At 72.0% G+C, this 54061-nt stretch carries 47 protein-coding genes, 1 tRNA gene and 1 pseudogene; 7 read left to right on the plus strand and 42 right to left on the minus strand.

Annotated elements, in window-relative coordinates; all coding sequences use genetic code 11:
- Positions 1 to 317: 317 nt before the first annotated feature.
- The 18 genes and pseudogenes from nusB to ACIP5W_RS26260 all read right to left on the minus strand — a co-directional run bounded on the left by nusB (position 318) and on the right by ACIP5W_RS26260 (position 19044).
- A complete protein-coding gene (gene nusB / locus ACIP5W_RS26175) occupies positions 318 to 749 on the minus strand; it encodes a transcription antitermination factor NusB (protein WP_401478253.1) in 432 nt (143 codons plus the stop codon).
- 2 nt (positions 750 to 751) lie between these two features.
- Positions 752 to 1318: an elongation factor P gene (gene efp / locus ACIP5W_RS26180; RefSeq protein ID WP_020117452.1), complete on the minus strand. Its 567-nt coding sequence runs from the start codon at positions 1316 to 1318 to the stop codon at positions 752 to 754.
- A gap of 58 nt (positions 1319 to 1376) precedes the next feature.
- Complete coding sequence (locus tag ACIP5W_RS26185; RefSeq protein ID WP_401478256.1) at positions 1377 to 2483, minus strand: aminopeptidase P family protein; 1107 nt, start codon at positions 2481 to 2483, stop codon at positions 1377 to 1379.
- Between the two features lie 145 nt (positions 2484 to 2628).
- On the minus strand, positions 2629 to 3531 hold the full coding sequence (locus ACIP5W_RS26190) for a Pro-rich N-terminal domain-containing protein (protein WP_401478259.1): 903 nt from the start codon (positions 3529 to 3531) through the stop codon (positions 2629 to 2631).
- A gap of 166 nt (positions 3532 to 3697) precedes the next feature.
- Positions 3698 to 4789: a 3-dehydroquinate synthase gene (aroB, locus tag ACIP5W_RS26195; protein WP_401478379.1), complete on the minus strand. Its 1092-nt coding sequence runs from the start codon at positions 4787 to 4789 to the stop codon at positions 3698 to 3700.
- A 66-nt stretch (positions 4790 to 4855) separates the two neighbouring features.
- Positions 4856 to 5341: pseudogene (locus tag ACIP5W_RS26200) on the minus strand (shikimate kinase); the annotation flags it as partial.
- On the minus strand, positions 5338 to 6522 hold the full coding sequence (gene aroC, locus ACIP5W_RS26205; RefSeq protein ID WP_401478262.1) for a chorismate synthase: 1185 nt from the start codon (positions 6520 to 6522) through the stop codon (positions 5338 to 5340). The gene aroC and the pseudogene ACIP5W_RS26200, both read right to left, overlap by 4 nt.
- A gap of 203 nt (positions 6523 to 6725) precedes the next feature.
- A complete protein-coding gene (locus ACIP5W_RS26210) occupies positions 6726 to 7580 on the minus strand; it encodes a shikimate dehydrogenase (RefSeq protein WP_401478265.1) in 855 nt (284 codons plus the stop codon).
- A gap of 4 nt (positions 7581 to 7584) precedes the next feature.
- Positions 7585 to 9306 (minus strand): endolytic transglycosylase MltG, encoded by a 1722-nt coding sequence (mltG, locus tag ACIP5W_RS26215; RefSeq protein WP_401478268.1) that lies wholly within the window; start codon positions 9304 to 9306, stop codon positions 7585 to 7587.
- A 122-nt stretch (positions 9307 to 9428) separates the two neighbouring features.
- On the minus strand, positions 9429 to 9893 hold the full coding sequence (ruvX, locus tag ACIP5W_RS26220; RefSeq protein WP_401478382.1) for a Holliday junction resolvase RuvX: 465 nt from the start codon (positions 9891 to 9893) through the stop codon (positions 9429 to 9431).
- A gap of 8 nt (positions 9894 to 9901) precedes the next feature.
- Positions 9902 to 12574 (minus strand): alanine--tRNA ligase, encoded by a 2673-nt coding sequence (gene alaS / locus ACIP5W_RS26225; protein WP_401478271.1) that lies wholly within the window; start codon positions 12572 to 12574, stop codon positions 9902 to 9904.
- Positions 12574 to 12921: a hypothetical protein gene (locus ACIP5W_RS26230; RefSeq protein WP_401478274.1), complete on the minus strand. Its 348-nt coding sequence runs from the start codon at positions 12919 to 12921 to the stop codon at positions 12574 to 12576. The genes alaS and ACIP5W_RS26230 overlap by 1 nt, the downstream gene beginning before the upstream one ends.
- Positions 12922 to 12931: 10 nt before the next feature.
- On the minus strand, positions 12932 to 13366 hold the full coding sequence (locus tag ACIP5W_RS26235) for a DUF948 domain-containing protein (RefSeq protein ID WP_366057828.1): 435 nt from the start codon (positions 13364 to 13366) through the stop codon (positions 12932 to 12934).
- A gap of 439 nt (positions 13367 to 13805) precedes the next feature.
- Positions 13806 to 14420, minus strand: coding sequence for a 30S ribosomal protein S4 (gene rpsD / locus ACIP5W_RS26240; protein WP_363091367.1), 615 nt, complete (start codon positions 14418 to 14420; stop codon positions 13806 to 13808).
- A gap of 301 nt (positions 14421 to 14721) precedes the next feature.
- Positions 14722 to 16077, minus strand: a complete 1356-nt coding sequence (locus tag ACIP5W_RS26245; protein ID WP_401478278.1) for a replication-associated recombination protein A — start codon at positions 16075 to 16077, stop codon at positions 14722 to 14724.
- A gap of 102 nt (positions 16078 to 16179) precedes the next feature.
- Positions 16180 to 16839, minus strand: coding sequence for a vitamin K epoxide reductase family protein (locus ACIP5W_RS26250; RefSeq protein ID WP_401478281.1), 660 nt, complete (start codon positions 16837 to 16839; stop codon positions 16180 to 16182).
- A 221-nt stretch (positions 16840 to 17060) separates the two neighbouring features.
- Positions 17061 to 18323 carry a histidine--tRNA ligase gene (hisS, locus tag ACIP5W_RS26255; RefSeq protein ID WP_401478284.1) on the minus strand — a complete coding sequence of 421 codons (1263 nt, stop codon included), beginning with the start codon at positions 18321 to 18323 and terminating at the stop codon, positions 17061 to 17063.
- A 13-nt stretch (positions 18324 to 18336) separates the two neighbouring features.
- The gene (locus ACIP5W_RS26260) at positions 18337 to 19044 is read right to left on the minus strand and encodes an MBL fold metallo-hydrolase (RefSeq protein WP_401478287.1); all 708 of its coding nucleotides are present in this window, start codon (positions 19042 to 19044) and stop codon (positions 18337 to 18339) included.
- Between the two features lie 179 nt (positions 19045 to 19223).
- Here ACIP5W_RS26260 and ACIP5W_RS26265 point away from each other — a divergent pair, with 179 nt between their 5' ends.
- Together ACIP5W_RS26265 and ACIP5W_RS26270 are read left to right on the plus strand one after the other, a co-directional pair.
- Positions 19224 to 20039 carry a peptidylprolyl isomerase gene (locus ACIP5W_RS26265; RefSeq protein WP_401478290.1) on the plus strand — a complete coding sequence of 272 codons (816 nt, stop codon included), beginning with the start codon at positions 19224 to 19226 and terminating at the stop codon, positions 20037 to 20039.
- A gap of 142 nt (positions 20040 to 20181) precedes the next feature.
- Entirely contained in the window at positions 20182 to 21411 is a 1230-nt protein-coding gene (locus ACIP5W_RS26270) for a DUF349 domain-containing protein (protein ID WP_401478293.1), read from the plus strand.
- A gap of 150 nt (positions 21412 to 21561) precedes the next feature.
- On the opposite strand, the gene ACIP5W_RS26275 is transcribed toward ACIP5W_RS26270, so the two are convergent.
- The 18 genes from ACIP5W_RS26275 to pgsA form a co-directional block, all read right to left on the minus strand.
- Positions 21562 to 22698, minus strand: a complete 1137-nt coding sequence (locus ACIP5W_RS26275) for a caspase family protein (RefSeq protein ID WP_401478296.1) — start codon at positions 22696 to 22698, stop codon at positions 21562 to 21564.
- Positions 22682 to 23104: a hypothetical protein gene (locus tag ACIP5W_RS26280; protein ID WP_401478299.1), complete on the minus strand. Its 423-nt coding sequence runs from the start codon at positions 23102 to 23104 to the stop codon at positions 22682 to 22684. Before ACIP5W_RS26280 ends, ACIP5W_RS26275 begins: the two co-directional genes overlap by 17 nt.
- Positions 23097 to 24437 (minus strand): protein kinase, encoded by a 1341-nt coding sequence (locus ACIP5W_RS26285; RefSeq protein ID WP_401478302.1) that lies wholly within the window; start codon positions 24435 to 24437, stop codon positions 23097 to 23099. The genes ACIP5W_RS26280 and ACIP5W_RS26285 overlap by 8 nt, the downstream gene beginning before the upstream one ends.
- Positions 24438 to 24549: 112 nt before the next feature.
- The gene (locus ACIP5W_RS26290; protein WP_401478305.1) at positions 24550 to 27114 is read right to left on the minus strand and encodes a RelA/SpoT family protein; all 2565 of its coding nucleotides are present in this window, start codon (positions 27112 to 27114) and stop codon (positions 24550 to 24552) included.
- A gap of 204 nt (positions 27115 to 27318) precedes the next feature.
- The gene (locus ACIP5W_RS26295) at positions 27319 to 27867 is read right to left on the minus strand and encodes an adenine phosphoribosyltransferase (RefSeq protein WP_401478308.1); all 549 of its coding nucleotides are present in this window, start codon (positions 27865 to 27867) and stop codon (positions 27319 to 27321) included.
- A complete protein-coding gene (gene secF, locus ACIP5W_RS26300) occupies positions 27864 to 28988 on the minus strand; it encodes a protein translocase subunit SecF (RefSeq protein WP_401478311.1) in 1125 nt (374 codons plus the stop codon). Before secF ends, ACIP5W_RS26295 begins: the two co-directional genes overlap by 4 nt.
- A 3-nt stretch (positions 28989 to 28991) precedes the next feature.
- A complete protein-coding gene (secD, locus tag ACIP5W_RS26305; protein WP_401478314.1) occupies positions 28992 to 30755 on the minus strand; it encodes a protein translocase subunit SecD in 1764 nt (587 codons plus the stop codon).
- Positions 30756 to 30891: 136 nt separating this feature from the next.
- On the minus strand, positions 30892 to 31398 hold the full coding sequence (gene yajC, locus ACIP5W_RS26310) for a preprotein translocase subunit YajC (protein WP_401478317.1): 507 nt from the start codon (positions 31396 to 31398) through the stop codon (positions 30892 to 30894).
- 187 nt (positions 31399 to 31585) lie between these two features.
- Positions 31586 to 32680: a Holliday junction branch migration DNA helicase RuvB gene (gene ruvB, locus ACIP5W_RS26315; protein WP_401478320.1), complete on the minus strand. Its 1095-nt coding sequence runs from the start codon at positions 32678 to 32680 to the stop codon at positions 31586 to 31588.
- Between the two features lie 26 nt (positions 32681 to 32706).
- Positions 32707 to 33312 carry a Holliday junction branch migration protein RuvA gene (ruvA, locus tag ACIP5W_RS26320; protein WP_401478323.1) on the minus strand — a complete coding sequence of 202 codons (606 nt, stop codon included), beginning with the start codon at positions 33310 to 33312 and terminating at the stop codon, positions 32707 to 32709.
- On the minus strand, positions 33309 to 33839 hold the full coding sequence (gene ruvC / locus ACIP5W_RS26325; protein ID WP_401478325.1) for a crossover junction endodeoxyribonuclease RuvC: 531 nt from the start codon (positions 33837 to 33839) through the stop codon (positions 33309 to 33311). The genes ruvA and ruvC overlap by 4 nt, the downstream gene beginning before the upstream one ends.
- A 206-nt stretch (positions 33840 to 34045) precedes the next feature.
- Entirely contained in the window at positions 34046 to 34798 is a 753-nt protein-coding gene (locus ACIP5W_RS26330; RefSeq protein ID WP_366057848.1) for a YebC/PmpR family DNA-binding transcriptional regulator, read from the minus strand.
- Between the two features lie 48 nt (positions 34799 to 34846).
- The gene (pdxT, locus tag ACIP5W_RS26335) at positions 34847 to 35464 is read right to left on the minus strand and encodes a pyridoxal 5'-phosphate synthase glutaminase subunit PdxT (protein ID WP_401478330.1); all 618 of its coding nucleotides are present in this window, start codon (positions 35462 to 35464) and stop codon (positions 34847 to 34849) included.
- Between the two features lie 5 nt (positions 35465 to 35469).
- The gene (gene pdxS / locus ACIP5W_RS26340) at positions 35470 to 36375 is read right to left on the minus strand and encodes a pyridoxal 5'-phosphate synthase lyase subunit PdxS (protein ID WP_356567268.1); all 906 of its coding nucleotides are present in this window, start codon (positions 36373 to 36375) and stop codon (positions 35470 to 35472) included.
- Between the two features lie 314 nt (positions 36376 to 36689).
- On the minus strand, positions 36690 to 37244 hold the full coding sequence (locus tag ACIP5W_RS26345) for a hypothetical protein (RefSeq protein WP_401478333.1): 555 nt from the start codon (positions 37242 to 37244) through the stop codon (positions 36690 to 36692).
- Positions 37245 to 37406: 162 nt separating this feature from the next.
- Complete coding sequence (locus ACIP5W_RS26350) at positions 37407 to 38573, minus strand: glycosyltransferase family 4 protein (protein WP_401478336.1); 1167 nt, start codon at positions 38571 to 38573, stop codon at positions 37407 to 37409.
- Complete coding sequence (locus ACIP5W_RS26355) at positions 38570 to 39478, minus strand: phosphatidylinositol mannoside acyltransferase (RefSeq protein ID WP_401478339.1); 909 nt, start codon at positions 39476 to 39478, stop codon at positions 38570 to 38572. The genes ACIP5W_RS26350 and ACIP5W_RS26355 overlap by 4 nt, the downstream gene beginning before the upstream one ends.
- The gene (pgsA, locus tag ACIP5W_RS26360; protein ID WP_401478342.1) at positions 39475 to 40182 is read right to left on the minus strand and encodes a phosphatidylinositol phosphate synthase; all 708 of its coding nucleotides are present in this window, start codon (positions 40180 to 40182) and stop codon (positions 39475 to 39477) included. Before pgsA ends, ACIP5W_RS26355 begins: the two co-directional genes overlap by 4 nt.
- 341 nt (positions 40183 to 40523) lie before the next feature.
- Between pgsA and ACIP5W_RS26365 the strand changes: the two genes are divergently transcribed.
- Both ACIP5W_RS26365 and ACIP5W_RS26370 read left to right on the plus strand, forming a co-directional pair.
- Positions 40524 to 42719 carry an elongation factor G-like protein EF-G2 gene (locus ACIP5W_RS26365; RefSeq protein WP_401478345.1) on the plus strand — a complete coding sequence of 732 codons (2196 nt, stop codon included), beginning with the start codon at positions 40524 to 40526 and terminating at the stop codon, positions 42717 to 42719.
- A 187-nt stretch (positions 42720 to 42906) separates the two neighbouring features.
- Positions 42907 to 44568: a hypothetical protein gene (locus tag ACIP5W_RS26370; protein ID WP_401478348.1), complete on the plus strand. Its 1662-nt coding sequence runs from the start codon at positions 42907 to 42909 to the stop codon at positions 44566 to 44568.
- Between the two features lie 128 nt (positions 44569 to 44696).
- On the opposite strand, the gene ACIP5W_RS26375 is transcribed toward ACIP5W_RS26370, so the two are convergent.
- Entirely contained in the window at positions 44697 to 45260 is a 564-nt protein-coding gene (locus ACIP5W_RS26375; protein WP_401478351.1) for an HIT family protein, read from the minus strand.
- 67 nt (positions 45261 to 45327) lie between these two features.
- On the opposite strand from ACIP5W_RS26375, the gene ACIP5W_RS26380 reads away from it, so the two are divergent.
- On the plus strand, positions 45328 to 46005 hold the full coding sequence (locus ACIP5W_RS26380; RefSeq protein WP_401478354.1) for a potassium channel family protein: 678 nt from the start codon (positions 45328 to 45330) through the stop codon (positions 46003 to 46005).
- Between the two features lie 115 nt (positions 46006 to 46120).
- Here the strand turns inward: ACIP5W_RS26380 and thrS are convergent, their stop codons facing one another.
- From thrS to ACIP5W_RS26395, 3 genes are all read right to left on the minus strand, one after another.
- Positions 46121 to 48097 (minus strand): threonine--tRNA ligase, encoded by a 1977-nt coding sequence (gene thrS, locus ACIP5W_RS26385; protein WP_382788536.1) that lies wholly within the window; start codon positions 48095 to 48097, stop codon positions 46121 to 46123.
- A 91-nt stretch (positions 48098 to 48188) separates the two neighbouring features.
- Entirely contained in the window at positions 48189 to 49415 is a 1227-nt protein-coding gene (locus tag ACIP5W_RS26390) for a hypothetical protein (protein WP_401478358.1), read from the minus strand.
- Positions 49412 to 49978: a DUF4365 domain-containing protein gene (locus ACIP5W_RS26395; RefSeq protein WP_401478361.1), complete on the minus strand. Its 567-nt coding sequence runs from the start codon at positions 49976 to 49978 to the stop codon at positions 49412 to 49414. Before ACIP5W_RS26395 ends, ACIP5W_RS26390 begins: the two co-directional genes overlap by 4 nt.
- Positions 49979 to 50171: 193 nt before the next feature.
- On the opposite strand from ACIP5W_RS26395, the gene ACIP5W_RS26400 reads away from it, so the two are divergent.
- Positions 50172 to 50897 (plus strand): 3'-5' exonuclease, encoded by a 726-nt coding sequence (locus tag ACIP5W_RS26400; RefSeq protein ID WP_401478364.1) that lies wholly within the window; start codon positions 50172 to 50174, stop codon positions 50895 to 50897.
- A 72-nt stretch (positions 50898 to 50969) separates the two neighbouring features.
- Here the strand turns inward: ACIP5W_RS26400 and ACIP5W_RS26405 are convergent.
- Positions 50970 to 51041: transfer RNA gene (locus ACIP5W_RS26405), tRNA-Val, on the minus strand.
- A gap of 39 nt (positions 51042 to 51080) precedes the next feature.
- Positions 51081 to 51527 carry an SRPBCC family protein gene (locus ACIP5W_RS26410; RefSeq protein WP_401478367.1) on the minus strand — a complete coding sequence of 149 codons (447 nt, stop codon included), beginning with the start codon at positions 51525 to 51527 and terminating at the stop codon, positions 51081 to 51083.
- A 103-nt stretch (positions 51528 to 51630) separates the two neighbouring features.
- On the opposite strand from ACIP5W_RS26410, the gene ACIP5W_RS26415 reads away from it, so the two are divergent.
- Entirely contained in the window at positions 51631 to 53970 is a 2340-nt protein-coding gene (locus ACIP5W_RS26415; RefSeq protein WP_401478370.1) for an SCO7613 C-terminal domain-containing membrane protein, read from the plus strand.
- Positions 53971 to 54061 lie beyond the last annotated feature (91 nt).

Consider the following 54061-nt stretch of genomic DNA (forward strand, 5'->3'; position numbering starts at 1 on the left):
GGGGGGGCGCCCGGCCCGGGCCCGCGCGCCCCGCCGCCCCCCCGGCGGGGGGGGCCGCCGCGGGGCCCCCCCCCCCCCCCCGCCGGCGGGGGGGCCCCCCCCCCGGGGCCCCCCCCCCCCCGGCGGCTTTGTCCCGGCCCGTGAAGGCCAGGAGCCCCGGAAGCCCCAGGAGCCCCGGAAGCCCGAGGGTACGGGGGACCGGGGGTCCCGGAAGCCTCCCGGGCCGAGGGGAACACCGACGGGCCGAGACGTGCCGGAACAGCCGGAGGGCCCGCGGACGCGCTGTCCACGGGCCCTCCGGCGTCGGCGGCAACCGCTCACGCCTCCCGGCGCAGCGACGGCTTGAGCTCCTTCAGCCGGCCGAGCAGGCCGTTCACGAACGAGGGCGACTCGTCCGTGGAGAACTCCTTCGCCAGCTGCACCATCTCGTCGAGGACGACGGCGTCCGGGGTCTCGTCGACCCAGATCAGCTCGTACGCGCCGAGCCGCAGGATGTTGCGGTCGACGACCGGCATCCGGTCGAGCGTCCAGCCGACCGAGTACTGGGAGATCAGCTCGTCGATGCGCCGCGCGTGCTCGGCGAAGCCCTCGACCAGCTGCATCGTGTACTCGCTCACCGGGGGCTGCCGGGTGTCGGTCCGGGAGAGCCGGATCCAGTCCGCGAGAACCGTCAGGACGTCGGCGCCGCGCTGGTCGCCCTCGAAGAGGATCTGGAAGGCGCGCTTGCGGGCCGTGTTGCGGGCAGCCACGGTTAGCTGTTCACCCGGCCGAGGTAGTCGCTCGTACGGGTGTCGACCTTGATCTTCTCACCGGTGGTGATGAAGAGCGGGACCTGGATCTGGTGACCGGTCTCCAGGGTGGCGGGCTTGGTGCCACCGGTGGAGCGGTCACCCTGCAGGCCCGGCTCGGTCTCCTGGACGACGAGCTCGACGGCGGCCGGCAGCTCGACGAAGAGCACCTCGCCCTCGTGCTGCGCGACGGTGGCCGTGAAGCCCTCGATCAGGAAGTTGGCGGCGTCGCCGACGGCCTTGCGGTCGACCATGAGCTGGTCGTAGGTCTCCATGTCCATGAAGACGAAGTACTCGCCGTCCATGTAGGAGAACTGCATGTCGCGCTTGTCGACAGTGGCCGTCTCGACCTTGACGCCGGCGTTGAAGGTCTTGTCGACCACCTTGCCGGACAGCACGTTCTTGAGCTTGGTGCGCACGAAGGCCGGGCCCTTGCCGGGCTTGACGTGCTGGAACTCGACGACGGACCAGAGCTGGCCGCCTTCGAGCTTGAGCACCAGGCCGTTCTTGAGGTCGTTCGTGGAAGCCACGGTTGCGGAATCTCCTGGACTGACGTGGACGACCCCGGGGGCACGCACCTGCCTGTAGCTATAGTGCGAGCAGCTCCTTGGTCGTGATGGTGAGTAGCTCGGGTCCGCCGTCCGCCTCGGGGCGTACGACGAGCGTGTCATCGATCCGGACACCGCCCCGGCCCGGGAGGTGGACCCCCGGTTCGACGGTGACCGGCACGCAAGCGTCCAGTTTACCCATGGCCGCGGGGGCCAACTGCGGGTCCTCCTCGATTTCGAGTCCCACACCGTGCCCGGTGAGTGCCGTGAGGCCCTCGGCGTACCCCGCGGAGTCCAGCACCTGCCGTGCGGCACGGTCCACGTCGCGGTACGCGGCACCGGGCACCAGGCTTTCGCGTCCGGCCCGCTGAGCGGCGAAGACAAGGTCGTACAGCTCGATCTGCCACTGCGCGGGAGAGGTGCCGATGACGAACGTGCGGCCGATCTCGCAGCGGTAGCCGCGGTACGTCGCCCCGAGGCAGACCGAAAGGAAATCGCCCTCCTCCACACGTCGGTCGGTGGGCCGGTGGCCCCGCCGTCCCGAGTTCGGGCCGGTGCCCACGGACGGGGTGAAGGCGGGGCCGTCGGCCCCGTGGTCGACGAGGCGGCGCTCCAGCTCCAGGGCGAGGTGGCGTTCGGTACGGCCGACGAGGATGGACTCCAGCAGTTCACCGAGGGCCTGGTCGGCGATCTCGGCGCCGATGCGCAGGCAGGAGATCTCCTCCTCGTCCTTGACGACCCTCAGCTGCTCCACGGCACCGCCGAGGTCGGCGAGGCGCAGCCGGGGCGCGACCGACCGCAGGGCGCGGTGCCGGGCCACCGTGAGGTGGTGTTCCTCGACCGCCAGGGAATCGGCGCCGCGGTCCGTGAGGATGCCCGCGGCGGCCACCGCGGGGTCGCCTCCGGAGCGGGACAGGACCTGGACCTCGAGGGCCTCGTCGGGCCTGCCCTCGTGGGGCCGGTCGTCGGGTGGGTCCGTGCACACGAGGAGTTCCTCGTGTGCACTCAGCAGCAGGACGGCGCCCTGGGGGGCCGCGCCCGCGAGGTATCTCACATTGGCGGGACGGGAGATCAGTGCGCTCGCGCTGCCGCCGGCACTGCACCGTTCCCTGAGCCGTTTGCGGCGAGCCGCGTACACCTCTGACATGTGTCGAGCGTAGGAGGCTTGTCCGGATTGTGCCGGTTGGGCTGCGCCGAGCGGGGTGGACGGGAAGACGGGGCCCTCGTGCCGCGGGCCGGGAAGGCGGGGCCCTCGTGCCGCGGCTACCGCATCGAGGTGGTCACCGGTGCGATCACCAGCTCGGCGGGCTGGCTATCGCCCGCGCCAGCACGTCGTCCAGGACCCGTGCCGTCGTCGGGACGTCCAGTTGGGAGTTGTCGATGATCGGGAGTCCGGAGCCGTACCAGCCGGCCATGCGCCCGTGGATGCGGGCGACCTCCTCGTCCGCGAGACGGCGGTTGCCGGAGCGCTCAGCGTTGCGTTCCAGGACGACTTCGAGGCCGGGGAGCAGGACGACCGGGAGCAGGCCGGGCCCCACGTGCCGCTTCCAGCCGCCGAGCCCGACGGCCGGGCGGTCGGGGAAGATCGCGTCGTCGAGGATGCACGAGATGCCGTTCGCCAGGAAGTTGCGCGCGGCGAAGCCGCAGGTGCGGCGAGCCAGGCGGTACTGCGCCTCGGAGTGGTCGTTCCAGCCCGACTGGGGGTCGGCGAAGCCGGAGCGGACCCATTCGCGGACGTCGTCGAGGCTGATGTGGGCGGTGGGCACCCGGCGGTGGTCGGCCCAGAACTTGGCGACGCTGGTCTTCCCGGCGCCGGCCGGTCCGATGAGCAGTACCGCGAGCGTCGTGGCCGCCGGGTCGGGGGCCGCCGGGGCCGGCGGCGCGCTCGGCATGCCGACGGGACCGCCGGGAGGCAGCGGCACGTGCCCGGTGACGTCGCCGCCCGGCGGCGCGTGCCGGGGGGGCGGAGCGTGCTGCGGAGCCGGGGGGTGCGCGGCGGGCGGGGCCGGGGGCGCGGGCTGGAGCGGGCCCGGCGGCGGGGCGGTGAAGCCCGGGGGCGGCGGGGGCACGGGCCGTCCGGGGGTGCCGGCGGGCTGGTGCGGCCCCGGGTGTTGCGCGGCCGGCGACCAGCCGACGGCCGGTCCGTGCCCCGGCTGATGGGGCGGCGGCAGCGGAGAACCCACTGCGTGCTGCATCCGGTGCCACTCCGTCTCGTACAGGCGATTGACGCTGGCAGCGAGGGTGCGGGCCCTCGCCTCCCACCGAACGGTACCGCCCCCTGCCGTCCTTTGGTGAACGGCCGGGGGCGGTGTGAAGTGCCCGGTGCGCCAAGCGAATCGGACGGATGGGGACCCTGCGGACTTACTCGCCCACCTCGCCGTACGCGGCGAGCAGTACGGCCGGGTCGGGGCTCTCGAGGACGGTGGGCTTGGCCAGGCCGTCGAGGACGATGAAGCGCAGGAGGTCGCCGCGGGACTTCTTGTCGACCTTCATGTTCTCCAGCAGCTTGGGCCACTGGTCGTGACGGTAGTGCAGCGGCAGCCCCACCGACTCCAGCACGGTGCGGTGGCGGTCTGCCGTGGCGTCGTCCAGCCGGCCGGCCAGGCGGCCCAGCTCGGCGGCGAAGTGCAGGCCGACCGAGACGGCGGCGCCGTGCCGCCACTTGTAGCGCTCGTTCTTCTCGATGGCGTGGGCGAGCGTGTGGCCGTAGTTGAGGATCTCCCGCAGGCCCGACTCCTTGAGGTCGGAGGAGACGACGTCCGCCTTGACCCGGATGGAGCGCTCGATCAGCTCGGCGGTGTGCGGGCCGGCCGGGGTGCGGGCGGCCTCGGGGTCGGCCTCGATGAGGTCGAGGATGACCGGGTCGGCGATGAAACCGGCCTTGATGACCTCGGCGAGCCCGGAGACGTAGTCGTGGACCGGGAGGGAGTCCAGCGCGGCCAGGTCGCAGAGCACGCCGGCCGGCGGGTGGAAGGCGCCGACGAGGTTCTTGCCCTCGGCGGTGTTGATGCCGGTCTTGCCGCCGACGGCCGCGTCCACCATGGCGAGCACGGTGGTCGGGATGGCGATCCAGCGCACCCCGCGCAGCCAGGTGGCGGCCACGAACCCGGCGAGGTCGGTGGTCGCGCCGCCGCCGACGCCCACCACGACGTCGGTGCGGGTGAACCCGGACTGGCCGAGCGCCTTCCAGCAGTACGCCGCGACCTCGGCGGTCTTGGCCTCCTCCGCGTTGGGCACCTGGATGGCGACCGCCTCGAAGCCCTGTCCGGCCAGGTCGGCGCGGAGCGCCTCCCCGGTCTCGGCGAGCGCCTCGGGGTGGATCACCGCGACCCGCTTCGCACGGTCGCCGATCAGTCCGCCCAGCTCGCCGAGGAGCCGGTGGCCGACCAGCACCTCGTACGGCTCGGAGCCGGCGCTGCCGCCGACCCGGATTCTTGTCACCTGGCTCGTCATGTCGTCCTCCGGCCGGGGGTCCGGGGGTCGTCCCCCGGGGGATGTGGTCAACTCCAACGCGTCCAGGGCTGCCTGCGTGACCTCTTCGGGCGTGCGGCCGTCCGTCGGCACGACCGCGGTGGCGACTGCCTCGTAGAGGTGGCGGCGGGCCTCCATCAGCTCGCGCCACTGCTTGCGCGGGTTGACGGCGAGCAGCGGGCGGGCCGCGTTCAGGCCGGTCCGCCTGACGGCCTCCTCGACGTCCATCGACAGGTAGAGCACCCGCTGCCCGGCCAGCCGGCCGCGCGTCTCCTCGTCGAGGATCGAGCCGCCGCCGAGCGCCAGGACGCCGTCGTGCTCGGCGAGCGCGCGCAGCACGGCCGCCTTCTCGACGGCGCGGAAGGCGGGCTCGCCCTCCTCGACGAAGATGTCGGCGATGGCGCGGCCCTGTCCGGCGACGATGTCGTCGTCGGTGTCCCGGTAGGCGACCTGGAGCCGCTCGGCCAGCTGCCGGCCGACGGTGGACTTGCCGACGCCCATCGGCCCGACCAGGACGACCAGCGGTCCGCTCATCGGACGGGGAGGTGGTCGAGGTACGACCGCACGTTGCGGCGGGTCTCGGCGACGCTGTCGCCGCCGAACTTCTCCGCGACGGCGTCCGCGAGGACGAGCGCGACCATGGCCTCGGCGACGATGCCGGCCGCCGGCACGGCGCAGACGTCGGAGCGCTGGTGGTGGGCCTGCGTCGCCTCGCCGGTGGCCACGTCCACGGTCCGCAGTGCGCGCGGCACGGTGGCGATCGGCTTCATGGCCGCGCGGACGCGCAGCAGTTCGCCGGTGGACAGACCGCCCTCGGTGCCGCCGGCGCGGCCGGAGGCCCGCCGGAGGCCCTCGGGGGTGCCGACGATCTCGTCGTGCGCCTGTGAGCCGGGCACGCGCGCGAGGTCGAAGCCGTCGCCGACCTCGACGCCCTTGATCGCCTGGATGCCCATGAGGGCACCGGCCAGCCGGGCGTCCAGCTTGCGGTCCCAGTGCACGTGCGAACCCAGGCCCACCGGCACGTCGTAGGCCAGCACCTCGACGACCCCGCCGAGGGTGTCGCCGTCCTTGTGGGCCTGGTCGATCTCGGCGACCATCGCCTTCGACGCGTCCGCGTCCAGGCAGCGCACCGGGTCGGCGTCCAGCTTCTCGACGTCGGCGGGGGTCGGGTACACGCCGTAGGGCGCCCTGGCGGCGGCGATCTCCACGACGTGGGACACGATCTCGATGCCGGCCGTCTCCTTCAGGTACGACCGGGCGACGGCGCCCAGGGCGACGCGGGCGGCCGTCTCGCGCGCGGAGGCGCGCTCCAGGATCGGCCTGGCCTCGTCGAAGCCGTACTTCTGCATGCCGGCCAGGTCGGCGTGGCCGGGGCGGGGGCGGGTCAGCGGGGCGTTGCGGGCGAGCCCGGCGAGCACCTCGGGGTCGACCGGGTCGGCCGCCATGACCTGGTCCCACTTCGGCCACTCGGTGTTGCCCACCATGACCGCGACCGGGGAACCGAGGGTGAGGCCGTGGCGGACACCGCCGAGGAAGGTCACCTCGTCCCGCTCGAACTTCATCCGCGCACCGCGCCCATAGCCGAGCCGGCGCCTCGCCAGATGGTCCGCCACCATGTCCGTGGTGATCGGCACGCCGGCGGGAAGGCCCTCCAGCGTCGCCACGAGTGCGGGACCGTGGGACTCCCCCGCGGTCAGCCAGCGCAACCTGCTCAACGGTGCTCCTCAGTCTCGCGCCTGGTACTGCCCTGCGTACGCGCGTCCTCGCGTACGGCAACGGCGCGACCGGGTGCGCGACCCTGGTCCGCCACCCCCGATCCTCCCACGTCCGCCACCCGGAACCGGCCGCCGGTCCATCTGGCGGACGTCGGCTGCCGGCGGACGGGCTCCCGCGAGCCGGACCGGATGCGGAGATCCCGCTACGGGCGGGAGGCGAGCGCGTGCTCTCCGGCCTTCCGCATCGCGTCCACGGGGGCCGGGGAGCGTCCGGTCATCCGCTCCACCTGGAGCGCGGCCTGGTGCACCAGCAGATCGAGGCCGCTGACGACGGCGCCACCGGACATCGACCAGCGGGCGGCCAGTTCGGTCGGCCAGGGGTGGTAGAGCACGTCGAAGAGGGTGGCGGGCCGCTCCGGTACGGCGGTGGCGAGCGCGTCGGTGGCGCCCGCGGGCGTGGTGGCGATCACCAGGGGGGCGCGCAGCGCTTCGGCCGCGTCGGCCCAGTCGGCCGTGCGGACGTCGACGTCGAGGCGCTCGCCCCACCGCCGCATCTCGGCGGCACGGTCCGCGCTGCGTACGTAGACCACGACCTCGCCGGCGCAGACCCTGGACATCGCGGCCAGCGCGGAGGAGGCAGTGGCGCCGGCGCCGAGGATCGCGGCCGAGGCGACCTGCTCGACGCCGTGCTCGCGCAGGGCGGCGACCATGCCGGGGATGTCGGTGTTGTCGCCGACGCGGCGGCCGTCCTCGGTGAACACCAGGGTGTTGACCGCCTCGACGGCGGCCGCCGTCTCGCTGACCTCGTCCAGCAGGGGGACGACCGCGCGCTTGAGCGGCATGGTCAGCGACAGTCCCGCCCACTCGGCCCCGAGCCCCTCGACGAAGGAGGGCAGGGCCGCCTCGTCCACGTCGAAGAGGTCGTAGGTCCACTGCGGCAGGTCCATCGCCCGGTACGCGGCGCGGTGCAGCACCGGGGAGAGGGAGTGGGCGACGGGGCTGCCGAGTACGGCGGCGCGGTGCCGGTGGACGTGTTCGGGGCGGGTGGTGTCGGTCATGTCCTCAGTTACCGGCGCTCTCGTTGAACTTGTCCTTGAGCCGTTCGAATTCCGCGTAGGTCTTGGCGAATTCGGTCTTGTCCTGGCCGTCGGTCGCCACGAAGTAGATCCAGCCGTCGCTCGTCGGAGTCAGCGCCGCCGTCAGGGCCTCGGCCCCGGGGTTCCCGATCGGTCCCGGCGGAAGGCCCTTCCGGGTGTACGTGTTGTACGGGTCCTGGTTGCTGTTGATCTCGGACTCGCTGATGTGGATGTTGCTCTCGTTCTTCAGGTAGTTGAAGGTCGAGTCGAACTGGAGCAGCTGGTTGGTCTCGGTGTTCGTCGGCTTGAGACGGTTGTAGACCACCTCCGCCATCCTGCGGAAGTCGTCGTGCGTCTTGCCCTCCGCCTGGACCAGGCTGGCGACCGTGATGACCTGGAGCGGGTTCTCCAGTTTCAGCGCCTTGGCCTTGGCCTCGAGGTCGTACTTGCCGTAGGCCTCGTCGGCCCGGGCGACCATCTGCTTGAGGACCGTCGCGGGCTTCATGCCCTTGGCCGCGGGGTAGGTGCCGGGGTAGAGGAAGCCCTCCAGCGGGTCCTTGACGTCGCCGTCGGCGTTCGCCCAGTCGGGCAGGCCGAGGTTCTTGAAGTCCTTCTCCGCGACGTCCCTGGTGGTGCCGGCGGCGAGGCCGAGCTTGGTGTCGATCGCCTTGTAGACGGCGATGTTGCGCTGGCCGGGCGGGACCATCACGTTGGCCTGGCTCTTGGGGTCGAGCATCATCTCCACGGCGCTCTTGGCGGACATCTCCTTCCTGAGGATGTACGCGCCCGCCTGGATCTGGTCCCCGTCGTTGGTGGTGAAGGCGGACACGAAGGCGTCGACGCTCTTCACCACACCGGCCTCCTTCAGCTTGCGGCCGATGTCGACGCCGCGGGCGCCTTTGGGGACCTCGATGCTGACGGTCTGGCTGGTGCCGTCGCCCGCGAAGTCCGGCGCCGCGCTGTGACGATTCTGGTAGAACTTGTAGCCGAAGTAGGTGACGCCGCCGAGGCCGCCGCCGAACACCAGCAGGACGACCAGGCAGGCACAGCCGTTGCGGCTCTTCTTGCTCTTGGCGCCCTTGGCCCCTTTGCCGCCGCGGCCGCGCCGGTCGCCGCGCGTCTCCGGCTCGTCGTCGTCCTCGTCTTCCGCCCCGCCGCCCGCGAAGAAGGCGTGCTCGCCCTGGTCGGGACCGGGGTCCCAGTCGGGCCGCGGCTGCTCCGCCTCGGGTTCCGGTTCCGGCTCGGCGCGCCTGCGGGCCGGCGGCTCCGGGGGCGGATAGGCGTCCGGCGTCGCGTAGAGGTCGGGCTGTTCGGCGCCGTAGGCCACGGCCTGCTGGCCGTAGGGGTCACCGGGGTCGGCGGCGTACGGGACCTGTGCGTGGCTGCCGGTGCCGTCCCAGCCGCCCTCCTGGTAGGCCTGCTGGTCGCGGTGGGCGTACTGCTGGCCCGGAGCGGCGTACTGCTGCTGCTCGTAGGGCTGCTGGTACTGCTGCTGGTCGTACTGTTGCCGGCCGTACTGCTGTGGCTGGCCGTTGCTCCAGTCCGCGTACTCCTGCTGCGGCTGCTGCGGGTACTGGTGCTGCGGCCGGTCGCCGTAGGCAGGCTGATGGCCGGTGTGACCCTGCTGCCCTTCCCATCCGCCGTCCCCGTACAACGGGTCCTCCGGATGCCACGGTTCGGAGCCCGGGCCCCGGCCATACTCAGTCATCGATCCCCTAGAGCCGCGAGGCGGCGGTCGCGCGGCTTGTGGGCCCGGCTACCGTCCCGCCTCTTTCTGTGCGGTCGCTGTTCGAACACCACCGCATCGCGCGGAACGTTACCGTATCGCGATCAGATGACCACTTCGACGCCCTCGCCGGGTGCCGAGCCTGACACCCGTTCGGATTCCAGGGCCTGCTGGAGGATGATCACAGCGGCAGCCTGGTCGATGACGGAACGTCCCTTCCTGGACTTCACGCCCGAGGCGCGCAGTCCCTGACTGGCCGTCACCGTCGTCATCCGCTCGTCGACCAGCCGGACCTGGACCGGTGCGATGCCCTTGGCCAGCTCCTGGGCGAAGGCGCGCACCTTGACCGCGGCCGGGCCCTCGCCCCCCTTGAGGGAGCGAGGGAGGCCGACGACGACCTCGATCGGCTCGTACTCCTCGACGAGTTGCCGCAGCCGGCGGTGGGCCGCCGGGACGTCACGGCCGGGGACCGTCTCCACCGGGGTGGCGAGGATCCCGTCGAGGTCGCACGAGGCGACCCCGATCCGGGCGTCCCCGACGTCGACGGCGAGACGACGGCCCTTGCGCATGGGACGGCTCACTTGGCCGATTCCGCCACGAGCCGCTCGACGGCGTCGACGGCCTCGCCGACGGCGGCCGGGTTCTGGCCACCGCCCTGGGCTACGTCCGGCTTGCCGCCACCGCCGCCGCCGAGGGTCTTGGCCGCCGTACGGACCAGGTCGCCGGCCTTGAGGCCGCGCTCGCGGGCGGCCTCGTTGGTGGCGATGACCGTGAGCGGCTTGCCGTTGTTGACCGTGAACAGCGCGACGACGGCGGCCCGTCCGCCCTGGATGCGGCCGCGCACGTCGAGGACCAGCTTGCGCAGGTCGTCGGGGGTCGTACCGTCCGGCACCTGCCCGGTGACGACGGCGACGCCACGGACGTCCTTGGCGGACCCGGCGAGACCGGCGGCGGCCTGGAGGACCTTCTCCGCGCGGAACTTCTCGATCTCCTTCTCGGCGTCCTTCAGCTTGCCGAGCATGGCGGAGACCTTCTCCGGGAGCTCCTCCGGGCGGCCCTTGATCAGCTCCTGGAGCTGGGCGACGACGGTGTGCTCGCGGGCCAGGAAGTTGTAGGCGTCGACCCCGACGAGGGCCTCGATACGGCGCACGCCCGAGCCGATCGACGACTCGCCGAGCAGCTTCACCAGGCCGAGCTGGGCGGTGTTGTGCACATGGGTTCCGCCGCACAGTTCCTTGGAGAAGTCGCCGATGGTCACGACACGGACCCGCTCGCCGTACTTCTCGCCGAACTCGGCGATGGCGCCCTGCTTCTTGGCCTCGTCGAGGCTCAGGATCTCGGCGTGCACGTCCAGGTCACGGGCGAGCACCTCGTTGATCTTCTGCTCGACGTCGGTCATCACGGCCGTGGGGACGGCGGCGGGGGAGCCGAAGTCGAAGCGGAAGCGACCGGGCTGGTTCTCGGAACCGGCCTGGGCGGCCGTCGGGCCGAGGGCGTCGCGCAGGGCCTGGTGGGTGAGGTGCGTGGCCGAGTGGGCGCGGGCGATGGCCGTACGGCGGCGGCCGTCGATCGAGGCGTGGGCCTTGGCCCCGACGGTCACCTCGCCGAACTGGACGACGCCCTTGTGGACGTACACGCCCGGCACCGGCTTCTGGGTGTCGCGGATCTCGACGACGGCACCGGTGTCGATCTTGATGCGGCCGGTGTCGCCGATCTGGCCGCCGCCCTCGGCGTAGAACGGGGTGCGGTCCAGGACGATCTCGACCTCGTCGCCCTCGGTGGCGGCCGGGGAGGAGACGCCGTCGACGAGGATGCCGACGACCGTGGTCTCGCCCTCGGTGTCGGTGTAGCCGATGAAGTCGGTCTCGCCGGCCTTGTCGGCGATCTCGCGGTAGGCGCCGACACCGGCGTGGCCGGTCTTCTTGGCCTGGGCGTCGGCCTTGGCGCGCTCCCGCTGTTCCTTCATCAGGCGGCGGAAGCCGTCCTCGTCCACCGAGAGGCCCTGCTCGGCGGCCATCTCCAGGGTGAGGTCGATCGGGAAGCCCCAGGTGTCGTGGAGCAGGAAGGCCTTGTCGCCGGCGAGGACCCGGCCGCCGGCGGCCTTGGTCTCGGTGACGGCGGTGTCGAGGATGTTGGTGCCGGCCTTGAGTGTCTTGAGGAAGGCGTTCTCCTCGGCGAGGGCGACCTTCTCGATGCGCTCGCGGTCGGTGACCAGCTCGGGGTACTGCTGGCCCATCATGGCGATGACGGTGTCGATGAGGTCCTTGACGACCGGGCCGGTGGCGCCGAGCAGGCGCATGTTGCGGATGGCGCGGCGCATGATGCGGCGCAGGACGTAGCCGCGGCCCTCGTTGCCGGGGGTCACGCCGTCGCCGATGAGCATCACCGAGGTGCGCATGTGGTCGGTGACCACGCGCAGGGAGACGTCCGAGTCGTGGGCGTCGCCGTACTCGACGCCGGTCAGCTCGGTGGCCTTCTTGATGACGGCCATGGAGGTGTCGATCTCGTACATGTTCTGCACGCCCTGCAGAATCATGGCGAGGCGCTCCAGGCCGAGGCCCGTGTCGATGTTCTTGCTCGGCAGGTCGCCCAGGATCTCGAAGTTGTCCTTGCCGATGCCCTCGCCCCGCTCGTACTGCATGAAGACGAGGTTCCAGATCTCCACGTACCGCTCGTCGTTGACGGCGGGGCCGCCCTCGACGCCGAACTCGGGGCCGCGGTCGTAGTTGATCTCGGAGCAGGGGCCGCAGGGTCCGGGGACGCCCATGGACCAGTAGTTGTCCTTCATGCCGAGGCGCTGGATGCGCTCCTTCGGCACTCCGACGACCTCGTGCCAGATGCGCTCGGCCTCGTCGTCGTCCTTGTAGACGGTGATCCAGAGCTTCTCCGGCTCCAGGCCGTAACCACCCTTGTCCTGGGGCGTGGTGAGCAGCTCCCAGGCGTAGGAGATGGCGCCTTCCTTGAAGTAGTCGCCGAAGGAGAAGTTGCCGCACATCTGGAAGAACGTGCCGTGGCGGGTGGTCTTGCCGACCTCTTCGATGTCGGGCGTGCGCACGCACTTCTGCACGCTGGTGGCGCGCTGGAAGGGCGGCTTGACCTCACCCAGGAAGTAGGGCTTGAAGGGCACCATGCCGGCGGGGACCAGGAGCAGAGTCGGGTCGTCCGCGATGAGCGACGCCGAAGGGACGACGGTGTGCCCGCGCTCCTCGAAGAAGCTCAGCCAGCGGCGGCGGATCTCAGCCGACTCCATCAGTGGTCCTCATTCCGGTTGTACGGGTACGTCGTGTCATCGACGTGCTTCGGCTTGCTGGGGTGGTTCTCGATGGCGGTGTAGCGCCGGGGTGCGGGCAGTTCGGGGTCCGAGCGGAGCCCGAGCGCGTCCCCCAGTTCGGCCTCCCGCTGGGCCATGTTGTCGCGGACGTCGAGCACGAAACCCACCGCGCGGTCCTTGAGGCGCGCTCCCGTCTCGAGAGCCTTGTCGGCCGCGGTCGCGGCGAGGCTCTCGGGGGTCAGCTGCCTCAGCTTGCGGTTGACCTTGGTGGTGGCCCACACACCGGCGGCGACACCGGTGCTGAACCAGAACGTACGGCGGAACATCGCTTGGGTCTCAGTCCTTCTTCCGCTTGCCCCACCGCTGGGCCGGGACGGTCCGGCCCACGATCACGGTGCGTCGGGGCGCCTTGGCGGGCCCGTCTTCCTTCCGTCCGCCGAGGGCCCGGCGGACGCCGTAGCCGAAGGCGGCGACCTTCACCAGGGGACCGCCGAAGGTGGAGGCGACCGTGGTGGAGAGCGCGGAGGCGTTGGAGGTGACCTCCTGGACGTCCGAGGCGATCGCGTCGACCCGGTCGATCTGGGTCTGCGCCGAGCGGACCGCCGTGGAGGCGTCCGCCAGCAGCGGTACGGCCTGATCGGTCACGTCCGCGACCAGCTTGGTGGTGGCCCTGAGCGTCTGGGCCAGTCTCGCCAGCGCGACCGCGAGGAAGGAGACCAGGATCGCCCAGAACACGGCCACCAGGATGCCGGCCACCTCTCCACCGGACACTGCGCACCCGCTCCCTGAAACGTGCCTCTGTATCGGAAAAGTCGTGCACCGAGCCTATCGCGCCGCCGGGGCCGGTCCGAACCGGATTAGGGTCCGTCCGGCGGGTCAGGCCGGAGGAAACCGGCGGCGCCCTGGAGCAGGGGTGAGCGGGGGCCGGTGCGTCCGGCTGCAAGGCGGAGGAGGGCGTCGACGCGGTGGGGGCGCCTTCCGGCCGAAGGCAGGGGGACGTCGGCAGCCGACGACAACGCCGCTGGGGCCCCTCCGGGGGAGGCCGTGCCGGCCCCCGCGTCTCCGGCACGATCGGCCGGGCAGCCCCTGACCGACGGCGCGGGCCGCGTCACGGCCACGGTCCCGGACATGCGCGGACCCGCCGCCCCGCCCGCCCGGAAGGCGGGGGGACGGCGGGTCCGGACACGGAAGTCCTGCGGCCGCCGGAGGATCAGCGGGCGTAGTACTCGACGACCAGCTGCTCGTCGCAGATGACCGGGATCTCCTTGCGGTTCGGCTCGCGGTCCAGGCGGAACGCCAGGGCGCGGAGGTTCACCTGGAGGTAGCGCGGGGTCTCGCCGTCGGGGGCGAAGCCGCCCTCACGGGCGACCGCGAAGAGGGTCTTCTCGCGGCTGCGCTCGCGGACCATCACGACGTCGTCGGGACGGACGCGGAACGAGGGCTTGTCGACCTTCTGGCCGTTGACCTCGATGTGGCCGTGGACGACCATCTGGCGGGCCTGGTAGATCGTGCGGGCGATGCCCGAACGCAGGACCAGCGCGTCGAGACGACGCTCGAGCTCGATGATCAGGGCCTCACCGGTCTTGCCCTGGACCTTGGAGGCACGCTCGTAGGCGCGGACGAGCTGGCGCTCGGACACGTCGTACTGCGCGCGCAGACGCTGCTTCTCGAGCAGACGGACCTTGTAGTCCGAGTTCTGCTTGCGGCCGCGGCCGTGCTCACCCGGCGGGTAGGGGCGGGCCTCGAAGTACTTGACGGCCTTCGGGGTCAGCGCGATGCCGAGGGCACGCGACTTCTTGACCTTGGGGCGGGACTGGTTCGCCACTGTCACTCATTTCCTGGTTTCGGCTTGTCAGGGTTGAGGGAGGTCGCATCCGCAGCCGGGGAGACCCGCCGGGTCCACGGGGGACCTGCCGGGCAGCCGCTCCCCTGGTCTGGGCACATACGTGCAGCACGCGAGTGGCCCACCGCCCCTGACCGGAACCCCGGCTGGTGGTGGGCTGCCCGCGACACCGTTCGACGGTGCGCGACGCTCCTGGAGCCGGTCCGCGAAGGACCGGGACTCCGGCTGACTGTCCCGTTCTGACAGCGCGGGACGCAGCGCTCCAAGCGAGTTTACAGGGTGCTCAGTCCCGCTTGCGACCGAGGTGCTTCCTGGTCCACTCCACGGCGTCCGAGTACCGCGCCTCCGCACCGTGCCGGGTCGGCTCGTAGTACCGGCGGTCCTTGACGGCGTCCGGGGCGTACTGCTGGGGGGCGATCCCCTCGGGCAGGTCGTGCGGGTACACGTACCCCTGCGCGTGCCCCAGCTTGGCGGCTCCCTTGTAGTGCCCGTCCCGCAGATGCGCCGGCACGGGCCCGGCCAGCCCCTTGCGTACGTCGTCCAGGGCGGCGCCTATCGCGGTCGTCGCGGAGTTCGACTTGGGGGCGAGGGCCAGGGCGATGGTGGCGTGGCTGAGGGTGAGGGCGGCCTCGGGGAAGCCGATCATGGCGACGGCCTGGGCGGCGGCGACCGCGATCGGCAGGGCGCCGGGGTCGGCCAGGCCGATGTCCTCGCTGGCGGAGATCATCAGGCGGCGGGCGATGAAACGGGGGTCCTCACCCGCCTCGATCATGCGGGCCAGGTAGTGCAGGGCCGCGTCGACGTCGGAGCCGCGGATCGACTTGATCAGGGCGCTGGCGACGTCGTAGTGCTGGTCGCCGTCGCGGTCGTACTTCACGGCGGCCCGGTCGACCGTCTCCTCCAGGGTGGCGAGGGAGATCCGCGCCTCACCCTTGTCCAGGGCGGCCCCGGCGGCGGCCTCCAGGGCGGTGAGGGCGCGGCGGGCGTCGCCGCCGGCGATGCGCAGGAGGTGGTCCTCGGTGTCCTCGGGGAGGTCGACGGCGCCCTTCAGTCCGCGGTCGTCGGCCACCGCGCGCCGCAGCAGACCGCGCAGGTCGTCGTCGGTGAGCGGTTCGAGGGTGAGGAGGAGCGAGCGGGAGAGCAGGGGCGAGATGACCGAGAAGAACGGGTTCTCCGTGGTGGCCGCGATCAGGGTGACCCAGCGGTTCTCGACGGCGGGCAGGAGGGAGTCCTGCTGGGCCTTGCTGAAGCGGTGGATCTCGTCGAGGAAGAGGACCGTCTCCTTGCCGAAGCCTCCGGTGGCACGGCGGGCTCCGTCGATGACGGCACGGACCTCCTTGACGCCGGCGGTGATCGCGGAGAGTTCGACGAAGCGGGCGTCGGTGGCCTTGGAGACGACGTAGGCCAGGGTGGTCTTGCCGGTGCCCGGCGGGCCCCAGAGGATCACCGAGGACGGACCGGCCGGGCCCCTGGAGCTCTCACCTACCAGGCGGCGCAGGGGTGAGCCCGGCTTCAGCAGGTGCTGCTGGCCCACGACCTCGTCGAGGGTGCGCGGGCGCATCCGGACCGCGAGGGGGCTCCCGGCGGGGTCCTTCTCCTGGCGTTCTTCGGCTGCGGCGGTGAACAGATCGGGCTCCACGCTGAAACCCTAATTCACCGCACCGACAATGCCGTCGGCCGCCGGGAGGCCCTGGCCGGCCGGATCTGCCCGGTGCTGCCGGGGCCGGCCGGGTCAGCCGGGTCAGCTGGTCCAGAAGTCCCACCAGCGGGTCAGGATCAGCATGCCGATGATGCCGACGTGCAGCACGGGCAGGACCCAGGTGAACTCGCCGAAGAAGCTCTTGAGCCAGCCGGGGGCGGGCAGGAAGCCGTTGCGGACGTTGAACGAGGTCACGTACCAGAACATGAAGATCGTGGCGACCCAGGCCAGGGAGCACCACAGGCACAGGGCGTTGATCCGGTACAGGGACTGGAACATCAGCCAGGCGCAGAAGACGACCCCGAAGAGCGTGCCGGCGTTGAAGGTGAGCCAGTACCAGCGCGGGAAGCGGGCGCCCGCGAGCAGGCTGATGCCGACGCAGACGACGATGCCGTAGGCGACGAGACCGAGCATCGGGTTGGGGAAGCCGAAGACGGAGGCCTGGTCGCTCTCCATGACGCTGCCGCAGGAGACGACGGGGTTGAGGCTGCACCCGGGGGTGAAGGTCTTGCCCTCGACCTTGGCCTCGAGAAGCTTGAACTTGTCGACCGTGATGACCCACGCGGCGAGCAGTCCGGCCGCGCCGGTGATCACCAGCAGCAGGGCGAACGCCCGGCTGCCGCCCGCCGTCGCGGTCACGGCCGGTTCGGCGCGCCGCGGCCCGGGCTCGGTGGAGACGTCCTTGACTGTCGTCTTGCTCATCACGCCGATTCCGTCACTTGAGACTTGGACCTTCTTCGGGCACGGCCATTGTGCCGCACACGCGCGCGTGCGCACCGTTCACTCCCCATAAGGATGAAGGTGAGACCCGGCTCGGGTGTTCGGTTTCGGACACCCGGTACGGGCACCGCGCCCGGCCTGGCACCGGACACGACGAGGGCGCCGGACATCCGGGAAGATGTCCGGCGCCCCGCACGTGCCCGTCAGCCGAGCCGCGACTCCAGCTCCGCCACGATCTCGTTGACGCCGACCGCCGTCTGCTCGCCGGACTCCATGTCCTTGAGCTGGACGACTCCCTCGGCGAGGTCGCGTTCACCGGCGACGATCGTGTAGCGGGCGCCGCTGCGGTTGGCGCTCTTCATCGCACCCTTGAGGCCCTTGGCGCCGTAGGAGAAGTCGGCGGCGACGCCGAGCTTGCGCAGTTCGGTGACCTTGCCGAAGAGGACGCGGCGCGCCTCCTCCCCGAGCGGGACCGCGAACACGCTGGTGGACGCGGGGAGCCGGAGTTCCACGCCCTCCGCCTCCAGCGCCAGGACCGTGCGGTCGACGCCCAGTGCCCAGCCGACGGACGGCAGCGCGGGGCCGCCGATCATCTCGGACAGGCCGTCGTAGCGCCCGCCGCCACCCACCGCGGACTGCGAGCCCAGGCCGTCGTGGACGAACTCGAAGGTGGTGCGGGTGTAGTAGTCCAGGCCGCGGACCAGCTTCGGGTCGTCCTCGAAGACGACGCCGGCCGCCGTGACCAGCTCGCGGACCTCCTCGTGGTAGGCCTTGCAGGCGTCGCAGAGGTAGTCGCGCAGCAGCGGGGCCCCGGCCAGCTGCTGCTGGACGTCCCGGCGCTTGTCGTCGAGGACGCGCAGCGGGTTGATCTCGGCGCGGCGGAGCGTCTCCTCGTCGAGGTCCAGGCCGCGCAGGAAGGTCTGCAGCGCCTCCCGGTACACCGGACGGCACTCCTTGTCGCCCAGGCTGTTGAGCAGGATGCGGAAGTTCCTGAGCCCCAGGGAGCGGTACGCCTGGTCGGCCAGGATGATCAGCTCGGCGTCCAGCGCCGGGTCCTCGGCACCGATCGCCTCGGCGCCGACCTGGGAGAAGTGGCGGTAGCGGCCCTTCTGGGGGCGCTCGTAGCGGTAGTACGAGCCGGAGTACCAGAGCTTGACCGGGAGGTTGCCCGTCTTGTGGAGGTTGGCCTCGAGGGCGGCGCGCAGGACCGACGCCGTTCCCTCGGGGCGCAGCGCGAGCCGGTCGCCGCCCTTGGTCTCGAAGGCGTACATCTCCTTGGTCACGATGTCGGTGGACTCGCCGACGCCGCGCGCGAACAGCTCGACGTTCTCGAAGCCGGGCGTCTCGATGTAGCCGTAGCCGGAGTTGCGCAGCGGGGCGGCGATCGCCTCGCGGACGGCCAGGTACGTGGCGCTGTCCGGCGGGATGAGGTCGTACGTGCCCTTGGGGGCCTGGAAGGTACTCACGGGAGGTCTCTCGTCACATTCCTCGTCGGGGAGCCCCAAAGGGTCCCTGGCCGGCGGCCACCTGCCGCAGATACGGGTTGGTGGCGCGTTCCTGGCCGATGGTCGTGTGCTCATTGTGACCGGGCAGCACCACGGTGGAGTCGTCGAGCGGAAGGACCACGCGGGCCAACGACTCGAGCATGTCGTCCATGGAGCCACCGGGCAGGTCGGTGCGTCCGACGGAGCCGGCGAACAGCAGGTCGCCCGAGAAGAGGACGGACGGGACGTCCGCGCTCCCGGGCATCCGGAAGGTCACCGACCCCCTGGTATGGCCCGGCGCGTGCGCGACGGAGAACTCCAGACCCGCCAGCTCCAGCTTCGCCCCGTCCGTCAGCTCACGGACGTCGTCGGGCTCCCCCACGGTCAGCTCGCCCAGCAGCGGCAGGCCGACGGACCGGCCGAGCCCTTTCTCGGGGTCGCTCATCATGAACCGGTCCTCGGGGTGGATCCAGGCCGGGACGTCGTGCGCCCCGCAGACCGGGACGACCGAGGCCACGTGGTCGAGGTGGCCGTGGGTGAGGACGACGGCGACGGGCTTGAGCCGATGCTTCCTGATCGCTTCCTCGACTCCGGGGGCCGCCTGGTGGCCCGGGTCGATGATCACGCACTCCTCACCGGCGGCGGGGGCGACGAGGTAACAGTTCGTCGCCCAGGCCCCGGCGGGGAACCCGGCAATGAGCACGATCGTCCTTCGTTTGTGTCGATACGGGTGGCTTGAGAGCGGCTGTGCCTGCGGTCAGAGCCTACCGGCGCTGCCGATTCCTCAGCGAACCCATATACGGTACGGGGCACACGCAGGCGGTCGGCTCACTGGACGCACGCGTACCGGTGGACATACGAGACGCACGAGGAGAGAACCCGGTGGTCACCCAGGAACAGCGCAAGCGTCAGCTCGCCCGGGAGAAGTTCTTGCGGCAGCAGCAGCGCCGTACGGCCCTGCGTCGCAAGGCACGCGCTCGCAACGCGGTGATCGCGTCGGTCCTCGGCGTGGTTCTGGTGGGCAGTCTGGCGCTGTACACGACCGGCGTCCTCAAGGACGACGACAAGGCGAACGCGAGCTCCGAGGCGAGCCCGTCGGCCTCGCCCAGCGCCGTCGAGGACCCGTGCGAGAAGCCCGCCGCGGGCGCGGTCAAGACGCAGACGTGGAAGAAGGAGCCGGCGATCACGATCGACAAGTCGGCGAAGTACACGATGAAGCTGGCCACGACCTGCGGCGACATAGACGTCGCGCTGAAGACGTCGGCGGCCCCGCACACCGTGAACTCGTTCAACTTCCTCGCCGGCAAGGGCTACTTCGACCACACCAAGTGCCACCGGCTCACCACCAACGGCATCTTCGTGCTCCAGTGCGGCGACCCGACGGGCAGCGGCAGCGGCGGGCCCGGCTACACCATTCCGGACGAGAACCTGAAGGACACGAGCCTCAAGGCGAACGTCTACCCGGCCGGCACGGTGGCGATGGCCAACACCGGTCAGGCCAACAGCGGCGGCAGCCAGTTCTTCCTCGTCTACGAGGACAGCCAGCTCCCGCCCAGCTACACGCCGTTCGGCACGGTCTCCGAGGCCGGTATGGCCGTCCTCAAGAAGATCGCCGCCGCGGGCGAGAACACGGGCGCCGGTGACGGTGCCCCCAACGCGACCGTGGTGATCGACAAGGCGACGGTCACCAAGTCCTGATGACGGGGCGGTCGACCGCCCGATTTCGGTCGCGCTGGATGCGGACAGGCGGCCCGCCGGTCGCCTATGTTGGCGGTGACGAAACTGTGGACGATGCCCGGGGCGCCGAAGCCCCTCGGAGGCATCATGTGGAGGAGGCGCTGTGAGCAGCGACCCGTGGGGCCGCGTCGACGAGACGGGGACCGTGTACGTGCGTACGGCCGACGGCGAGCAGGTCGTCGGTTCCTGGCAGGCCGGCTCCCCCGAGGAGGCGCTGGCCTACTTCGAGCGCAAGTACGAGGGCCTGGTTGTCGAGATCGGCCTCCTCGAGAAGCGAGTGCGGACCACCGACCTGTCGGCGAAGGACGCCCAGGTCGCGATCGGCCACATTCGCGAGCAGGTGGACGCGCATCACGCGGTCGGCGACCTGGACGCGCTGCGCACCCGGCTGGACAAGCTGGTGGCGACGGTCGAGGCGCGCCGCGAGGAGCGCAAGCAGCAGCGGGCCAAGCAGTCCGACGAGGCCCGCAAGGCCAAGGAGGACCTCGTCGCGGAGGCCGAGCAGCTGGCGCAGTCCGAGCAGTGGCGGGCGGCAGGTGAGCGGCTGCGGGCGCTGGTGGACACCTGGAAGGGTCTGCCGCGGCTGGACCGCAAGTCGGACGACGAGCTGTGGCACCGGTTCTCGCACGCCCGGTCGGCGTTCTCCAAGCGTCGCAAGGCCCACTTCGCGCAGCTCGACGCCCAGCGCGAGGACGCCCGCCGGGTCAAGGAGCGGCTGGTCGCCGAGGCCGAGGCGCTGTCCGGCTCGACGGACTGGGGTCCGACGGCCGCGCGCTACCGCGACCTGATGACCGAGTGGAAGTCGGCCGGCCGCGCCCAGCGCGAGCACGAGGACGACCTGTGGAACCGCTTCCGCGGCGCCCAGGACGTCTTCTTCGCCGCCCGCAGCTCGGTCTTCGCGGAGCGCGACGCCGAGCAGACGGAGAACCTGAAGCTGAAGGAGGAGCTGGCCGAGGAGGCCGAGAAGATCCTCCCGGTGACGGATCTCAAGGCGGCGCGGGCCGCGTTCCGCTCGGTCAACGAGCGCTGGGAGGCCATCGGCCATGTGCCGCGCGACGCCCGGCCGAAGGTCGAGGGCCGGATGCACGCGGTGGAGCGGGCCATCCAGGAGGCCGAGGAGGCGGAGTGGCGCCGGACCAACCCGGAGGCACGCGCGCGCGCCGAGGGTCTGACCGGTCAGCTCCAGGCGGCCGTGGACAAGCTGCGTTCCCAGATCGAGCAGGCGCGCGCCCAGGGCAACAGCGCCCGGGCGGACAAGCTGGAGCGTGAGCTGGAGGGCCGTCAGGCGCTGCTGGACCAGGCGCTCAAGGGGCTCCAGGAGTTCGGCGGCTGACACCGCCTGCCGGAACCGGCCAGAGCGGCCCGGCTGTGGGAGACCACGGCCGGGCCGTTCGGCGTTCTCGGGTGTCGCACGGTGCCGGTGTGTCGCACGGTGTCCGGGGAGCTGGGCGGTGTCCGGAGAGCTGGGCGGACCCGGGGGGGCTCAGGCGGGTCCGCCGCGTTCGCTGATGTCCAGGGCGTGCTTGAGGACCTCGCAGGCCTGGAGGTGGTTGCCGGACTCCTGGAGCAGGTCGGCGAGGCGTCGGCAGACCAGGACGGCCTCCGGGCCGTAGACCTTGTGGACCTGCTGGAAGGCGAGTTCCAGGACCTCGATGGCGTCCTTGACCTGGCCGGTCTCGGCGAGGAGTTCGGAGAGTTCGAGCTGGACGGCGAGCAGGTCGCCCTGGGCGTCGGCGGTCCGCTGTTCCTGGAGGGCGAGCCGTAGCACGGGCAGGGCGTCGCGGGTGTTGCCCTCGGCGCGCAGCAGCCGGGCGACGGCGAGGCCGGTGGAGACCATGGCGGCGCGGACGTCGGCGGGCAGGACCGGGCCCGCCGGGGTGCGGCGGCCGGCCCGGGACTTGTTGCGGGCCAGCGGGAGCCGTCCCACGCCGTTCTCCTGGGAGTGCTGGGGCAGCGGGCGGTTCTTGGCACGCAGGCGTTCCAGCAGGACGCGGTACAGCGTGTCGAGGTCGATCAGTTCGGGGCCGTCCTCGACGCCGTGCCGCAGCACGGTGAGGAGTTCGCCGGTGAAGGCGGTGTAGCGCTCGCCGTCGGGGGCCAGGGCGATCCGGTCGCGGGGGGAGGCGGTCAGGACGTACGCCCCGTCCACGGCGGCCTCCGCGGCGAGGACGTCGCCGCCGGACAGGGCGCGGGCGGCACGGCCGCTGAAGCAGCAGTCCAGGACGACGACCTTGCGGCGGGCGCGGGCGGAGCGCAGCGCGGTGCGCAGGTGCTGGTAGGCGACGGCGGTGTAGCCGAGGTGTTCGCGGGAGTCGCCGAGGGCGAGGTAGAGGTCGGCGGACTCCGCGTCGCGCATGCCGTGTCCGGCGAAGTACACCAGCAGGGTGTCGGTGGCCTCCTCGCTCGCCCGGTAGACGGGGTCGAGGATGGTCTGGGGGCTCAGGGGGTCGGTGACGACCGTGCAGTGCTGCACGGGCAGCCCCCACACGGTGGCGTCGCACAGTTCGGCGGCGAGGTCGACGACACCGGCCTCGACGGCGGGGAGCTGGGGAAGGTGGCGGTAGGAGGCGGTGCCGATGAGCACGGCCCGCGAGCACGCCGGGTCAGGCAGTGCCGTCATCGCCTCCGCTTCCCTCGGTGCGGGGGGCGGGCGGGTCGGCGGGGGCGGGGTCGCCGTCGAGGAGGGCGACGAGGCGCCGTACGGTCCGCTCGTCGCGGGCCGCCCGGGCGGTGAGCCGGACCTCCACGTCGCCGCGGCGCAGGGTGACGGCCGGGGCCCGGCGCAGGGAGGCCTGCCACTGGAGGACGGAGACCACCAGGGAGGCCGCCGACAGTCCGCCCGACACGGCGAACTGGAGCACGTCGAAGCCGGTGCCCATGCCGCCGGGCGGGGGCGGGGCGGCGGCGAGGCGGGCCCGCACGCCGGCGGTGTCGTCCGCGCGCAGCCAGCGCAGCAGGGAACGCAGGTCGTCCTCGGTGCCGGTGGCGTCCAGGGAGGCGGAGATCCCCGGGCCGGAGTCAGTCATCGTGTCCGTCCGTTCGTCGGGCCACGCGCGCGTTGACGCGGGAGAACAGTTCCAGTGCGTCCCGTCCGGCGTCGAGCCGGGCCAGGCAGACCGCGTGCCAGTACTGGCTGGTGAGGGTGGTCGGATGGTCGGGCCCGAGTGTGGAGAGGCAGACCGGGACCACGACCGACAGCATTTGCGCCGCCTCCTGGAGCCGTCCGCGCTGCACCATGTTGACCGCCTCGCGCTGCCGGGACAGGGCGCTCTGCGGGGTCATGCTGCCGAGCACGATCCTGCGGGTGGTGTCGCTGAGGGTGGCGGGCCGGAAGGGATCCGCCGGCGCGTCCCGCTGCCCGGTCAGGACGGGCGCCTCGTCCCAGAGGTACTCGGGCACGTCCTCGTGCGCTCCGCCGGGCGCGCCGGCTTCGACGAGGCGCGGTACGGCCTGGGCGTCCCGTACGGCCTCCTCGCGGGCCCGGCCGGTCACCAGGCCGGCCAGGGTCTCCGTACCGCCGTAGGTCAGGGGCAGCAGGACGTCCCGGATCGCGTCGACGTCCTGGCGGCGGGCGGCGGGGTCCTGCCGGCAGAGGCCGTCGACCAGTCGGCACAGGCTCTCGGGGCAGTCGTGGCGGTTCCCGGTGAGCGGGGGGACGCCGTCGCCGAGGGCCCGCTCCATGATCGCGCCGAAGTCGACGGTGGGGCCGAACGGCAGCTCGCCGGTGATCATCAGGTACATGCAGACGCCGAGGCCGTACCAGTCGGCCGCGCGTTCCGGCAGGACGCCGCGCATGGCCTCGGGCGCCATGAACTGCGGGGTGCCGACGAGGGCGCCGGTACGGGTGATGGCGGCCTCGCCGGCCAGCCGGGCCAGGCCGAAGTCCTGGAGGACCACCCGCCCGCTGCGGGTGATGCCCACGTTGGTGGGCTTGACGTCGCGGTGCAGGACCCCGGCCGCGTGCGCGGCCTCCAGGGCCTCGGCCATGCCGAAGGCCACCGTGCACACGACGGCCGTCGGCAGCGGTCCGGTGTCCGCCACCAGATCGGCCAGGGTGGTGCCGTCGAGCACCTGCATCACGAGGTAGGGGGTGCCGTCGTGCACCCCGCTGTCGTAGAGGGTGACGACGCCCGGGTGCTCGATCCGGGCCAGGGCGCGGGCCTCCCGGCGGAAGCGGTCCCAGGCGTCGCTGTCCCCCGCCAGGCCCTCGACGGCGGTGAGCATCTTCACGGCGACGCGGCGGTCGAGCCGGGTGTCCTCCGCCTCGTGGACGACGCCCATGCCGCCGCGGCCGAGGAAGCGGACGGGGCGGTAGCGATCGGCCACCAGAAGGGGCGCGGCGGGCGGCGACGCCTCCACCGGCACGTCCACCGGCCCGTCGGCCGATGGCGCCCCGCCCGTTAATCCGCCCTGTCCGCTACCGCCCATCCCTCTCCCCCGTCCCCGTCGGCCCCTGCCGTCCGCCCGTAGGTTACGGCCTGCGTGCCGATGTCACCCGGTAGACGTCGTAGACGCCCTCGACCCCGCGGACGGCCTTCAGGACGTGTCCCAGGTGCTTGGGATCACCCATCTCGAAGGTGAAGCGGGAGGTGGCGACGCGGTCGCGGGAGGTCTGCACGGCCGCCGAGAGGATGTTGACGTGCTGGTCCGACAGGACCCGCGTGACGTCCGAGAGGAGCCGCGAGCGGTCCAGCGCCTCGACCTGGATGGCGACCAGGAAGACCGAGGACTGCGTCGGCGCCCACTCCACCTCGAGGATGCGCTCCGGCTCCCGCGAGAGCGAGTCCACGTTGACGCAGTCGCTGCGGTGAACCGACACACCGCTGCCGCGCGTGACGAAGCCGATGATCGGGTCGCCGGGGACGGGCGTGCAGCAGCGGGCCAGCTTGACCCACACGTCGTCGACGCCCTTGACGACCACACCCGGGTCGTTGCTGCTGCGCCGCTTGCGTCCGCGACCGCGGGACGGGACCGTCTCGTCGATCTCCTCGCTCGCGGCCTCCTCGCCGCCGAGGGCCTGCACCAGCTTCTGCACGACGTTCTGCGCGGCGACGTGGCCCTCGCCGATCGCGGCGTACAGCGAGGAGATGTCCGGATAGCGCATCTCGTGCGCGAGCGTGACCAGGGAGTCACCGGTGAGGATGCGCTGGATCGGCAGGTTCTGCTTGCGCATCGCGCGGGCGATGGCGTCCTTGCCCTGCTCGATCGCCTCGTCGCGGCGCTCCTTGGAGAACCAGGCCCGGATCTTGTTGCGGGCGCGCGGTGACTTGACGAAGCCCAGCCAGTCGCGGGACGGCCCGGCGCCGACCGCCTTGGAGGTGAAGACCTCCACCAGGTCGCCGTTGTCCAGCGTGGACTCCAGCGGTACGAGTCTGCCGTTGACCCGTGCTCCTATCGTCCGGTGGCCGACCTCCGTGTGCACCGCGTACGCGAAGTCGACCGGCGTCGCCCCGGCCGGGAGCGCTATGACGTCGCCCTTCGGCGTGAAGACGAAGACCTCGTTGCGGGAGAGGTCGAAGCGCAGCGAGTCCAGGAACTCGCTGGGGTCCTCGGTCTCCTTCTGCCAGTCCAGGAGCTGCCGCAGCCACGCCATGTCGTTGAGGTGGTCGTCCTTGCCCTTGCCGGACGACTTGGGCGCGTCGCTGCGGACCTTGGAGGCACCGGCGACGGCTTCCTGCTTGTACTTCCAGTGCGCGGCGATGCCGTACTCGGCGCGGCGGTGCATGTCGAACGTGCGGATCTGGAGTTCGACCGGCTTGCCGTTGGGGCCGATGACCGTCGTGTGCAGCGACTGGTACATGTTGAACTTGGGCATCGCGATGTAGTCCTTGAACCGCCCCGGAACCGGGTTCCAGCGGGCGTGGACGGTGCCCAGCGCCGCGTAGCAGTCGCGGACGGTGTCCACCAGGACGCGGATGCCGACCAGGTCGTAGATCTCCGCGAAGTCACGGCCGCGGACGATCATCTTCTGGTAGACGCTGTAGTAGTGCTTGGGACGACCGGTGACGGTGGCCTTGATGCGGGCGGCGCGCAGGTCGGCCTGGACCTCGTCGGTCACTATGGCCAGGTACTCGTCACGCTTCGGTGCTCTTTCGGCCACCAGCCGGACGATCTCGTCGTACATCTTGGGATAGAGGATCGCGAAGGCGAGGTCCTCCAGTTCCCACTTGATGGTGTTCATGCCCAGGCGATGGGCGAGCGGCGCGTAGATCTCGAGGGTCTCGCGCGCCTTCTTCTCCTGCTTCTCGCGCTTGAGGTAGCGCATGGTGCGCATGTTGTGCAGGCGGTCGGCCAGCTTGATGACCAGGACGCGCGGGTCCTTGGCCATGGCGACGACCATCTTGCGGACGGTCTCGGCCTGCGCGGCTTCGCCGAACTTGACCTTGTCGAGCTTGGTCACGCCGTCGACGAGGAGGGCGACCACGTCGCCGAAGTCACGGCGCAGGTCGTCCAGGCCGTACTCGGTGTCCTCGACCGTGTCGTGGAGCAGGCCCGCCATGAGGGTGGCCGGGTCCATGCCCAGCTCGGCGAGGATCGTCGTCACCGCGAGCGGGTGCGTGATGTACGGGTCGCCGCTCTTGCGCTTCTGCCCCCGGTGCCAGCGCTCGGCGACCTGGTAGGCCTTCTCGATCTGACGCAGGGTGGCGGTCTCGATCTTCGGGTCGTTGCTGCGCACTATCCGCAGCAGCGGTTCCAGGACCGGGTTGTACGGGTTCGCGCGCTGGACGCCGAGGCGGGCGAGGCGGGCGCGGACGCGGTTCGAGGAGCCGGAGCGGGCAGGCGGCTGCGCGGCGGGGCGGGCGGCCGGCGGGGCGGCGGGTCGCTCGGGCGAGGGGGACGCCGCCGCTCGGGCCGCGTCGGGCGCGGGGGACGGCTTGGGGCGGGGCTGCTCGGCCGGCTGCTGCTCGACGGGGGCGGAGCGGTCGTGCTCGACCGGCCCGCGGGCGTCGTCGGGCGCCTGCGACGCGGGCTCGGCCGCGGGTTCCGAGGGCGACTCGGGCTTGGCGGCGGTCAGGTGCTGGGCCTCGTCTGGCAAGAGGGCTCCTCGTGCGCGATCCGGGTGCCCCGGTCAGGCTCCGGAGCATCCATCGTAGCGATCCCGGGCTCCGGGATCGCCTCCGGACCGCTGTGGGAACGGTCCGCCCGTGGAACACGAGGGGCGGGCACCGGATTCCTCCGGGCCCGCCCACTTGGCGTACGGCGGTCGTCGCGCCGTGCCGGGTCGTGCGTCACAGTGCCGTCAGACCGTGAGGAGCGCCTCCAGCGGGGCTCCGGCCAGGGCCGCCTCCAGGCGGGGCCGGCCGTCGAGGAAGCCCAGCTCCATGAGGACGGCGACGCCCGAGACCTCGGCGCCGGCGCGGTGGATGAGCCGGATCGACGCCTCGGCGGTGCCGCCGGTGGCGAGGACGTCGTCGACGATCAGGATGCGGTCGTCGGCGGTCAGGTCCTCGGCGTGGATCTCGATCTCGGCCGAGCCGTACTCCAGGTCGTAGGCCTGGGCGAGGGTGGCTCCGGGGAGCTTGCCCGCCTTGCGGACGGGGACGAAGCCGAGGCCGGCCCGGACGGCGACGGGAGCGCCCAGGATGAAGCCACGGGCCTCCAGACCGACGACCTTCGTGGCACCGGTGCGCACGGCGATCTCCGCGAACGCCTCGGTGAGCGCGGCGAACGCCGCCGGGTCCGCGAGCAGCGGCGTGATGTCCTTGAACATCACGCCCGGCTCCGGGTGGTCGGCCACGTCACGGATGCGGCTGAGCAGCAGCGTCGTGAGGTCGGTGGTCTCGGTCATCGGCGCTTCCCCGAAGGACGGCCGCGGCCGCGGCCGCGGGACGAGGGCTGGGTGCGGGGGCCGACGACGGCCGTCTCGGCGTCCTCTGCGTCTTCGGGGTCCTCCTCACGCCCGTCGTAGCCGTACGACCGTGCGGGCTCCTCGTCGGCGTGCGACTGGGCGCGCTTGGCGAGGACGCGCTTCTTCAGGGCCCTCATCTGCGGCTCGCGTTCCTTGAGGTCGGCGACGAGCGGGGTGGCGATGAAGATCGAGGAGTAGGCACCGGCGGCGAGGCCGACGAACAGCGACAGCGAGATGTCGTTGAGCGTGCCCGCGCCGAGGAAACCGCCGCCGATGAACAGCAGGCCCGCGACCGGGAGCAGCGCGACCACCGTGGTGTTGACGGACCGCACCAGGGTGCCGTTGATCGAGCGGTTGGCGATCTCGCTGTAGGTGAAGCGGGTCTGCTTCGTGAGGTCCTTCGTCTGTTCCTTGAGGGAGTCGAAGACGACGACCGTGTCGTACAGGGAGTAGCCGAGGATGGTCAGCAGACCGATCACCGTGCCCGGCGTGACCTCGAAGCCGACGAGGGCGTAGATGCCGACGGTGATGGTGATGTCGTGGATCAGGGCGATGAGCGCCGCGATGGCCATGCGCCACTCGAAGGCGATCGCCAGGTAGATCACGACCAGGACCATGAAGATCGCCAGACCCTGCCAGGCCTTGTTGGCGATCTGGTCACCCCAGCTGGGGCCGACCAGGTCGGCGGCGATCGACTCGGGGTCGACCTTGAACTCCTTGGCCAGGTCCTCCTTGACCGTGTCGGACTGCTTGGTGTCCATGCCGGCGATCTGGATGCGCAGCGAGCCGTCGCCGAGCTTCTGCACGATCGCCTGGTGGCCCGCCGCCTCCTCCGCGGCGGTCTCCGCCTGCGAGACGGAGACGGAGGTGTTCTTGGCGGTGGTGAAGACGGCACCGCCCTGGAAGTCGATGCCCATGTTCAGGCCGCGGACCGCCAGGCCGACGATGGCCGTGATGGTGATCAGGATCGAGATGCCGTACCAGATCTTGCGGTGACCGATGAAGTCGTAGCTGATCTCACCACGGTGCAGTCGGGCGCCGAGGCTGCCGAGTTTCGACATCGCTCACGCCTCCTTCGTCTCGACGGGACCGGCGGCAGGACCGGAGGGACGGCGGGTGCGGCGCAGCGGCGGCTTGGCGCCCAGGCTCTTCGGGTCGAGGCCGGACCACTTGTGGCCGCCGGCGAAGAACTTGCGGCGTGCGATCAGCGTCATCAGCGGCTTGGTGAAGAAGAAGACCACGACCACGTCGAGGACGGTGGTCAGACCGAGCGTGAACGCGAAGCCCTGGACCTTGCCGACGGTGACCAGGAACAGCACCGCGGCGGCGAGGAACGACACGAAGTCGGAGACCAGGATGGTGCGCCGCGCCCGCGGCCAGGCCCGCTCGACCGCGGGGCGCAGGGAGCGGCCCTCGCGGATCTCGTCCCGGACCCGTTCGAAGTACACGATGAACGAGTCCGCGGTGATGCCGATGGCGACGATGGCACCGCAGACGGCCGGCAGGTTGAGGGCGAAGTGGATCGTCGGGCCGAGCAGCGACATGATCACGTACGTCAGCGCGGCGGAGACCAGCAGCGAGGCGATCGCGATGAGCGACAGGCCGCGGTAGTAGGCCACCAGGTAGACGATGACCAGGCCGAGGCCGATGGCGCCCGCGATCAGACCGGCACGGAGCTGGTCACCGCCGAGCGCGGCGGTCACGGTCTGGACGCTCGACTCCTGGAAACTGAGCGGCAGCGCACCGTACGACAGCATGTTGGCGAGGTTCTGGGCCTCCTCCTGCTGGAAGCTGCCGGAGATCTGGGCCTGGCCGCCGGCGATGGAGGAGCTGACGTACGGGCTGGAGACGACCTCGCCGTCGAGGACGATGCCGAACTGGTTCTGCGGCTGCTGGTTCTGGGCGAGCTGACCCGTGATGTCCGCGAACTTCTTCGCGCCCTTGGAGTCGAACTTCATGTTGACCTGCCAGCCGGCGGCACCCTGGGTGTCGTAGACCGCCTTGGCCTCGTCGACCTCGGTGCCGTCGACGGCGGCCGGGCCGAGCAGGTACTTGTACCAGACGCCGTCGATGTCGCCGCAGGCCACGGTCGTGTCGCCGGGCTTGACGCCTTCGCCGAGCCCGGAGCGCTGCGCCTGCTTGCTGCAGTCCAGGGCGGCGTACTTCGCCTGGAGGGCGGCCTCGCCGGTGGTGCCGCCGCTCGCGGACGCCGAGGGGCTGGCGGAGGCGGAGGCACTCGCGGAGGGCGACGGCGTGGAGTCGGCCTTCAGGGCGTCGGTGACGGCACGGCCCTGGGAGGTGGCGGAGGCCGACGGAGAGGTCGAGGAGGAGGCCTTCTCACCTGCCGAGGCGCTCGCGGAGGGGCTCGCGGAGGCGGCCGGGGAACCGCTGGCCGACGGGCTCGGCGAGCCGCTCGCGGCGGCGCCGCTGGGCTCGCTGGCCAGGACCGGGCGGAAGTACAGCTTGGCGGTGGTGCCGACCTGTGCCCGGGCTTCCTTGGAGTTGATGCCCTTGGGGATGTTCACGATGATGTTGCGGTCGCCCTGGGTCTGCACCTCCGCCTCGGAGACGCCAAGACCGTTGACACGGCGGTTCATGATCTCGACCGCGGTGTCCATGTTGGCCTTGTTGATCGCGGACCCTTGGTCGGCCTTCGCCTCGAGCGTGATGCTCGTACCGCCGGCAAGGTCGATGCCGAGACGCGGAGTCGTGTGGCCGGAGAGGAACATGCCTCCGGTGAGCCCCACGATGGCGATCAGGATCAGGGCCAGCGAGCGCCACGGCTTGCTCTGGGCGCTCGCGCTCCGGCCCTTTTTAGGTGCTGCCACCTTCTCGTACTCCCTCTCGGGCCGCCTCGCGCCGGGTCAGCGCGGCAGCGGCCATGACATGGTGTCGGGATCCCCTATGTGCGAGATTGCGCGCGCCCGGGGCACGCGGGACCGGCCCGCGTGCCCCGGGTCGTGGCTACTTCTTCGCGTCGGAGTCGCCGTCGGTCTTCTTCGGCTCTTCGTCGGCCTCGGCAGCGGCGGTCTTCTCCTCGGCCTCGTTCTTCGTGCCGGGCTCCTCGTCCTTCTTGCCGAGGTCGACGGGCTGGTCGCCGGAGGCGGCGGCGTCGGCGGACCCGTCGGTCCCGGTGAGGGAGGAGGCGTCGTCCGGGACGACGTCGGCGTCGGACTTCAGGTCGTGCTCGATGCCGTGGACGATGCGGTTGTACTCGTCGTCCGTCAGCACGGCACCGATGGAGTTCTTCGCGAAGAGCAGGTCCACACCCGGGCCGGCGTCGAGGAGGACCGTGTCCTCGTTGACCTCCTTGACCGTCGCGTACATGCCCCCGATCGTGCGGACACCGCTGCCGGGCTGCATCTGGTTGCGCATGTCCACGGCCTGCTGCTGCTTCTTCTTCGCCGACCGGGTCATCAGGAACATGGCCCCGATGAGCACGATGAACGGGAGGAGGGTCACGAGACTCACGGGTCGGTACTTCCTTCACGCGACCGCGGTGGTGAGCGGCCTGATGGTTGGGGGTTTGTGCGGTGCCGACAAGGGCGGCATCGGCGGAGTCTAAGCGAGTCCGCGTGCAGGGAACAACGCTCAGCATGGCACCAGGGTTCCTGGTGCCGCCATCACCCCGTCCGATCCCGGGCGGATGCCCGGGCGGTCACGCCCCGAACAGGTCCTGTTGTCCGTTTCCCGCGGTGGCGGAGCGGGGCGGGGTCAGGTCCAGGTGGGTCCAGGCGGCGGGGGTCGCGACCCGGCCGCGGGGCGTGCGGGCGAGCAGGCCCTCGCGGACGAGGAAGGGTTCGGCGACCTCCTCGACGGTCTCGCGCTCCTCCCCCACGGCGACGGCGAGCGTGGACAGGCCGACCGGTCCGCCGCCGAACAGCTTCAGCAGGGCGGTGAGGACGGCGCGGTCGAGGCGGTCGAGGCCTCGGGCGTCGACCTCGTAGACCTTCAGCGCGGCTTCCGCGATCTCGCGGGTGATCCCGCCGTCGGCCTTGACCTGGGCGTAGTCCCGGACGCGGCGCAGCAGGCGGTTGGCGATGCGGGGCGTGCCCCGGGAGCGGCCGGCGATCTCGGCGGCGCCGTGGGTGTCGATCTCGACGTCGAGGAGGTTCGCCGAGCGGTGGATCACCCGCTCCAGCTCGGCCGGCTCGTAGAACTCCATGTGCGCGGTGAAGCCGAAGCGGTCGCGCAGCGGGGGCGGCAGCAGGCCCGCGCGCGTGGTGGCGCCGACCAGGGTGAACGGGGGCAGTTCCAGGGGGATGGCGGTGGCGCCGGGGCCCTTGCCGACGATGACGTCGACGCGGAAGTCCTCCATCGCCATGTAGAGCATCTCCTCGGCGGGCCGGGACATGCGGTGGATCTCGTCGAGGAAGAGGACCTCGCCCTCCTGGAGGGAGGAGAGGATCGCGGCGAGGTCGCCCGCGTGCTGGATGGCGGGACCGCTCGTGATCCGGATCGGGGCGCCCATCTCGGCCGCGATGATCATCGAGAGGGTGGTCTTGCCGAGGCCGGGTGCGCCGGAGAGCAGCACGTGGTCGGCGGTGGCGCCACGCGCGCGTGCGGCGCGCAGGACGAGGTCGAGCTGTTCGCGGACCTTCTCCTGGCCGATGAACTCGCCCAGGTCCTTGGGGCGCAGGGCGGCCTCGACGGCCTGGTCCTCGCCGTCGGCGACAGAGCCCACCAGCCGCTCCGCGGCGGGGCCGGCGAGCCCCTCGTCGGCGGTCGCGTCGGTCGGATCGTCCCAGTTCATGTGGTGTGCCTCGGGGATGTAGGGGGTCAGCGGGCTCGGTTGAGGGTCTGCAGCGCCGCTTTCAGGAGCTGACCGACCGCGGGTGCGCCACCGGCGGCCTCGGCCTGCGGCGCGACCGCGGTCACGGCCTCCTCGGCCTCGCGGGTCGCGTAGCCGAGGCCGATCAGGGCCGCGTGCAACTGGTCGCGCCAGCCCTGGGTGACGGGTGTGCCGACGGCGGGGGTGCCGGTCGGCTCGCCGAGGCGGTCCTTCAGTTCCAGCAGGAGCTTCTGGGCGCCCTTCTTGCCGATGCCGGGGACGGCGGTGAGGGCCTTCTCGTCACCGGTGGCGACGGCTCGCCGCAGGGCGTCCGGCGAGTGGACCGCCAGCATGGCCTGGGCGAGGCGGGGACCGACCCCGCTCGCGGTCTGGAGCAGCTCGAAGACCTGGCGTTCGTCGTCGTCGGCGAAGCCGTACAGGGTGAGGGAGTCCTCGCGGACGACCAGGGAGGTGGCGAGTCTCGTCTCCCGGCCCGTGCGCAGGCCCGAGAGCGTGTTCGGGGTGCACTGGACGGCGATGCCGATGCCCCCCACCTCGACCACCGCGCGGTCGGGGGCGAGGGCGGCGACCGGTCCGCTCACGAAGGCGATCATCCCGTACGGCCTTTCGATGTGTGCAGGGCGACGGCCTGCTGGAGTCGGTTCTGCGCGGGGGCGCGCCAGATGTGGCAGATGGCGAGCGCGAGGGCGTCGGCGGCGTCGGCGGGCTTGGGGGGTGCGTCGAGCCGGAGCAGCCGGGCCACCATGGCGCCGACCTGGGCCTTGTCGGCGCGGCCGCTGCCGGTGACAGCCGCCTTGACCTCGCTGGGGGTGTGCAGGGCGACCGGGATGCCGCGGCGGGCGGCGCACAGCATGGCGACGGCGCTGGCCTGGGCGGTGCCCATGACCGTGCGCACGTTGTGCTGGCTGAACACCCGCTCCACGGCGACGACTTCGGGGCGGTGCTCGTCCAGCCACCGCTCGATGCCCTGCTCGACGGCGACGAGGCGCTGTCCCAACTCGGCGTCCGAGGGCGTCCGTACGACACCGACGCCGAGCATGGTGAGCGGTCGGCCCGCGACGCCCTCGACGACGCCCACGCCGCATCGTGTGAGGCCGGGGTCCACCCCGAGTACGCGCACGCGCCCTCTCCTCCTCGTCCGGACTCGCGCCCGGACTCCTGCGTCCCGATCCTCGTGACCGGGTTCCCGCGTCCGAGCCGGCACGGCCGAATGCCGTGCCCGGTGATCTGCGACGGTCGCCAGGCTATCCGCCGGCACTGACAACGCCGTCGGGCCGGCAGGACGTGTCCCACCGGCCCGACGGATCCGCTCGGTCCGCGGCAGCGCTACGCGTCGACCTTCTCCATGACCTCGTCGCTGACGTCGAAGTTGGCGAAGACGTTCTGCACGTCGTCGCTGTCCTCGAGCGCGTCGATCAGCTTGAAGATCTTCCGGGCGCCCTCCTCGTCCAGTTCGACCTGCATGGTCGGGACGAAGTTGGCGTCGGCGGAGTCGTAGTCGATGCCGGCGTCCTGGAGGGCGGTGCGGACCGCGACCAGGTCGGTGGCCTCGCTGAGGACCTCGAAGGACTCACCGAGGTCGTTGACCTCCTCGGCGCCCGCGTCCAGGACGGCGCCGAGCACGTCGTCCTCGGTCAGTTCCCCCTTGGGGACGATGACGACGCCCTTGCGGTTGAAGAGGTACGACACCGAGCCGGGGTCGGCCATGGATCCGCCGTTGCGGGTCATGGCGACGCGGACGTCGGAGGCGGCTCGGTTGCGGTTGTCGGTGAGGCACTCGATGAGCACCGCGACGCCGTTCGGGCCGTAGCCCTCGTACATGATCGTCTCGTAGTCGGCACCGCCGGCCTCAAGTCCACCGCCGCGCTTGATCGCGGAGTCGATGTTCTTGTTGGGGACCGACGACTTCTTCGCCTTCTGGACGGCGTCGTAGAGCGTCGGGTTGCCGTCCAGGTCGACACCGCCCATGCGCGCCGCGACCTCGATGTTCTTGATCAGCTTCGCGAAGAGCTTGCCGCGCTTGGCGTCGATCACGGCCTTCTTGTGCTTCGTCGTGGCCCATTTAGAGTGGCCGGACATCTGCCTGTCTCCTTCGCGTAACCCATCTCTGCATGAACGCCAGAGATCCTACAAGGACTCCGGTGTCCGGTTCGCGCGCACCATGTCGACGAACAGGGAGTGCACGCGGTGGTCGCCGGTCAGCTCCGGGTGGAACGACGTGGCGAGCGCGTTGCCCTGGCGGACCGCGACGATGTGGCCCTCGTGCTCGGCGAGCACCTCGGCGCGGGCGCCGACGGACTCCACCCAGGGGGCGCGGATGAAGACGCCCTCCACAGGATCGCCCGCGACGCCCTTGATGTCGACCGCCGCTTCGAAGGACTCGTTCTGCCGTCCGAAGGCGTTGCGGCGCACGATCATGTCGATCCCGCCGACGGTCTCCTGGCCCGAGCGCGGGTCGAGGATCTTGTCGGCGAGCAGGATCATGCCCGCGCAGGTGCCGTAGACGGGCAGGCCGGCCCGCACGCGCGCGCGGAGGGGTTCCAGCACGCCGAAGAGGACGGCCAGCTTGGAGATGGTGGTGGACTCGCCGCCGGGAAGGACCAGGCCGTCGACCTCGGCGAGTTCCTCGGGGCGCCTGACCGGCCTGGCCACGGCGTCGGCCGCGGCCAGGGCGATGAGGTGCTCCCGTACGTCGCCCTGGAGGGCCAGGACGCCGATGACAGGGGCTGCAGATGAATCCGGCATGGTGACTACCAGCCGCGGTTGGCGTAGCGCTCGGCCTCGGGGAGGGTGTCGCAGTTGATGCCGACCATGGCCTCGCCGAGGTTGCGGGACGCGTCCGCGATGATCTTCGGGTCGTCGTAGAAGGTGGTCGCCTTCACGATGGCGGCGGCGCGCTTGGCCGGGTCGCCGGACTTGAAGATGCCGGAGCCGACGAAGACGCCCTCGGCGCCGAGCTGGCGCATCAGGGCGGCGTCGGCGGGGGTGGCCACGCCACCGGCGGAGAACAGCACGACGGGCAGCTTGCCCAGCTCGGCGACCTCCTTGACCAGCTCGTACGGGGCACGCAGGTCCTTGGCGGCGGCGTACAGCTCGTTGTTGTCGAAGCCGCGGAGCCGGGCGATCTCGTTCTTGATCTGGCGCAGGTGACGGACCGCCTCGACGACGTTGCCGGTGCCGGCCTCGCCCTTGGAGCGGATCATGGCGGCGCCCTCGGCGATGCGCCGCAGGGCCTCGCCCAGGTTGGTGGCACCGCACACGAAGGGGGTGGTGAACGCCCACTTGTCGGAGTGGTTGACCTCGTCGGCCGGGGTGAGGACCTCGGACTCGTCGATGTAGTCGACGCCGAGGGACTGGAGCACCTGGGCCTCGACGAAGTGGCCGATGCGGGACTTGGCCATGACCGGGATGGAGACCGCTTCGATGATCTCCTCGATCATGTTCGGGTCCGACATCCGGGCCACGCCGCCGTCCTTGCGGATGTCGGCGGGCACCCGCTCCAGGGCCATGACGGCGACGGCGCCCGCGTCCTCGGCGATCTTCGCCTGCTCCGCGTTGACGACGTCCATGATCACGCCGCCCTTGAGCTGCTCGGCCATGCCGCGCTTCACGCGCGCGGTGCCGGTCTCGGGGGCCTGGTTCTGGGTGCTGGACACGGGTTGACCTCACTGAAGGTAAAGAGGGTTTTCTACCGCACCGAGGAAACGTGAGTGGACCAGTCCACAGCAAGGGCCAATGGGAAGCCGGTGGATCCTTTTGACCGGTCCGGGTGCGGCTGCCCCGTCCCCGGCCTCCACCGGGGTCGGCGACGCGTACGGCCCTGGAGCCGAGAGCCCGGTGTGCTCGGTGTGCTCGGTGTGCTCGGTCATGAACCCTCCCCGGTCACCGACGGCAGCCGGTCGGCCGCACGGGCGGACCCGGTAAGTTCGGGGGCGCGACGCCCGGGCCCGCGACGCCCGGGACACGGTGCTCACGACCGCGAACGGGCCGTCAGTACGGCCGGCGGCTCGTCGTCCATCTCGAAGGCCATCGGGAACGGGGCGTGGCCGGCCAGCCGGAACCAGCGCACCTTGCGGTGCTCACGCAGTCTGCGGGCCCCGCCCACCGCGTCGTTGTGGAAACGGCGGGCCATGGGGACCCGCAGGACGGCCTCGGTCAGCTCGTGCGCCGCGGCCTCTCCCCCGGGCACCTCACGGACGGCCTCCAGCTGCTGCGCGTCCGCGAAGACCGCCCGCAGCGCCTGGCTCAGGTCGCTCTCGGCGACCTCCCGCTGTTCCTCCTCCGCCTGCCGGGCGGCGTGCGCGGCCTCGTACAGCACGATCGAGGCGGCCGGATCGAGCACGCCCGAGGTGGCCAGTTCCTGGGCCACGGAGGCCCTGCGCAGCAGTTGCGCGTCCAGTGCGGCGCGGGCGGCGTCGATACGGGCGTGCAGCCGGTCCAGGCGTCCCGCGGTCCAGCTCAGGTAGAGGCCGATGGCGACGAGGACGACGAGGACGACGAGGATCCAGATGAGGGTTGCGGTCACGGGCGGCAAGGCTAGTCGCTCCGCGTACCCGGCCGGGGTGCCTCCTCCGGCGGCCGCCGGGGCCCGCCGCCCTCTGGGCCCCGCCCCGGCCCCGGGCGGTCCTCGTCGGCGGACGCCGGGCGGGCCGGGTCGCCCGGCCGACGCCGCGGTGCCCGCCCGGGGTCAGTCCCGGGCCAGGCCGAAGCGGGCGCGCAGTCCCGGGGAGCCCTTGTCGTCCGCGGCCACCGCCGCCGCACCCGCCGTCACCGTCTCGTAGACGGAGAGGATGTCCGCGCCGACCGCGGACCAGTCGAAGCGCCGGACGTGGGCGCTGCCGCGTTCGCTCAGGCGGGCCCGTCGCTCCGGGTCGCCCAGCAGCCGTACGGCCGCCTCGGCCAGCGCGTCCGCGTCCTCGTTGGCGAAGAGTTCGCCCGCGGCGCCCTGGTCGAGCACCTGGGCGAAGGCGTCGAGGTCGGAGGCGAGCACCGGGGCCCCGGCGGACAGGGCCTCGACCAGGATGATGCCGAAGCTCTCACCGCCGGTGTTGGGGGCGACGTAGAGGTCGATGCTGCGCAGGAAGCGGGCCTTGTCCTCGTCGCTGACCATGCCGAGGAACTCGACGCGCGGGCGCAGTTCCGCCGGGAGGTTCTCGACGGCCTCCTCCTCGTCGCCGCGGCCGGCCACCAGCAGGCGGGCGTCGGGGCGTTCGGCGAAGATCTTCGGCAGGGCCGCCATCAGCACCGGCAGGCCCTTGCGGGGCTCGTCGATGCGTCCCATGAAGCCGATCGTGCCGCCCTGCCACTCGGGCCGGGGCTCGGCGCGGGCGAAGAAGTCGACGTCGACGCCGTTGGGGATGACCACGGCGTCCCCGCCGAGGTGCTCCACCAGGGTGCGGCGGGCGTACTCGCTCACCGCGATCCGCGCGCTGATCTTCTCCAGGGCGGCCTGCAGGATCGAGTAGGCGGCGATCATCGCGCGCGAGCGCGGGTTCGACGTGTGGAACGTGGCCACGATGGGGCCCTGCGCCGCCCAGCAGGTCAGCAGTCCGAGCGACGGCGAGGTCGGCTCGTGGATGTGGACCACGTCGAAGGCGCCGTCGTGCAGCCAGCGCCGCACCCGGGCGGCGCTCAGGAAACCGAAGTTGAGCCGGGCCACCGAGCCGTTGTACGGCACCGGCACGGCACGGCCGGCCGAGACGACGTACGGCGGCAGCGGGGTGTCGTCGTCGGCGGGGGCGAGGACGGACACCTCGTGGCCGAGCCGGATGAAGTACTCGGCGAGGTCGCGGATGTGGAACTGGACGCCCCCGGGCACGTCCCAGGAGTACGGGCAGACGATGCCGATCCTCACGAGGGTCCCTTCGCGGGGTCGAGATCGGCGAGCCACAGCCGCTGGAGCATGTGCCAGTCCTCCGGATGGTCGGCGATACCCGTGGCGAAGGCGTCTGCCAGCGCCTGTGTCATGACGGACGTCCGCTCGGCGCGCGTACCCGACCCGGGTACCTCGATCGGGGCGTGGACGCGGCCCCGCATCACGGGCGAGTCGTCGTACCAGAGCGTGACGGGGAGCAGCAGCGCGCCGGTCTGCTGGGCCAGCAGGGCCGGCCCGGCGGGCATGCGCGCGGTGGCGCCGAAGAAGTCGACCTCGACACCGGACGCGGACAGGTCGCGGTCGGCGACCAGGCAGACCAGGCCGCCGTCGCGCAGCCGCCGGGCGAGGGTGCCGAACGCGGTGCCGCCGCTGTGCGGCAGGACCTCCATGCCGAGGCCCTCGCGGTAGGCGACGAAGCGGTCGTAGAGCGTCTCGGGCCTGAGGCGTTCGGCGACCGTGGTGAACGGCATGCGCAGCTCGGTGGTGACCCAGGCACCGGCGAGGTCCCAGTTGGCCAGGTGCGGCAGCGCGATGACGGCGCCCTTGCCTGCCGCGAGTGCGTCGGTCAGGTGGTGCAGGTCCTTGGGCTCGAACCCGGACGCGATCCGCTCCGGGCTCCAGGCGGGGAGGCGGAAGGACTCCATCCAGTAGCGCAGGTAGGAGCGCATGCCCGCGCGGGACAGCTCGGCGAGCCGCTCGGGGCTCGCGTCCGGCACCACGCGCGCGTAGTTGCTCTCCAGGCGCTGGACGCCCTTGCCGCGCTGCTTCCAGGCGAGGTCGGCGATGGTGCGTCCGAGGCGGACCGCGACCGGCTCGGGGAGCTTCTTGACGGTGCTCCAGCCGAGCCCGTACAGCCCGTCGGCCAGCTGGTCACGTGCGCTCACTGGGCCGTCTCACGCCCTTCCGGCTCGGGCTTCGGCTCGGGCTTCGGCTCGGCCGCCACGTCCGCCGCGGTCGCCGCGTCGGCCTCCGCCGATTCGCGCCGTACGGTGACGACCCGCTGGATCAGGGTGACCAGGCTGCCGACGGCGACGAGCCACAGGGCCACCGGCAGCAGGTACTGGATGCCCGGCACTCCGAACGCGTGCAGGCCCGCGAGCCCGGCGGCGACCAGCGACACCACGAGCCGCTCGGCGCGCTCGACGAGCCCGTTGACCGCGACCGGCAGCCCGATCGACTCGCCGCGCGCCTTGGTGTACGACACGACCTGGCCGCTGGCCAGGCAGAAGATCGAGACGGCGCACAGCACGTTGTCGTCGCCGTGGCCCGCGTACCAGAGGGCGAAGCCGCCGAAGACCGCGCCGTCGGCGACCCGGTCGAGCGTGGAGTCCAGGAAGGCGCCCCAGCGGCTGGAGCGGCCGAGCTGGCGGGCCATGTTGCCGTCGACGAGGTCGGAGAACACGAACAGTGTGATCACGACCGTGCCCCAGAAGAACTCGCCCCTGGGGTAGAAGACCAGCGCGCCCGCGACCACGCCGGCGGTGCCGAGCAGCGTGACCGTGTCGGGGCTCACGCCCCGGCGGATGAGAAACGCGGCGAACGGTGTGAGGACACGCGTGAAGAATGCACGCGCGTACTTGTTCAGCATGGCCTTCCCGAAGGTTGTATGACCGCGCGGCCCTTGATGGCCACCGGCTGGCCCATCGTAGCCACGCGCGCGCGTGCGCGGTCCTCGGGCACCTGGGCCCGGTGTCACGGCCGGGTCGCGTCCGGGGCCCGGCCGGGTCGCGTCCGGGGCCCGCGTCACGGCCGTGCCGAGGGCCTCGGCGCGTCCCTCGTATGGACGCGCCGTGACGGGAGTGGAAAGCTCGAAGGACCGCGGACGTCGCCGGAGCCGCCACCGGTGGGGGTCGCCCCCGGGTGGAGTCTGGTGGGAGGAGCCGCCGTGTCCGCGCCCCGATGACCTCACCGTGCACGGGAGGCGCAGAAATGGGCGACAAGGCGAACACACACCCCGGGGCCGCCGGCAGGGCCACGGCGGCCGACCACCCCGCATCCGTACGGAACGTGGTGCTGGTCGGCCACTCCGGATCCGGCAAGACGACCTTGGTGGAGGCGCTCGCGCTGACGGCGGGAGCGGTGAACCGGGCGGGCCGCGTGGAGGACGGCGGCACCGTCTCCGACTACGACGACATCGAGCACCGCCAGCAACGCTCGGTGCAGCTCTCCCTGGTGCCGGTCGAATGGGACGGCATCAAGATCAATCTCCTCGACACTCCCGGGTACGCCGACTTCGTCGGGGAGCTGAGGGCCGGTCTGCGCGCCGCGGACGCGGCCCTCTTCGTCGTCTCGGCCTCGGACGGCGTGGACGGCTCGACCCGGACGGTGTGGGAGGAGTGCGCGGCCGTCGGGATGCCCCGGGCGATCGTCGTCACGCACCTGGAGGCCGCGCGCGCGGACCTCGAGGAGATGACGCGGATCTGCGCGGAGGCCTTCGGCGGCGACGACCCCGACGCCGTGCTGCCGCTGTACCTGCCGCTGCACGGCCCGCAGGCGCCGGACGGGCACGCGCCCGTGACCGGTCTGACCGGGCTGCTGTCGCGCAAGCTGTTCGACTACTCCTCCGGCGCGCGCGAGGAGTCCGAGCCCGGCGAGGACGTGCTGCCCGGGATCGAGGAGGCCCGCAACCGGCTGATCGAGGGAATCATCGCCGAGAGCGAGGACGAGACCCTCATGGACCGCTACCTCGGGGGCGAGCGGATCGACGTGAAGACGCTGATCGAGGATCTGGAGCGGGCCGTGGCGCGCGGCACGTTCTTCCCCGTCCTGGCCGCGGCCCCGGCCGCCGAGGGCGCCCGGCAGGGCATCGGCACCGTGGAACTGCTCGAACTGATCACCAGGGGCTTTCCGACGCCCCTGGAGCGTGCGGCGCCCCGCGTCACCACGGTCGGGGGCGAGCCGCGTGCGGCGGCCCCGTGCGATCCGGACGGTCCGCTGGTCGCGGAGGTCGTGAAGACCGCCTCCGACCCGTACGTCGGCCGGGTCTCGCTGGTGCGCGTGTTCTCCGGCACCCTGCGCCCCGACCAGACCGTCCACGTGTCCGGGCACGGGCTCACCGACCGCGGCCACGAGGACCACGACGTCGACGAACGCGTCGGCGCCCTGTCCGCGCCCTTCGGCAAGCAGCAGCGGACGCTGACGCACTGCGTCGCGGGCGACCTGGCGTGCGTGGCGAAGCTGAGCCGCGCGGAGACCGGCGACACGCTCTCCGCCAAGGACGACCCGCTGCTGATGGAGCCGTGGCAGATGCCCGACCCGCTGCTGCCGGTGGCCATCCGGGCGCACAGCAAGGCCGACGAGGACAAGCTGTCGCAGGGGCTGTCCCGGCTGGTCGCCGAGGACCCGACGATGCGGCTGGAGCAGAACCAGGACACCCACCAGGTGGTGCTGTGGTGCCTGGGCGAGGCCCACGCGGACGTCGCTCTGGAACGGCTGCGCAGCCGCTACGGCGTGCAGGTGGACGTCGTCCCGCACAAGGTCTCCCTCCGGGAGACGTTCGCCGCCGCCTCCGCCGGGCGCGGCCGGCACGTCAAGCAGTCCGGCGGGCACGGGCAGTTCGCGATCTGCGAGATCGAGGTGGAGCCGCTGCCGGGCGGTTCGGGCATCGAGTTCGTGGACAAGGTCGTGGGCGGCGCGGTGCCGCGCCAGTTCATCCCGTCCGTGGAGAAGGGCGTACGGGCGCAGGCGGCCAAGGGCGTCGCCGCGGGCCATCCCCTCGTCGACGTCCGGGTGACCCTGGTCGACGGCAAGGCGCACTCGGTGGACTCCTCCGACGCCGCTTTCCAGACGGCCGGGGCGCTCGCGCTGCGGGAGGCCGCGGCCGACGCGAGGATCCATCTGCTGGAGCCGGTGGCCGAGGTGAGCGTGCTGATCGGCGACGAGTACGTGGGCGCCGTGATGAGCGACCTGTCGGGGCGGCGCGGCCGGGTCCTGGGCACCGAACAGAGCGGTGGCGGTCGCACGCTGGTACGCGCGGAGGTGCCCGAGATCGAGATCGGCCAGTACGCGGTCGACCTGCGTTCCCTGTCGCACGGCACGGCCCGCTTCCACCGCGCGTACGCCCGGCACGAGCCGATGCCGGCGCAGGTGGCGGAGCGGCTTCGTCAACAGGAGCGGACGGGATAGGGGTTGGGACGCGGCCACCCTGAAGTGACGGGTGGGGAAGGTGTTCTTCCGGTACGGCGGGCGGCTTCGGCCGCCCGCCTCCGGATGTCCGTGCCTGGATATACGCTGATGACCTGATCAACAGGTGTGCGGAGCACGGAAGTCGGGAAGGCCGCAGAAGCGACAGTGGCGGCGATCGGGGGCGGGAATGACCGTTGGCAGCGGTTACGCGGACTTCTTCGGACCACAGGTGCCGCAGCAGGGCGACGGCGGGCAGACGCCGACCCTGGCGCTGGCGTCGGCCGCCTACCGGGACAACCCCGTCGAGGACATCAAGAAGGCCGACAACGAATGGCACCAGTCGACGGTCGCCACCGGCCGCAGCTGGGCCAGGATCTTCCGGCCCAACCTCGGCGAGGCGTTCTCCCAGGCGGTGGTCGACCGCATGCTGGGCGTCGGACGCAAGCCGCTGATCCAGTCGTTCGGCAGTGAACCGCAGGTGGTCGTCGAGCACTGCCTGGCCGCCAACCGGATCCGCCGGGAGCGCGACAAGAAACTCACCGGCATCATGGTCGTGTGCGGGCTGCTGTTCCTGCCCGGACTGCTGGTGTGGCTGCTGGTCTTCCAGCTCCGGTCCACCATGGTGAAGGCGGGCGACAAGCGGGTCTCCGGGCTGGCCACCGGTCTGCTCGTGGCCGTCGGCGCGCTCGCCGCGCTCTTCCTGCTCCGCATGCCGTTCTCCGGCCTGGCCGGGTGGTACGCGCGCGGTGCGGTCGTCGCGCCGGTGGTCGGCTGGTTCCTGGCCAAGCGGATCTGCGAGGGCACGGCGAAGGACCTGCGCGAGCGCTGGGACAGCCTGCTGTCCGGAGGCAGCGTCGGCGCCAAGGTCCCCGAGGCGGTGCCGACCAGCCCCAACCAGACGGCGGCCGAGCAACTGCGCCAGTCCCTGGCCCGGCTGAGCGCCGAGCAGCAGTCCAACTCGGTCTTCTACGCCGGTCCCAAGGGGATACTCGGCATGGGCACCCGCTGGGGCGCCTGGCACCTCGCGGAGGAGCTGACCCCGCTCGACCCCGTCAAGGGCGTCCACGAGTTCCGCAGCTGGACGGTGGTCAAGGCCATCCACGACCAGCTCCAGCTGCTGCACCGGCAGAGCCTGAAGACCGGCGGTTTCCCGCCTCCTTCGGTACGGCACTGGATCGTCACGCCGGTCGGTGAGAACGCCAAGGCGGTGGCCCGCCCGGAGGGCACCGACGTGGAGGCCTACCAGGTCAAGCCGAGGGCCGTGGAGGACATCTGCAACAACCAGCAGTTCGGCGGCGGCGACCGGCACTACCTCGGCGTGCAGTGGCCGCTGTGGGACGGCCAGTTGATCATCACCATGCTGATCACCGTGACCGTGCTGCACGAGACGCTGCGCATCGAGGTCACCGGTCATGCGCTGGGTCCGGTGAACTCCCTGTTCACCTCCAAGCCGGAGGCGCCCACGAAGGAGGTCGCCAAGACCGTCCGGTTCTGGGAGACGCGGAAGATCAGCCTGCCGCTGGTCACCGCCGACGAGGTGGTCCGGGTGGCGGCGCGCGCCACGATCAGCTGGTACCCGCCGCTGCTGAACTGGCTCGGCGGCTCCATAGGCCTGCCCGAGCCGTTCGGCCTGCGGCACGCCTGGGCCGACCAGCCGTGGCGGCACCGCTTCATGGCCGACGACGCGCTGCGCGCGGCGACGCCGGTGCTGCGGGTGGTGCACAGTGCGGCGCTGCGGGTGCTCAAGGAGCACGACGTGGACATCGAGAAGTTCAGCTCCCGCTCGTCGGCCCTCAGCGGCGCGGTCCAGGACCTGACGCCGAAGAAGGCCGACACCTACGACGCGTAGGCCTCCGGCGGTGGGGCGGGCGGCACTCTTGCCGGGGGTCTGGGGGCTGCCGCCCCCGGACCCCCGCTTTCGGCCTGGACGGCCTCGTCCTCAAACGCCGGACGGGCTGGATGCGCCCGCCGCAGCCGTCATGGCGAGGTGGGCCACGCCTCCGCCAGCATCTTGCGGGTGTCCGCCAGCAGCTGCGGCAGCACGCGTGTGTGGCCGACCACCGGCATGAAGTTCGTGTCACCGCCCCAGCGGGGCACGATGTGCTGGTGCAGGTGCGCGGCGATGCCGGCGCCCGCGACCGACCCCTGGTTCATGCCGATGTTGAATCCCTGGGCGCCGGACGCGGTGCGCAGCGCGGTCATCGCCTGCTTGGTCAGCTCGGCCAGCTCCGCGGTCTCCGGCCCGGTCAGGTCGGTGTAGTCGGCCACGTGCCGGTAGGGGACGGTCATCAGGTGGCCGCCGTTGTACGGGTACAGGTTCAGGACGGCGTACACGTGCTCGCCGCGCCGGACCACCAGGCCGTCCTCGTCGGACTTCGCCGGGATCGCGCAGAACGGACAGCCGTCGTCGGCTCCGGGGCCCGTGGGCTTGTTCTCCCCCTGGATGTAGGCCATCCGGTGGGGCGTCCACAGGCGCTGGAACGCGTCCTGCGTCCCCACTCCGATCTGCTGCTCCGGCTCACTCGTCATGCTAGGCAGCATATGGCTTCGCCCGTTCGCGGCGTGTCGGCGGGGGGAGCGCGAACGCGACGCGGGCCAAGCTGGGCCGATGACCGAAGACAGCCGCCTGGTCCACTGGGAACGGCGCGCCGAGATGCCCCTCTCGCTCGCCTCGCTGACCTATCTCGCCGGGTACGCCGTCCTCGTTCTCGCCCCCGACCTCGCCGACGCCTGGAGGGACGCCAGCCTGGCGGTGCTGCTCGCGTCGTGGGCGCTGTTCGTGGTGGACTACGCGGTGCGCTGGCGGCTGAGCGGACTGGGTCCGAGTTTCGTGCGGCGGCACTCGCTGGACACCCTGGTGATGCTGTTGCCGCTGCTGCGCCCGCTGCGGATCGTGCGGCTCTACGAGGCCGTACTGCGACGGCGCGGGGAGCCGCGGCTGTCGCTGCACGCGCGCGTGATGCTCTACGCGGGGGTGTCGACGCTGCTGCTCGGTTTCGCGGGCGCGCTCGCCGTGTACGCCGAGGAGCGCGGGGCGCCGGGCACGGAGATGCACACCTTCGGTGACGCGGTGTGGTGGGCCTGTTCCACCCTGTCCACCGTCGGTTACGGGGATGTCGTGCCGATCACGCCCATGGGCCGGTTCGTCGGCGTCGGGCTGATGGTGTGCGGTCTGGCCCTGCTGGGCGCGGTGACCGGCTCGTTCTCGTCCTGGCTGATCCAGGTCTTCGCGCGTGAGGACGAGCAGGAGAGCGAGGAGGAGACGGGGCGTCCGTCGGACGGGTGACCCGGCGGGGTCGCGACCCGGCGGGGTCGCGACGGCACGTCCTGGCAAAGCCGGCCGCGGGGAACGGGACGGGGCCCCGGAGAGCGGACTCCCCGGGGCCCCGTATGCCGGTGGGTCAGACCTGCGCGCGCTCCTCGACGACCTTCGCGATCTTCGCGACGGCCTCGTCGAGCGGGATGCCGTTCTCCTGGGAGCCGTCGCGGTAGCGGAAGGAGACCGAGCCGTTCGACATGTCCTCGTCGCCCGCGATGACCATGAAGGGCACCTTCTGCTTCTGGGCGTTGCGGATCTTCTTCTGCATGCGGTCGGAGGAGGAGTCGACCTCGACCCGCAGCCCCTGCTTCTTCGCGGCCGCGGCGAACTTCTCCAGGTACTCCACGTGCGCGTCGCCGATCGGGATGCCGATCGCCTGCACCGGGGCCAGCCAGGCCGGGAAGGCGCCCGCGTAGTGCTCCAGGAGCACCGCGAAGAACCGCTCGATGGAGCCGAACAGCGCGCGGTGGATCATGACCGGGCGCTGCTTGGAGCCGTCCGGGCCGGTGTACTCGAGGTCGAAGCGCTCCGGCAGGTTGAAGTCGAGCTGGATGGTCGACATCTGCCAGGTGCGGCCGATCGCGTCCTTGGTCTGCACGGAGATCTTCGGGCCGTAGAAGGCGGCGCCGCCCGGGTCGGGGACGAGCGGGAGGCCCTGCTTCTCGGCGACCTGGCGCAGCGTCTCGGTCGCCTCCTCCCAGACCTCGTCGGAGCCGACGAACTTCTCCGGGTCCTTGGTGGACAGTTCCAGGTAGAAGTCGGTCAGGCCGTAGTCGCGCAGCAGGCCGAGGACGAAGGTGAGCGTCTTGTCGAGCTCCTCCGACATCTGCTCGCGCGTGCAGTAGATGTGCGCGTCGTCCTGGGTGAAGCCGCGGGCACGGGTCAGACCGTGCACGACGCCGGACTTCTCGTACCGGTACACGGTCCCGAACTCGAAGAGGCGCAGCGGCAGTTCGCGGTAGGAGCGGCCACGCGCGTCGAAGATCAGGTTGTGCATCGGGCAGTTCATGGGCTTGAGGTAGTAGTCCACGCCCTCGTCGAGCTGCATGGGCGGGTACATGCCGTCGGCGTACCAGTCCAGGTGGCCCGAGGTCTCGAAGAGCTTCCCCTTCGTCGCGTGCGGGGTGTAGACGAACTCGTAGCCCTCCTCCTCGTGGCGGCGGCGCGAGTAGTCCTCCATGACCCGGCGGATGATGCCGCCCTTGGGGTGGAAGACGGCGAGGCCGGAGCCGATCTGCTCGGGGATGGAGAACAGGTCCAGCTCGCTGCCCAGCTTGCGGTGATCGCGCTTCTCCGCCTCGGCGAGGAAGTCGAGGTGCGCCTTCAGCTCGTCCTTGGACGGCCAGGCGGTGCCGTAGATGCGCTGGAGCATGGGGTTCTTCTCGCTGCCGCGCCAGTAGGCGGCCGCGTTGCGCATCAGCTTGAACGCCGGGATGAACCGGGTGGTGGGCAGGTGGGGACCGCGGCAGAGGTCCTTCCAGCACAGCTCTCCGGTCTTGGCGTCCAGGTTGTCGTAGATGGTCAGCTCGCCGGCGCCCACCTCGACGTCCGCGCCGTCGTCGTGGGAGGCGGAGCCCTTGAGACCGATCAGCTCCAGCTTGTACGGCTCGTCCGCCAGCTCCTCGCGGGCGGCCTCGTCGGTCACCACCCGGCGGGAGAACCGCTGCCCGCGCTTCTGGATCTCCTGCATCTTCTTCTCGACGGCCTTGAGATCCTCGGGCGTGAACGGCTTCTCCACGTCGAAGTCGTAGTAGAAGCCGTCCTTGACCGGCGGGCCGATGCCGAGCTTGGCCTCGGGGAACAGCTCCTGCACGGCCTGCGCCATGACGTGCGCGGTGGAGTGGCGCAGGATGTCGAGACCGTCGGCGGAGGAGATCTCGACGCCCTCGACGGTCACGCCGTCGCGCAGTTCGTGGGTGAGGTCCTTCAGTTCGCCGTCCACGCGCGCGGCGACGATCGAGCGCTCACCGGCGAAGAGGTCGGCGGCCGTGGTGCCCGTCGTCACCGTGCGCTCTTCCCGCTCGGAATCGCGTTGGATGATCACACGGACGTCTGACACCGGTCTCTCCTGACTGAAGGCGGAAGCGCGGCCCGGAATCCATCGCCACGCAAGAGGCGATCGTACCGACCCGGGACCGCCCTCCGCGAAATCATTCCCCTCCGCAGGCCTCCCCGAAGAAGTCCAGGTTCTCCTGGAGCGATTTCATCAGCCGGTCCCGTTCGGCGTCGTCCACCTGCACCGGGACCACGCCGTGGGCGCCGGTCAGCCTGCGGAACCCGCCCCGGCTCTCCAGCCGGCCCTGCACCCGCACCGGCAGTCCGACCAGATGGGCCTGGCCGGCGATGCGGTAGTCCTCCTCGTCGAGGGTGAGCCGGACCTGCGGGACCTCGGCTCCGGCGAGCACCCGCAGCCGTACGCCGCCCTCGCCGCGCGGCCCCGACCTGCGCAGCCGGACCACGGTGCCGGTGATCCGCACGGACACGGAGGGTTCCTCGCGCAGGTAGCGGGCGCCCGCCTCGCGCAGGGCGGTGAGGTCTCCGGGGGAGAACTCCACGGGCTCGGCACCGGCCGCGCAGTCCTCGGGGACCCCGGCGGCGGGCGCCCACTCGACGGCGATCCGGGCTCCCTCGGTGCCGCGCACCAGGGCGACGATCGCCTCGGTCAGCTCGCGGCTGGAGCCGGCCTCCACGGCGCCGTCGAAGGCGTCCATGCCGCCGGTGGCGCGCCGGTAGTCGATGGCCTCACGGACGGCGTGGAGCGCCTGATGGAGGCGTACGGCGAGGGGGCGGGCCGTGCCGACGGGGGCGAAGGCGGTCAGCCGGCGGCCGTCGGCGGCGGTGCCGACGAGGACGCTCTCCAGCATGGCGCCGGCCGACCGCCGGTGCCGGGCGCCGTGGTAGCCGGCCCGCGCGCGGGTGGCGAGCGCGCCGGCGAGCAGCATCTGCCGGGCGGCGCCGCGCAGCCGGTCCTCGACCGCCCAGGAGGCGGTTCCGGCCGCCTCGGCGGGCCCGGACGGGGTCTCCCGCCACCAGCGGATCTCGTCGCTCGGCACGGCCAGGGCGAGAAGTACCTCGCGGGCGGCGGGCGTCTGGCTGCGCTCCAGCGCCAGCAGTGCCTCGCCGAGCAGGTCGTCGCTGTCGGGGAAGGCGCGGTTCTCCGGTACGAGCAGGCTGGTCGCGGCGCCACCCGGTCCGGGCGGGGTCCAGCGGCCGTAACGGCCGGCGGCGCCGCCGCGGCGCTGCCAGCCGTGCCGGCGCAGCAGGGCGCCGAGGACGGCCGGGTCGACCTCGGCGGCCTCGGGGGGCCGGTTCCAGGAGGAGTCGACGGGGTGCGGCCGTACCGGCCTCAGGGGCTCCTCCAGCGGGCGGTGCGTCATGGCCTGCCTCCCGTCCCGACCCGCGTCATGATCTCGCACAGCGCCCGGTCGTCGAAGATCCGCGCGGTCGGGATCCGCACGCTGGTCCGGAACCGGCCGGTGACCGGATGCCCGGCCAGGTTGACCCAGTAGCAGCAGTGCCGCAGGTCGAGCCGGTCGTGTCCGGCCCGCAGCCACTGGTCCTGCGACCGCGGGACGATCATCACGACGAGGATCTTGTGGACCGACACCGGGGTGCGGGCGAGCTTGCGCAGGTGGTCGTTGTCCAGCGTGAAGGAGAAGGAGTGCCCCGGGGGGTCGGGCGGGAGCTGGTACGTGGCCTTCAGCTGCACCTTGATGGTCACCTCGTCGTCGACGGTGTGACCGGGGGCGCTGTGGCTGACGTGCCAGTCGATGCCGTTGTCGGGGAACGGCTGGGACAGCGAACAGCCCGCGGCCGCGGCGACCGCGTGGAGATAACCCACCTGGAGTGTCTCCATGCACGCCGTGGTGGCGAGCGATCCGCGAGGAGGGCCCGTGAGTTCGGGCAGCAGCCCGCCCCGTTCGGGCTGCGCTGTCACCATGACCGAACAGCCTTCCGAGCAGTGAGGATCCCCGGCACCGGGGACTGGGAGAACTTCGCTTCAGGCCCCTGAACTGGCAGGACCCGTACTCCTGTTGTCTCCTCCCGGCGTACGGCGCAAACAGGCCGGGTATCACCAGACGGGCAGAGGACGGGGCGTCGGCTGCCCCGGGTGAGCGAGGGGTTGGGTGGATATGACGTGCTGGTACGAGGGGCCGCTCGCGGCCTTCGACACGGAGACGACGGGCGTCGACGTCGAGACCGACCGGATCGTGTCGGCCGCGCTCGTCGTGCAGGACGCGCCGGGCAACCGGCCCCGGGTGAGCCGGTGGCTGGTCAACCCGGGCGTGCCGGTGCCCGAGGGAGCGACGGCGGTCCACGGTCTGACGGACGAACACCTTCAGCGCAACGGCCGCTGGCCGGCGCCGGTGATGTACGAGATAGCCGAACTGCTCGGCGAACAGGCGACGGCGGGGCGGCCGTTGGTGGTGATGAACGCGCCGTTCGACCTGACGCTGCTCGACCGCGAGCTGCGCCGGCACCGCGCGTCCACGCTGGGCCACTGGCTGGAGCCGGCGCCGCTGCGGGTGCTGGACCCACGGGTCCTGGACAAGCACCTGGACCGCTACCGCAAGGGCCGCCGCACGCTCACCGACCTGTGCGGGCACTACGGCGTGACGCTGGCCGAGGCACACGACGCGGCCGCGGACGCGCTGGCCGCGCTGGAGGTCGTGCGGGCGCTGGGCCGGCGTTTCGCGGCCCGGCTGGAGCGGCTGTCCCCCGCCGAGCTGCACGCGCTGCAGACGTCCTGGCACGCGGCGCAGGCCCGCGGGCTCCAGGCGTGGTTCGCGCGCAGCGGCACCCCCGAGACGGTCGACACGTCCTGGCCGCTGCGCCCGGCGTTGTCGGCAGCGGCGTGACGAGGGGCGCCCGGCCGGCCCACGGGGGCATGCAAAAAGCCGGTCCGCGTGATGCGGACCGGCCTTTCCCGGTGGGCGATACTGGGTTCGAACCAGTGACCTCTTCGGTGTGAACGAAGCGCTCTCCCACTGAGCTAATCGCCCGGGAACGGAGTGAACAATACAGGTCCCCTCGGGGTTCCTTCAAACCGCTTCGAGATACCGGAGGAGGCCACGCCGCCCGGCCCTCATCATCAGCCGGTGGTTGGCGCGGAACAGCGGGCGTCCGGGCACGGCGAACCTCCTGAGCAGCGGCTTGGTGACGTCGACGACCTGCTCGTAGCGGGCCAGGCTCCCGGAGCCGTGCGCGGTGACCGTCCAGCGCGCCCAGCCCTCGAGGTCCCCGGCCATCGCGATCTCCAGCACACCGGCCACCGGGTCCCGCCGCACCTCGCGCGCGGTGAAGGTCAGGCCGTACGGCAGGAGAGAGCGGACGGTGACGACGCCGGTGGTGCCGTCCAGCCGGGTCACCTCGCGGACCTGCGGCCACCAGCGCGGATAGTCCTCGACCCGTTCCAGCGCCGCGTGGACGGCGGCGGGCGGCGCGGGCAGCGGCCACCGGCTGAGGAAACGGTAGTGGTTGAGGTCCATGCACCGAGTGTGCCCGTCCACGGGCCGGGAAGGCCGGGGGCTGAGTACGTCCTGAGTAGCCGCGCTCATGCCCCACGGCGGGACGCGGGCCACACTCCGTTCCATGACGCACCTTCCGCCCCCGGCCGAGGAGCTGCGGCTCCTCGACGCCGAGCTGTGGCAACTGGACGCCCGCCGCACCCAGTTGCTCGCGCGCCGCGCCTGGCTGGTCGCCTCGCTCCAGTCGTCGCGCCCGGCCGCGCCGCCCCTTCCCCCGGCCGCGCCCCGCCCCGAGGCGAGCGCCCCGCGGGTCCAGAACGTGCTCCTGCTGCTCGGCGGCATCCTGCTCACCGTCGCGGCGATCGCCTTCACACTGGTCAGCTGGGGGCACCTCGGGATCACCGGACGGGCCCTGGTGCTCGGCACGGTGACGCTGGTGGTGCTCGCCGCCCCCCTGCCGCTGCTGCGGCGCGGGCTGCGCTCGACGGCGGAGTCGGTGGCCGGTCTCGGCCTGGCCCTGACGGTGCTGGACGCCTACGCCCTGCACGAGGCGGCCCTCACCGGCACCGACGGCACGGGCTACGCGGCGGCCGCCGCGGCGGTGCTCGCGGGGCTCTGGGCGGCGTACGGCCGCGGTCTCGGCGCGCTGCGGCTGCCGCTGCCCGCCGCGCTGGTGGCGGCCCAGCTCCCCCTGACCCTCTGGGCGGTCGCGGCGGGCGCGGACCCGTACGCGGTCGCGACGGCGCTGCTGGTGACGGCCGGCCTCGACACGGTCCTGGCGCTGGTGCTGCCGGCCGGTGCCGGCGGCGCCGTCCGGGTGACCGCCACCGCCTGCGGGTACGGCCTGGGCGGCTGGGGCGTTCTGGCGGCGGGCTGGCTGTCGTGGACGGCCACCGGTCCGGGCGCCGCCGCCCGTGCGGCGGCGCTCCTCGTCCTCGCGGCGGTGATCGCCCTGGTGGCGGCCGCGCGGCTGCCGGAGCCGGGCGTCGCGACGGGCACGGCGGTCGCCGGAGGCCTGCTGCTGGTGGCGGCGGGCGGCGGCGCGCTGCGGGTGTTCCTGCCCGCCGGCTGGGCGGTCCCGGTCCATCTGGTGTGGGGCGTCGCGCTGTTGGCGGCGGTGCGCGCGGACCGGCTCCCCGCGCCGGTCCGGCAGGGGCTGGTCCGGGCCTGCGCCGCGGTGCAGGCGCTGGCGCTGCTGTGGGCGGTGCCGCTGGTGGTCGTCACGCTGCTGGGGCCGCTCGGCTGGGCGGAGCGCCCCTGGCGGGGCGAGCCGTCGGACGCCCGCGCCGCGGTCACCGTGCACACGCCGTGGCCGCCGTACGCGGGGCAGGCTCTCCTCGTCCTGGTGGCCGTCGCCGGTGTCCTGTTCCTGGCCGGGCGGGACGAGACCCGGCGGCCGTGGGCGCGGACCGGAGCGCTGGTCCTGGCCTGGGCGGCCTGCGTGGCCCTCCCGTCGGTGCTCGGACTGCCTTACGCCGCGGCCCTGTTGATGCTGGGTGCCGTGACGGTGGTGACGGCCTTCCTGCCGACGCCGTGGCCGGCTCTGGCCGGCTCGCTCCACCTGGCGTTCCTCTCCCTGGCGACGCGGTCGGCGACCCTGACCGTCCTGTCGGTACTGACCGTGTCGTGTGCGACGGCGTCCCGGTGGCCCCGCCTCACCCCGGTCGCGGCGCCGGCCGCCCTCGGGTACGCCACCGCGCTGGCCGTCGCGACCGGTGCCGCGGCGGGCTGGCAGCCGTCCCGCACGGCGCTGCTCGTGCTCTGTGTCCCCGTGGCCGCGGCTCTGGCCGCCGCCCGGCTCGGCGCGTCGCCGGCGACCGTGCCGGTCGAGGTCGCGGGAGCCGCCGCCGCGCTGCTCGCCCTGGGCCTGGCGGTGACCGACGCGCCGATGCTGGCCACGGTGCTGGCGGGCTGCGCCACGATCGCCGCGGGCACGGCGGCCCGGCCCGACCGCCGTCGGGCCGCGTACCCGGCCGCCGCCCTGTTCCTGCTGGCCGGCTGGGTCAGGCTCGCCGCCTGGGACGTCACCACCCCGGAGGCGTACACCCTTCCCGTGACCGTCCCGGCGCTGCTCGTCGGGGCCTGGCGCCGGCGCCGCGACCCGCTGACCGGGTCCTGGACGGCGTACGGCCCCGGCCTGGCCGCGACCCTGGTGCCGAGCCTCGCCGCGGTCTGGAGCGACCCGCAGTGGCCGCGCCCGCTGCTGCTGGGCGCGGCCGCCCTGCTGGTCACGCTGCTCGGCGCCCGGCACCGGCTGCGGGCCCCGCTGCTCCTCGGCGGCTCGGTGCTGGTGCTGGACACCCTCCACGAACTGGCCCCCTACCTGGTGCAGGCGGCCGACGCGCTCCCCCGCTGGGTGCCCCCCGCACTCGCCGGAGTCCTGCTGCTCGCCGTGGGCGCGACGTACGAGCGGCGGCTGCGGGACGTGCGGCACGTGCGGGAGGTCCTGGGCAGGATGGACTAGTGCTGTGGCCGGAAAGGTTTGCCGGAAAGCTCGCGGCGCCCGGTGCGGTGCATCGCAAGGCGGAGCATTGCCCGCGTACTGGATGTACTCG

Origin of the sequence: Streptomyces sp. NPDC088766 (assembly GCF_044750845.1) — a bacterium.
GTDB lineage: Bacteria > Actinomycetota > Actinomycetes > Streptomycetales > Streptomycetaceae > Streptomyces.

Bases quoted from the DNA above. Each gene is read 5' to 3' on its own strand.
- ruvB (WP_401478320.1), bottom strand. From the start codon at position 32,680: ATGAACTGGGACGATCCGACCGACGCGACCGCCGACGAGGGGCTCGCC.
- ACIP5W_RS26275 (WP_401478296.1), bottom strand. From the start codon at position 22,698: ATGACGGCACTGCCTGACCCGGCGTGCTCGCGGGCCGTGCTCATCGGC.
- ACIP5W_RS26365 (WP_401478345.1), top strand. From the start codon at position 40,524: ATGGGCGACAAGGCGAACACACACCCCGGGGCCGCCGGCAGGGCCACG.
- ruvA (WP_401478323.1), bottom strand. From the start codon at position 33,312: ATGATCGCCTTCGTGAGCGGACCGGTCGCCGCCCTCGCCCCCGACCGC.
- ACIP5W_RS26375 (WP_401478351.1), bottom strand. From the start codon at position 45,260: ATGCTGCCTAGCATGACGAGTGAGCCGGAGCAGCAGATCGGAGTGGGG.
- pdxT (WP_401478330.1), bottom strand. From the start codon at position 35,464: ATGCCGGATTCATCTGCAGCCCCTGTCATCGGCGTCCTGGCCCTCCAG.
- ACIP5W_RS26395 (WP_401478361.1), bottom strand. From the start codon at position 49,978: ATGGTGACAGCGCAGCCCGAACGGGGCGGGCTGCTGCCCGAACTCACG.
- ACIP5W_RS26400 (WP_401478364.1), top strand. From the start codon at position 50,172: ATGACGTGCTGGTACGAGGGGCCGCTCGCGGCCTTCGACACGGAGACG.
- ACIP5W_RS26185 (WP_401478256.1), bottom strand. From the start codon at position 2,483: ATGTCAGAGGTGTACGCGGCTCGCCGCAAACGGCTCAGGGAACGGTGC.
- ruvX (WP_401478382.1), bottom strand. From the start codon at position 9,893: ATGCGCAAGGGCCGTCGTCTCGCCGTCGACGTCGGGGACGCCCGGATC.
- ACIP5W_RS26250 (WP_401478281.1), bottom strand. From the start codon at position 16,839: ATGAGCAAGACGACAGTCAAGGACGTCTCCACCGAGCCCGGGCCGCGG.
- ACIP5W_RS26410 (WP_401478367.1), bottom strand. From the start codon at position 51,527: ATGGACCTCAACCACTACCGTTTCCTCAGCCGGTGGCCGCTGCCCGCG.
- ACIP5W_RS26390 (WP_401478358.1), bottom strand. From the start codon at position 49,415: ATGACGCACCGCCCGCTGGAGGAGCCCCTGAGGCCGGTACGGCCGCAC.
- secF (WP_401478311.1), bottom strand. From the start codon at position 28,988: ATGTCGAAACTCGGCAGCCTCGGCGCCCGACTGCACCGTGGTGAGATC.
- ACIP5W_RS26190 (WP_401478259.1), bottom strand. From the start codon at position 3,531: ATGCAGCACGCAGTGGGTTCTCCGCTGCCGCCGCCCCATCAGCCGGGG.
- aroB (WP_401478379.1), bottom strand. From the start codon at position 4,789: ATGACGAGCCAGGTGACAAGAATCCGGGTCGGCGGCAGCGCCGGCTCC.
- ACIP5W_RS26280 (WP_401478299.1), bottom strand. From the start codon at position 23,104: ATGACTGACTCCGGCCCGGGGATCTCCGCCTCCCTGGACGCCACCGGC.
- alaS (WP_401478271.1), bottom strand. From the start codon at position 12,574: ATGGAGTCGGCTGAGATCCGCCGCCGCTGGCTGAGCTTCTTCGAGGAG.
- ACIP5W_RS26295 (WP_401478308.1), bottom strand. From the start codon at position 27,867: ATGACCGAGACCACCGACCTCACGACGCTGCTGCTCAGCCGCATCCGT.
- mltG (WP_401478268.1), bottom strand. From the start codon at position 9,306: ATGACTGAGTATGGCCGGGGCCCGGGCTCCGAACCGTGGCATCCGGAG.
- ACIP5W_RS26370 (WP_401478348.1), top strand. From the start codon at position 42,907: ATGACCGTTGGCAGCGGTTACGCGGACTTCTTCGGACCACAGGTGCCG.
- ACIP5W_RS26230 (WP_401478274.1), bottom strand. From the start codon at position 12,921: ATGTTCCGCCGTACGTTCTGGTTCAGCACCGGTGTCGCCGCCGGTGTG.
- ACIP5W_RS26380 (WP_401478354.1), top strand. From the start codon at position 45,328: ATGACCGAAGACAGCCGCCTGGTCCACTGGGAACGGCGCGCCGAGATG.
- ACIP5W_RS26330 (WP_366057848.1), bottom strand. From the start codon at position 34,798: ATGTCCGGCCACTCTAAATGGGCCACGACGAAGCACAAGAAGGCCGTG.
- ACIP5W_RS26415 (WP_401478370.1), top strand. From the start codon at position 51,631: ATGACGCACCTTCCGCCCCCGGCCGAGGAGCTGCGGCTCCTCGACGCC.
- pgsA (WP_401478342.1), bottom strand. From the start codon at position 40,182: ATGCTGAACAAGTACGCGCGTGCATTCTTCACGCGTGTCCTCACACCG.
- ACIP5W_RS26210 (WP_401478265.1), bottom strand. From the start codon at position 7,580: ATGACCGACACCACCCGCCCCGAACACGTCCACCGGCACCGCGCCGCC.